This is a genomic window from Synechococcus sp. N19 (assembly GCF_900474045.1).
GTDB lineage: Bacteria > Cyanobacteriota > Cyanobacteriia > PCC-6307 > Cyanobiaceae > Parasynechococcus.
This window is the reverse complement of sequence record NZ_UCNR01000009.1, coordinates 163922-217986: the sequence shown is the minus strand read 5'-3', so window position 1 is coordinate 217986 and position 54065 is coordinate 163922. Positions and strand designations below refer to the sequence as shown.

General features: G+C 53.9%; 64 protein-coding genes and 1 tRNA gene (2 of these 65 running past the window's edge). 31 read left to right on the top strand and 34 right to left on the bottom strand.

Translation table 11 applies throughout. The annotated features are described in order from the left end of the window. The 3 genes in view from DXY02_RS06195 to cbbX are tightly spaced (at most 34 nt apart) and all read left to right on the top strand, a layout consistent with a single transcriptional unit that may run on beyond the window. Nucleotides 1-142, top strand: partial view of a CO2 hydration protein gene (locus DXY02_RS06195; RefSeq protein ID WP_114988508.1) — the final stretch only. 998 nt of this gene lie to the left of the window's left edge; the window shows 142 of its 1140 coding nt (coding positions 999-1140); the start codon falls outside the window, past its left edge; it ends in the stop codon at nt 140-142. Nucleotides 143-176: 34 nt separating this feature from the next. Next, complete coding sequence (locus tag DXY02_RS06190; protein WP_114988507.1) at nt 177-428, top strand: 4a-hydroxytetrahydrobiopterin dehydratase; 252 nt, start codon at nt 177-179, stop codon at nt 426-428. After that, entirely contained in the window at nt 412-1317 is a 906-nt protein-coding gene (gene cbbX / locus DXY02_RS06185) for a CbbX protein (protein ID WP_114988506.1), read from the top strand. The genes DXY02_RS06190 and cbbX overlap by 17 nt, the downstream gene beginning before the upstream one ends. Here the strand turns inward: cbbX and DXY02_RS06180 are convergent. The 4 genes from DXY02_RS06180 to DXY02_RS06165 are packed head-to-tail and all read right to left on the bottom strand — an operon-like array spanning nt 1271 to nt 4666. Continuing rightward, entirely contained in the window at nt 1271-2497 is a 1227-nt protein-coding gene (locus DXY02_RS06180) for a chloride channel protein (protein ID WP_114988505.1), read from the bottom strand. The two genes, cbbX and DXY02_RS06180, sit on opposite strands and share 47 nt — an antisense overlap. Then, nucleotides 2494-2733 (bottom strand): 2Fe-2S iron-sulfur cluster-binding protein, encoded by a 240-nt coding sequence (locus DXY02_RS06175; protein ID WP_114988504.1) that lies wholly within the window; start codon nt 2731-2733, stop codon nt 2494-2496. The genes DXY02_RS06180 and DXY02_RS06175 overlap by 4 nt, the downstream gene beginning before the upstream one ends. After that, a complete protein-coding gene (locus DXY02_RS06170) occupies nt 2730-4199 on the bottom strand; it encodes a cobyric acid synthase (protein WP_170951506.1) in 1470 nt (489 codons plus the stop codon). Before DXY02_RS06170 ends, DXY02_RS06175 begins: the two co-directional genes overlap by 4 nt. A 23-nt stretch (nt 4200-4222) precedes the next feature. Continuing rightward, the gene (locus DXY02_RS06165) at nt 4223-4666 is read right to left on the bottom strand and encodes an Npun_F0494 family protein (RefSeq protein ID WP_114988502.1); all 444 of its coding nucleotides are present in this window, start codon (nt 4664-4666) and stop codon (nt 4223-4225) included. On the opposite strand from DXY02_RS06165, the gene DXY02_RS06160 reads away from it, so the two are divergent. Beyond that, the gene (locus DXY02_RS06160) at nt 4665-5231 is read left to right on the top strand and encodes a nucleoside triphosphate pyrophosphatase (RefSeq protein WP_114988501.1); all 567 of its coding nucleotides are present in this window, start codon (nt 4665-4667) and stop codon (nt 5229-5231) included. The genes DXY02_RS06165 and DXY02_RS06160 overlap by 2 nt on opposite strands. On the opposite strand, the gene DXY02_RS06155 is transcribed toward DXY02_RS06160, so the two are convergent. Together DXY02_RS06155 and rpsD are read right to left on the bottom strand one after the other, a co-directional pair. Beyond that, a complete protein-coding gene (locus DXY02_RS06155; RefSeq protein ID WP_170951498.1) occupies nt 5228-5881 on the bottom strand; it encodes a DUF4079 domain-containing protein in 654 nt (217 codons plus the stop codon). The genes DXY02_RS06160 and DXY02_RS06155 overlap by 4 nt on opposite strands. A 27-nt stretch (nt 5882-5908) precedes the next feature. Then, the gene (rpsD, locus tag DXY02_RS06150) at nt 5909-6517 is read right to left on the bottom strand and encodes a 30S ribosomal protein S4 (RefSeq protein ID WP_011363781.1); all 609 of its coding nucleotides are present in this window, start codon (nt 6515-6517) and stop codon (nt 5909-5911) included. A gap of 76 nt (nt 6518-6593) precedes the next feature. Here rpsD and yidD point away from each other — a divergent pair, with 76 nt between their 5' ends. From yidD to DXY02_RS06135, 3 genes are read left to right on the top strand one after another with little or no spacing between them, the layout of a single operon-like run. Next, a complete protein-coding gene (gene yidD / locus DXY02_RS06145) occupies nt 6594-6872 on the top strand; it encodes a membrane protein insertion efficiency factor YidD (protein ID WP_025362425.1) in 279 nt (92 codons plus the stop codon). Beyond that, on the top strand, nt 6872-7144 hold the full coding sequence (locus DXY02_RS06140; RefSeq protein ID WP_114988500.1) for a glutaredoxin family protein: 273 nt from the start codon (nt 6872-6874) through the stop codon (nt 7142-7144). Before yidD ends, DXY02_RS06140 begins: the two co-directional genes overlap by 1 nt. 36 nt (nt 7145-7180) lie before the next feature. Then, on the top strand, nt 7181-8686 hold the full coding sequence (locus DXY02_RS06135; RefSeq protein ID WP_114988499.1) for a UDP-N-acetylmuramoyl-L-alanyl-D-glutamate--2,6-diaminopimelate ligase: 1506 nt from the start codon (nt 7181-7183) through the stop codon (nt 8684-8686). 34 nt (nt 8687-8720) lie between these two features. Here DXY02_RS06135 and DXY02_RS06130 read toward each other — a convergent pair whose 3' ends face one another. Next, the gene (locus tag DXY02_RS06130) at nt 8721-9902 is read right to left on the bottom strand and encodes an aminotransferase class V-fold PLP-dependent enzyme (RefSeq protein WP_114988498.1); all 1182 of its coding nucleotides are present in this window, start codon (nt 9900-9902) and stop codon (nt 8721-8723) included. Nucleotides 9903-9973: 71 nt separating this feature from the next. Here DXY02_RS06130 and DXY02_RS06125 point away from each other — a divergent pair, with 71 nt between their 5' ends. Further along, nucleotides 9974-11140 carry a phage integrase N-terminal SAM-like domain-containing protein gene (locus tag DXY02_RS06125; RefSeq protein ID WP_114988497.1) on the top strand — a complete coding sequence of 389 codons (1167 nt, stop codon included), beginning with the start codon at nt 9974-9976 and terminating at the stop codon, nt 11138-11140. A 503-nt stretch (nt 11141-11643) separates the two neighbouring features. Here the strand turns inward: DXY02_RS06125 and DXY02_RS12485 are convergent. Then, nucleotides 11644-11817 (bottom strand): hypothetical protein, encoded by a 174-nt coding sequence (locus DXY02_RS12485; protein WP_170951497.1) that lies wholly within the window; start codon nt 11815-11817, stop codon nt 11644-11646. 425 nt (nt 11818-12242) lie between these two features. Then, complete coding sequence (locus tag DXY02_RS06120; protein ID WP_137024451.1) at nt 12243-12902, bottom strand: hypothetical protein; 660 nt, start codon at nt 12900-12902, stop codon at nt 12243-12245. 946 nt (nt 12903-13848) lie between these two features. Here DXY02_RS06120 and DXY02_RS06115 point away from each other — a divergent pair. Continuing rightward, nucleotides 13849-14271 (top strand): glycine zipper 2TM domain-containing protein, encoded by a 423-nt coding sequence (locus DXY02_RS06115; RefSeq protein ID WP_114988495.1) that lies wholly within the window; start codon nt 13849-13851, stop codon nt 14269-14271. Between the two features lie 460 nt (nt 14272-14731). Here DXY02_RS06115 and DXY02_RS12200 read toward each other — a convergent pair whose 3' ends face one another. Next, the gene (locus tag DXY02_RS12200) at nt 14732-15163 is read right to left on the bottom strand and encodes a hypothetical protein (RefSeq protein WP_137024449.1); all 432 of its coding nucleotides are present in this window, start codon (nt 15161-15163) and stop codon (nt 14732-14734) included. A 969-nt stretch (nt 15164-16132) separates the two neighbouring features. Here DXY02_RS12200 and DXY02_RS13070 point away from each other — a divergent pair. Then, entirely contained in the window at nt 16133-16267 is a 135-nt protein-coding gene (locus DXY02_RS13070; RefSeq protein ID WP_256377302.1) for a hypothetical protein, read from the top strand. Between the two features lie 86 nt (nt 16268-16353). Here the strand turns inward: DXY02_RS13070 and DXY02_RS12195 are convergent, their stop codons facing one another. From DXY02_RS12195 to DXY02_RS06080, 8 genes are all read right to left on the bottom strand, one after another. Continuing rightward, nucleotides 16354-16866, bottom strand: coding sequence for a hypothetical protein (locus DXY02_RS12195; protein WP_137024447.1), 513 nt, complete (start codon nt 16864-16866; stop codon nt 16354-16356). Between the two features lie 126 nt (nt 16867-16992). Further along, nucleotides 16993-17502 (bottom strand): hypothetical protein, encoded by a 510-nt coding sequence (locus tag DXY02_RS06110; RefSeq protein ID WP_114988494.1) that lies wholly within the window; start codon nt 17500-17502, stop codon nt 16993-16995. Between the two features lie 65 nt (nt 17503-17567). Next, nucleotides 17568-17750, bottom strand: a complete 183-nt coding sequence (locus tag DXY02_RS12190) for a hypothetical protein (protein ID WP_137024445.1) — start codon at nt 17748-17750, stop codon at nt 17568-17570. A gap of 669 nt (nt 17751-18419) precedes the next feature. Further along, nucleotides 18420-18560, bottom strand: a complete 141-nt coding sequence (locus DXY02_RS12480; protein WP_006850417.1) for a hypothetical protein — start codon at nt 18558-18560, stop codon at nt 18420-18422. Between the two features lie 668 nt (nt 18561-19228). Beyond that, nucleotides 19229-19462: a hypothetical protein gene (locus DXY02_RS06095; protein WP_114988491.1), complete on the bottom strand. Its 234-nt coding sequence runs from the start codon at nt 19460-19462 to the stop codon at nt 19229-19231. Between the two features lie 110 nt (nt 19463-19572). Continuing rightward, the gene (locus tag DXY02_RS06090) at nt 19573-20268 is read right to left on the bottom strand and encodes a GAF domain-containing protein (RefSeq protein ID WP_114988490.1); all 696 of its coding nucleotides are present in this window, start codon (nt 20266-20268) and stop codon (nt 19573-19575) included. 104 nt (nt 20269-20372) lie between these two features. Then, on the bottom strand, nt 20373-20675 hold the full coding sequence (locus DXY02_RS06085) for a gamma-glutamylcyclotransferase (RefSeq protein ID WP_114988489.1): 303 nt from the start codon (nt 20673-20675) through the stop codon (nt 20373-20375). Further along, a complete protein-coding gene (locus tag DXY02_RS06080; protein ID WP_011128549.1) occupies nt 20672-20917 on the bottom strand; it encodes a NifU family protein in 246 nt (81 codons plus the stop codon). Before DXY02_RS06080 ends, DXY02_RS06085 begins: the two co-directional genes overlap by 4 nt. 80 nt (nt 20918-20997) lie before the next feature. Between DXY02_RS06080 and DXY02_RS06075 the strand changes: the two genes are divergently transcribed. Beyond that, nucleotides 20998-22506: a malate:quinone oxidoreductase gene (locus DXY02_RS06075; protein ID WP_114988488.1), complete on the top strand. Its 1509-nt coding sequence runs from the start codon at nt 20998-21000 to the stop codon at nt 22504-22506. A 3-nt stretch (nt 22507-22509) separates the two neighbouring features. Here DXY02_RS06075 and DXY02_RS06070 read toward each other — a convergent pair whose 3' ends face one another. Then, complete coding sequence (locus DXY02_RS06070; RefSeq protein WP_137024443.1) at nt 22510-22830, bottom strand: multidrug efflux SMR transporter; 321 nt, start codon at nt 22828-22830, stop codon at nt 22510-22512. A 71-nt stretch (nt 22831-22901) separates the two neighbouring features. Here DXY02_RS06070 and lepA point away from each other — a divergent pair, with 71 nt between their 5' ends. Then, nucleotides 22902-24722: a translation elongation factor 4 gene (lepA, locus tag DXY02_RS06065; RefSeq protein ID WP_114988486.1), complete on the top strand. Its 1821-nt coding sequence runs from the start codon at nt 22902-22904 to the stop codon at nt 24720-24722. 6 nt (nt 24723-24728) lie between these two features. Here the strand turns inward: lepA and DXY02_RS13145 are convergent, their stop codons facing one another. Then, nucleotides 24729-25124 (bottom strand): calcium-binding protein, encoded by a 396-nt coding sequence (locus DXY02_RS13145; protein WP_114988485.1) that lies wholly within the window; start codon nt 25122-25124, stop codon nt 24729-24731. Nucleotides 25125-25197: 73 nt separating this feature from the next. Continuing rightward, nucleotides 25198-25467 carry a hypothetical protein gene (locus DXY02_RS06055; RefSeq protein ID WP_137024441.1) on the bottom strand — a complete coding sequence of 90 codons (270 nt, stop codon included), beginning with the start codon at nt 25465-25467 and terminating at the stop codon, nt 25198-25200. A gap of 29 nt (nt 25468-25496) precedes the next feature. On the opposite strand from DXY02_RS06055, the gene DXY02_RS06050 reads away from it, so the two are divergent. Together DXY02_RS06050 and DXY02_RS06045 are read left to right on the top strand one after the other, a co-directional pair. Continuing rightward, nucleotides 25497-26369 carry an ABC transporter permease gene (locus DXY02_RS06050; protein ID WP_244276174.1) on the top strand — a complete coding sequence of 291 codons (873 nt, stop codon included), beginning with the start codon at nt 25497-25499 and terminating at the stop codon, nt 26367-26369. A gap of 19 nt (nt 26370-26388) precedes the next feature. After that, nucleotides 26389-26604, top strand: coding sequence for a hypothetical protein (locus tag DXY02_RS06045; RefSeq protein ID WP_114988483.1), 216 nt, complete (start codon nt 26389-26391; stop codon nt 26602-26604). Nucleotides 26605-26606: 2 nt separating this feature from the next. Here the strand turns inward: DXY02_RS06045 and DXY02_RS12475 are convergent, their stop codons facing one another. Continuing rightward, complete coding sequence (locus DXY02_RS12475) at nt 26607-26780, bottom strand: hypothetical protein (protein ID WP_170951496.1); 174 nt, start codon at nt 26778-26780, stop codon at nt 26607-26609. Nucleotides 26781-26843: 63 nt separating this feature from the next. Beyond that, nucleotides 26844-27533, bottom strand: a complete 690-nt coding sequence (gene trmH / locus DXY02_RS06040; RefSeq protein WP_114988482.1) for a tRNA (guanosine(18)-2'-O)-methyltransferase TrmH — start codon at nt 27531-27533, stop codon at nt 26844-26846. Nucleotides 27534-27616: 83 nt separating this feature from the next. Between trmH and DXY02_RS06035 the strand changes: the two genes are divergently transcribed. Beyond that, the gene (locus tag DXY02_RS06035; RefSeq protein ID WP_244276173.1) at nt 27617-27997 is read left to right on the top strand and encodes an MGMT family protein; all 381 of its coding nucleotides are present in this window, start codon (nt 27617-27619) and stop codon (nt 27995-27997) included. 36 nt (nt 27998-28033) lie between these two features. Further along, nucleotides 28034-29338 (top strand): 16S rRNA (cytosine(967)-C(5))-methyltransferase, encoded by a 1305-nt coding sequence (locus DXY02_RS06030; RefSeq protein ID WP_170951505.1) that lies wholly within the window; start codon nt 28034-28036, stop codon nt 29336-29338. Nucleotides 29339-29347: 9 nt separating this feature from the next. Here DXY02_RS06030 and DXY02_RS06025 read toward each other — a convergent pair whose 3' ends face one another. Genes DXY02_RS06025 through DXY02_RS06015 form a run of 3 tightly spaced genes read right to left on the bottom strand, consistent with a single transcriptional unit; the run spans nt 29348 to nt 32567 of the window. After that, on the bottom strand, nt 29348-31390 hold the full coding sequence (locus tag DXY02_RS06025) for a transglycosylase domain-containing protein (RefSeq protein WP_114988480.1): 2043 nt from the start codon (nt 31388-31390) through the stop codon (nt 29348-29350). Beyond that, nucleotides 31387-32340 (bottom strand): chlorophyll synthase ChlG, encoded by a 954-nt coding sequence (gene chlG / locus DXY02_RS06020; protein ID WP_114988479.1) that lies wholly within the window; start codon nt 32338-32340, stop codon nt 31387-31389. Before chlG ends, DXY02_RS06025 begins: the two co-directional genes overlap by 4 nt. 11 nt (nt 32341-32351) lie before the next feature. Further along, entirely contained in the window at nt 32352-32567 is a 216-nt protein-coding gene (locus DXY02_RS06015) for a DUF2862 domain-containing protein (RefSeq protein ID WP_114988478.1), read from the bottom strand. A 56-nt stretch (nt 32568-32623) separates the two neighbouring features. On the opposite strand from DXY02_RS06015, the gene hisF reads away from it, so the two are divergent. From hisF to DXY02_RS05980, 7 genes are all read left to right on the top strand, one after another. After that, nucleotides 32624-33394, top strand: a complete 771-nt coding sequence (gene hisF / locus DXY02_RS06010) for an imidazole glycerol phosphate synthase subunit HisF (protein WP_114988477.1) — start codon at nt 32624-32626, stop codon at nt 33392-33394. Continuing rightward, nucleotides 33391-34092 carry a bifunctional demethylmenaquinone methyltransferase/2-methoxy-6-polyprenyl-1,4-benzoquinol methylase UbiE gene (ubiE, locus tag DXY02_RS06005; protein ID WP_114988476.1) on the top strand — a complete coding sequence of 234 codons (702 nt, stop codon included), beginning with the start codon at nt 33391-33393 and terminating at the stop codon, nt 34090-34092. The genes hisF and ubiE overlap by 4 nt, the downstream gene beginning before the upstream one ends. 79 nt (nt 34093-34171) lie before the next feature. Further along, nucleotides 34172-34522: a hypothetical protein gene (locus DXY02_RS06000; RefSeq protein WP_114988475.1), complete on the top strand. Its 351-nt coding sequence runs from the start codon at nt 34172-34174 to the stop codon at nt 34520-34522. Nucleotides 34523-34564: 42 nt separating this feature from the next. Continuing rightward, on the top strand, nt 34565-35455 hold the full coding sequence (gene glyQ, locus DXY02_RS05995) for a glycine--tRNA ligase subunit alpha (RefSeq protein WP_114988474.1): 891 nt from the start codon (nt 34565-34567) through the stop codon (nt 35453-35455). Nucleotides 35456-35836: 381 nt separating this feature from the next. Further along, complete coding sequence (locus DXY02_RS12935; protein ID WP_244276172.1) at nt 35837-35986, top strand: ComEC/Rec2 family competence protein; 150 nt, start codon at nt 35837-35839, stop codon at nt 35984-35986. Nucleotides 35987-36018: 32 nt separating this feature from the next. Then, nucleotides 36019-36273, top strand: a complete 255-nt coding sequence (locus tag DXY02_RS05985) for a hypothetical protein (RefSeq protein WP_206749630.1) — start codon at nt 36019-36021, stop codon at nt 36271-36273. 109 nt (nt 36274-36382) lie between these two features. After that, nucleotides 36383-36469, top strand: a tRNA-Ser gene (locus DXY02_RS05980). Between the two features lie 1296 nt (nt 36470-37765). On the opposite strand, the gene DXY02_RS05965 is transcribed toward DXY02_RS05980, so the two are convergent. The 5 genes from DXY02_RS05965 to DXY02_RS12175 form a co-directional block, all read right to left on the bottom strand. Then, complete coding sequence (locus DXY02_RS05965) at nt 37766-39106, bottom strand: serine protease (protein ID WP_114988470.1); 1341 nt, start codon at nt 39104-39106, stop codon at nt 37766-37768. A gap of 348 nt (nt 39107-39454) precedes the next feature. Beyond that, a complete protein-coding gene (locus tag DXY02_RS12185) occupies nt 39455-39829 on the bottom strand; it encodes a hypothetical protein (protein ID WP_137024437.1) in 375 nt (124 codons plus the stop codon). Between the two features lie 87 nt (nt 39830-39916). Further along, the gene (locus DXY02_RS12180; protein ID WP_206749629.1) at nt 39917-41161 is read right to left on the bottom strand and encodes a hypothetical protein; all 1245 of its coding nucleotides are present in this window, start codon (nt 41159-41161) and stop codon (nt 39917-39919) included. A gap of 36 nt (nt 41162-41197) precedes the next feature. Next, a complete protein-coding gene (locus DXY02_RS05960) occupies nt 41198-41428 on the bottom strand; it encodes a hypothetical protein (protein WP_114988469.1) in 231 nt (76 codons plus the stop codon). 45 nt (nt 41429-41473) lie between these two features. Continuing rightward, nucleotides 41474-42754, bottom strand: a complete 1281-nt coding sequence (locus tag DXY02_RS12175; RefSeq protein WP_137024433.1) for a hypothetical protein — start codon at nt 42752-42754, stop codon at nt 41474-41476. A 798-nt stretch (nt 42755-43552) separates the two neighbouring features. Between DXY02_RS12175 and DXY02_RS05955 the strand changes: the two genes are divergently transcribed. The 4 genes from DXY02_RS05955 to DXY02_RS05940 all read left to right on the top strand — a co-directional run bounded on the left by DXY02_RS05955 (nt 43553) and on the right by DXY02_RS05940 (nt 47223). Beyond that, nucleotides 43553-44557 carry a PrsW family intramembrane metalloprotease gene (locus DXY02_RS05955; protein WP_170951495.1) on the top strand — a complete coding sequence of 335 codons (1005 nt, stop codon included), beginning with the start codon at nt 43553-43555 and terminating at the stop codon, nt 44555-44557. Nucleotides 44558-44807: 250 nt separating this feature from the next. Beyond that, entirely contained in the window at nt 44808-45950 is a 1143-nt protein-coding gene (locus DXY02_RS12170; RefSeq protein WP_137024430.1) for a hypothetical protein, read from the top strand. Between the two features lie 167 nt (nt 45951-46117). Continuing rightward, a complete protein-coding gene (locus tag DXY02_RS13200; protein ID WP_371639966.1) occupies nt 46118-46450 on the top strand; it encodes a helix-turn-helix transcriptional regulator in 333 nt (110 codons plus the stop codon). 176 nt (nt 46451-46626) lie between these two features. After that, the gene (locus DXY02_RS05940) at nt 46627-47223 is read left to right on the top strand and encodes a DUF2939 domain-containing protein (RefSeq protein ID WP_114988466.1); all 597 of its coding nucleotides are present in this window, start codon (nt 46627-46629) and stop codon (nt 47221-47223) included. Nucleotides 47224-48325: 1102 nt separating this feature from the next. Here the strand turns inward: DXY02_RS05940 and DXY02_RS12470 are convergent. Then, nucleotides 48326-48493: a hypothetical protein gene (locus DXY02_RS12470; RefSeq protein ID WP_170951494.1), complete on the bottom strand. Its 168-nt coding sequence runs from the start codon at nt 48491-48493 to the stop codon at nt 48326-48328. Then, on the bottom strand, nt 48487-49068 hold the full coding sequence (locus DXY02_RS05935; RefSeq protein ID WP_114988465.1) for a recombinase family protein: 582 nt from the start codon (nt 49066-49068) through the stop codon (nt 48487-48489). The genes DXY02_RS12470 and DXY02_RS05935 overlap by 7 nt, the downstream gene beginning before the upstream one ends. 202 nt (nt 49069-49270) lie before the next feature. On the opposite strand from DXY02_RS05935, the gene DXY02_RS05930 reads away from it, so the two are divergent. From DXY02_RS05930 to DXY02_RS05920, 4 genes are all read left to right on the top strand, one after another. After that, entirely contained in the window at nt 49271-49516 is a 246-nt protein-coding gene (locus DXY02_RS05930) for a DUF1651 domain-containing protein (RefSeq protein WP_114988464.1), read from the top strand. Between the two features lie 585 nt (nt 49517-50101). Next, nucleotides 50102-50272: a hypothetical protein gene (locus DXY02_RS12465; protein ID WP_170951493.1), complete on the top strand. Its 171-nt coding sequence runs from the start codon at nt 50102-50104 to the stop codon at nt 50270-50272. Nucleotides 50273-51074: 802 nt separating this feature from the next. After that, nucleotides 51075-51245 carry an AlpA family transcriptional regulator gene (locus tag DXY02_RS13065; RefSeq protein ID WP_114988463.1) on the top strand — a complete coding sequence of 57 codons (171 nt, stop codon included), beginning with the start codon at nt 51075-51077 and terminating at the stop codon, nt 51243-51245. Nucleotides 51246-51624: 379 nt separating this feature from the next. Continuing rightward, nucleotides 51625-52719 carry a glycosyltransferase 61 family protein gene (locus tag DXY02_RS05920; protein WP_114988462.1) on the top strand — a complete coding sequence of 365 codons (1095 nt, stop codon included), beginning with the start codon at nt 51625-51627 and terminating at the stop codon, nt 52717-52719. A 475-nt stretch (nt 52720-53194) separates the two neighbouring features. Here the strand turns inward: DXY02_RS05920 and DXY02_RS12165 are convergent, their stop codons facing one another. Then, on the bottom strand, nt 53195-54065 hold the 3' portion of the coding sequence (locus tag DXY02_RS12165) for a lipopolysaccharide assembly protein LapB (RefSeq protein WP_137024428.1). 1067 nt of this gene lie beyond the right edge of the window; the window shows 871 of its 1938 coding nt (coding positions 1068-1938); the start codon falls outside the window, past its right edge — the gene reads right to left on this strand; it ends in the stop codon at nt 53195-53197.

Below are 54065 nucleotides of genomic sequence, written 5' to 3'. Positions count from 1 at the left end.
CTGCGTCACCAATGCCGCCATCGCCGGCACGATGCCGCATCCGCTGGACACCGAGGATCCCGAGCAGCAGGCCGCCAATCAGGCCTACGCCGAGGCCTGGTCAGGGCGCTTGATGGGCTGCCAGCGGGTGGCGCTCCTCTAGGTTTTCAGCAGGTTCAGGCTGAACGGGGACTCTGATGAATCAGTGGCAGGAGCGGAAACGACCCGTATGCCTCGAGTGTCGTTTTGAGTTTGAGAGCTACGACGCCACCAGGGATTTTCTCGACAAGCTCGGCGACCACAGCGAGGCGACCCAGCGCTTTCCCGACATCAGCTTTGGGCGCACCTACGTGAACATCACGATCCGGCCGGAGGATGACGGCCCTGAGGCCCAGCTGAGCGACGCCGATCTCGCCTTTGCCGCAGAGATCGATGACCTCCTCAGTTGATCTGGCTTCGGCCTACGCCGATTCCGGTGTGGCCGAGGTGTTGGACCAACTGGACCGTGAACTGATCGGCCTGGCGCCGGTGAAGACGCGGATCCGAGAGATTGCTGCTCTGCTGCTGGTTGATCAGGCGCGGCAGCAACTGGAGCTGCCCAGCACGGCGCCCAGTTTGCACATGTCGTTCACCGGCCATCCCGGAACAGGCAAGACCACCGTGGCGCAGCGGATGTCGCAAATCCTGCATCGCCTGGGTTACCTGCGCAAAGGCCACGTGGTGACGGCCACCCGCGACGATCTCGTGGGTCAGTACGTGGGTCACACCGCCCCAAAAACCAAGGAGATGCTCAAGCGTGCCCAGGGTGGCGTGCTGTTCATCGATGAGGCCTATTACCTCTACAAGCCAGACAACGAACGCGATTACGGCGCCGAAGCGATTGAGATTCTCCTGCAGGAGATGGAGAGCCGGCGCAGCGAAGTTGTGGTGATCTTTGCGGGTTACAGAGATCGGATGGAGACCTTCTACAGCTCCAATCCAGGCCTCTCCTCAAGGGTGGCGCACCACCTCGATTTCCCCGACTACAGCGACGACGAGCTGATGGCGATTGCAGGCCTGCTGCTCGAGGCCCAGCACTACCAGTTCAGTGCCGAGGCCGAGACAGCATTTTCCGACTACGTCTCGCGCCGGCGTCAGCTGCCTTTCTTCGCCAATGCGCGCTCGGTTCGCAATGCCTTGGACCGGGCCCGTCTGCGCCAGGCCAACCGGTTGTTTTCGCGGATGGGAGAAGCCCTCACCAAGCAGGATCTCACCACGATTGAGGAGGCCGACATTCGGGCCAGCCGTGTGTTCAAGGGCGAAGTGGAGGGCCACCACCCCGCTCAGCACGGCGCCTGATCAGCTGCGCCATGCCGAGGCCCACCAGCAGGCCGGCTGTGCCGTGACCCTGTAGGAGGGCAACTCCGAGTACCAGAACCGCCAAGGGTGCAGGAAGCACGCAGCGGTACAACGCACCTGTGAGAGCGCCGCACCAGCTGCCCAGGCTGCCCAGATCGGGTAGCAGCAGGTGTAGTCCCATCCCAAGTGCGCAGGCCACCAGGAACAAGGGGAAGAACACCCCTCCGCGCCAGCCTGTTTCCAGGCAAAGGCCGAGCATCAGCAGTTTCACGATCGACGAGAGGAGCAGAACCCAGGCCTCACTTGAGTTCTGGCCTTCCAGCAGGGGCCGCAGCTGCTCTTCCCCGGCGAAGGGAACCAACGGCAACCAGTGCATGCAGGCCCCCAACAGCAGGCCGGTCAGCAGCGGGCACCAGGGCCATCGGGCCAGAAGTTGGCGCTGGTCCAGCCAGCCTCGCCACTGCAGAAACAACAAACCCAGGCCGCAACCGATGAGTCCCCCCAGCAGGCCTGCGCTGAGGCTGCCGAGATCTTCCCCCAGATTGCTGGGCCAGATGTAGGGAAGCCGTTGCAGCGATCCACCACTGGCGGTTCCCATGCCATTGAAGGCAGCAAACCCGGCAACACCGCCGAGGCTGCCGGGCAACCAGTGGTCGAGGAAGGCCTGCTTGCGGTTTTTTGGGTGAGTGACCTCGCCAACCACAGCACCACCAAGCAGTGGAGCTCCGAAAAAGGCGAGGCTGCCTGCCACTGTTGCTTCCTGCAGCTTCTGGTCACGACCACGCCAGATCCGTTGACTGACCAGGGCGGCCATGCGGCTCATCAGGGCCTCAGGCCCGATGCAACCTCCCCCAACCTGGGCCAGCGCCGCGCCGAGAAGGCCGCGAGCTTCATCGCGTTTTGGCGCCTGGTCTGGATCACGCAGATCACTCAGGGTGTCCCGCAGCTCCGGTAGCAATGTTGTGGGGCCGGGACGATGCAGCAGCGAGAGGATCATGCCGCTGCCGCCGCAGATCAGCAGCGACCAGCCCAGGGGAAGGCTGCGATCCAAGCCCTCGAGCACCGGATCTCCCCAGAGCCGCTGGCTTAAGCCGCCGATCCAACCCATCACCAGAGCCACACCGGCGCCGCTTAGGGCGCCGGTGAGCAGGGCCATCAGGCTGAGGCGGAGGCGAGTCACCAGTGCGGGTCGGTGGCGAATTCAACGCTGAGTTGCGTTGATTTCGACGCCGGAACGGTGCTGATGCAGGCGCGCACCGTCTTGCCGTTCACGTCGATCTCGCAGGCCCCGCAGCTGCCCCCCAGGCAACCGGTGGGAATGCTGATGCCCGCCCCACTGGCGGCCACCAACCAGTCCTGGCCGATGGTTTCGTGGGTGATGCGCCCATCGGGCCAGCGCACAGGAATCGACGTCATGGCTGGAGCAATGGAGCAAGGTTCACATGTTGCTCGAAGGCATCGGCAAGGCGATCGAGCAACAGATCACGATGGGTGCTGTGGTTCTTGGGATCGTTGGCCAGCGGTTGCAATCCCCGTTGCTCGCGAAGCCGGTTGAGCCAGGCCCGTCGCCAGGGGCCGTTGTCGAGCAAGCCGTGCAGGTAGGTGCCCACCACGCTCGAACCCTTTGGCCCGGGAGCCCACCACCCCAAACCAGGGTCGCTGCTCAGGGGCTGAAGACCGGGATCTGGGGTGGTGGTGCCGTAGTGCAGTTCAAAACCGTTCAGCGGTGTTTCCATGGGCCAGAGGCCATCGATGCTGCGTTGGCTCAGCCGTTTCGTGCCGCTGAAGGTGGTTTCCAGGGGCAGGAGGCCCAGGCCGCTCTGGGGTCCCCGCTGATCGGTGCCCTCCAGTCCCTCCGGATCGTTCAACGTTTTGCCCAGCATCTGCATGCCGCCGCAGATGCCTAGGACGGATCCCCCAGCCTGGGCGTAGCCCCTGAGTTGATCGGCCAGTCCACAGCTGTTCAACGCTTCGAGATCCCGCAGCGTCTGTTTGCTTCCCGGAAGAATCACGGCATCCGGCTCACCCAGGGGTTCCCCGGGTTGAATCCAGCGAAGCTTCAGGCTGGCTTCAGCTTCGAGCGGATCGAGATCGGAGAAGTTGCTCAAGGAGGGCAGCCGCAGCACAGCGATCTCCAGATCGGTGGCCCCGCGGGTGGGTTTGCGTTCCAGCAGATCGAGGGAATCTTCGGGTGGAAACAGCTCGTTGAGCCAGGGCATCACCCCCAGCACCGGTACCCCGGTGTTGGCTTCCAGCCATTGGCGACCCTCATCAAACAGCTCCCGACGGCCGCGGAAGCGGTTGATCAGGATGCCTTTGATCAGCGGGCGCTCCACCGGGCGCAGCAAAGCGAGCGTCCCAACGATCTGGGCGAAGACACCGCCGCGCTCAATGTCGGCCACCAGCAGGCAGTTGGCCCTCAGGTACTGGGCCAGGCGCAGGTTGGTGAGGTCGCGGCGCTGCAGGTTCACTTCCACCGGGCTTCCCGCCCCCTCCAGCACCAGCCGGCCTTGGGGCCATTGCTGCTGGAGCTGCATCAGCCCGCTGCGGATCGCCTGCCAACCGGGGCGGAACCAGTCGCGGTAGTAGTGCTCGGCGCGGGCGATCCCCACGCTCTGGCCCCCATGGATCACCTCACTGGTGCTGTCTCCCCGGGGTTTCAGCAACACGGGGTTCATGGCGCAGCAGGGCTCAAGGCCCGCCGCCCAGGCCTGCATGGCCTGGGAGTAGGCCATCTCCCCGCCATCGGCATCTACCCAGGCGTTGTTGCTCATGTTCTGGCCCTTGAAAGGCAACGCCTGTTCCCCACGGCGTTGGAGCACCCGGCACAGCGCCGCCGTCATCAGCGATTTGCCGGCACCGCTGGAGGTGCCCAGCACCATCAGGGGTCGCGGCGTGGTGCCGGTCACAGCGGCCAGTGCCGACGCAGGCTGTGACGCAGACGCTCCAACACCGGAACCGAACGCTGCAGGAGTGCAGGGTCGTCATCGAGGAGTTGGCGACCCAGGGGCGTGAGCCTGAAGCGGCTTGTCAGCCCTTGCCCATCCACTTCCCGGCGCAGCACGCCCACGCTGATCAGCCAACGCAGGTCGTCTTCGAGGGCTTCGCTGTTGCGGAACCAGCGTGTTTTGCGGCCGTAGCGGCTGGGTTCGCTCCAGAGGTTGCCGGCATCCAGACCTTGCTGCTGAAGATCCCGATAGAGCGCTTCAGAGAAGGGCAGGCATCCCATGGCCCGGCAGGCCCGGTCACGGCTGCGTCGATCCAGCAGGTCGGTGGGGTGAGCGATGGCGAAGCCTTCCGTCCCTGGCAGCCTACGGAGCGTTGTTCTGCGGTGTGTTCCCGTGCTCATGCTTGCTTCCGCCTCGCCGGCGCGTCGCCGTTTGCTGGAGCAAGCGGGAATCCCGCATCAGGTGCGCGTCAGCGGTGTGGATGAAGACCAGATCCAGCATGCGGAGCCCGCAGAGCTGGTGCAACTGCTGGCTCGGGCCAAGGCCACAGCTGTCGCCCAGACGCTTGACCCGGTGGGCGATGCCGAGATCACGGCTGTGCTGGGCTGTGATTCGGTGCTCAGTTTTGAAGGGCAGGTGTTCGGCAAGCCCTCAGGGCCAGGCGAAGCGATCGAGCGTTGGCAGCGGATGGCTGGCGACTGCGGATCTCTGCTGACGGGCCATTGCCTGATCCGTCGCGGACAACCTGAGCTGTTGGCTTGCGTGGAAACGGTGGTGCGCTTTGCCGCGCTCAGCCAGGCCGAGATCGAGGCCTATGTGGCCAGTGGAGAACCGCTGCAATGCGCTGGTGGTTTTGCCCTCGAGGGCCGCGGCGGCCTCTGCATCGATGGCTTGGATGGCTGTTATTCCAACGTGATCGGCCTGAGCCTTCCCTGGTTGCGTCAGCAGCTTTCAGCTTTGGCTTAGTGCAGCAGCAGATTTCGCGTTCCCGAGATCGCTTGCATGGCCAGCAGCAAAGCCACCAGCAGATTGCTGCTGATGTGAATGCGCCTGGCCTGCACGGAATGACCAATCAAGGGCTGCAGCGCCGTTGAGCTCAGCAACAGGGCGGTGAGCAACATTCCCATCCAGAAATGGGACTGCCAGAACAGGGGGCTCCAGGGAACATCGCTGAACCGCTCCACGGCCGGATGCAGCCCCAGCAGAAGCAGGCCGCAGGCACTGGCGATAGCCCAGAGAAAGCGCTGCCAGACCAGCCGGGTCGTTAGCAGGCGCCCGAAGCTGAACAGCACAGCGCTGCCGGTGACGATTAGACCTAGGGGGTGGCTGCTCCAGAGGCTGTGGCCTAGGCCGATCAGCACCGCCACCAGCACTCCGCCGGTCACCCATGCCCCATGCTGCGCATGCTCCACCGGCACCGTGTCGGCGATTGGGTTGATCTTGAGCCGCTTTTCCCGCGCCAGGATTCCCAGCCGGATCGTGGCGCCCACCACCGGGTAGACGAACAGGATCATCAGCACGGGGTGGATCAATCCCAGCCCATCGTGGCCGGTGAGCGACTGCAGTGCCTGGGGATCAGCCAAAAAAAACGCAACCCTGAACCCAGGGTTGCGCATCGTGGGGTTGTGAACTGCGGATCTGGATCAGACCTTGCGGGAGTAGTACTCCACCACCAGCAGTTCGTTGATTTCCAGGGCAACCCACTCGCGTTCGCAACGGGCGGTGACCTTGGCGCTCAGCTTGGACTTGTCCAGCTCGAGGTGGCTGGGCACGTTGGCCAGACCGGGGAACTCGAGGTTGGCTTCAGCCAGCTTCTTGCTGCACTTGCGCTCGCGGATGGCGATCACATCGCCGGGCTTGCACTGGTAGCTGGCGATGTCGGTCACACGACCGTTCACGGTCACGTGGCCGTGGTTCACCAGTTGACGGGCGCCGGGCACGGTGGGACCGAAGCCGAGGCGGAAACAAACATTGTCGAGACGATTCTCGAGCAGCTTGAGCAGGTTGGTTCCGGTGGAACCTTCCTGGGCGCGCGCTTTCTTCACGTAGCGCACGAGCTGACGCTCGGAGACGCCGTAGTTGAAGCGAAGCTTCTGCTTCTCTTCGAGACGGATCGCGTATTCAGAGCGCTTGCGACGGGCTTGGCCGTGCTGACCGGGGGGATAGGACCGTTTGGCGGCCTTCCGGGTGAGACCGGGGAGGTCTCCCAAGCGCCGCGTGATCCTCAGGCGAGGGCCGCGGTAACGAGACATAAGTGGGAAGGTGTGTGTTGAGTTCGTGCCGTTGTTGGCCATGCTGGAACCGAAACAGCTCCTGGCATCTGCCGCGATGCACGAATCTGCCACTGTATCTGGCGGCCCGATGGCCAAGCTGCGACAGGCGTTGAACCAAGCTCTGGCGGCTGTTCTCCTGGCAGGGATTGGGTTTTATCGGCGTTTCATCTCCCCGATGATCGGGCCTCGCTGCCGCTTCACGCCCACCTGCAGCGCCTATGGCCTTGAGGCCATTCAGAAGCATGGACCGTGGAAAGGGGGCTGGCTCACCGTGAAACGGCTGCTGCGCTGTCATCCCTTCACGCCCTGCGGCTGTGACCCGGTGCCCGATTGATGAAGCAGCTCACCCTCTACAGCCGTATCGGTTGCTGCCTCTGCGAAGGCCTGGAATCCCGCTTGCGCGACCTCGATCTCCTGGGGCTCTCGATCGAGCTGGAGGTGATTGATATCGATGCGTCCGGCACCCCCCAGGAGCTGAAGGCCCGCTACGACCTTGAGGTGCCTGTGCTCGCGCTCGATGGGTCTGAGCTTCCCCGGGTTTCCCCGCGGCTCACGGGTGAGGGACTGTTGAAGTGGTTGCAACGCTGTCTGTCCACGGCGCTCTGAACGGCTTAAAACTCCCCCAAGTACAGGGGAGATGGGATGACGCAGGTGTTGCATGCCCTGTTGAGTGATGCAGGCATCGCAGTGCCGCCGGGGCTGGTGAACCCTGGGTTGGAGGCAATCACCACCGATTCCCGTCGCGTCGGCCCTGGAACTTTGTTTCTCGGTCTCCCAGGCGAACGGGTGGATGGAGGCAGCTTCTGGGCCCAAGCTCTTGAGGCCGGGGCTGCCGCTGCCGTGATTGGAGCTGAAGCCGCTGCTGCGCAACCGCCAGCTGCTGACGACCCCGTTGTGGTGATCCAAGAGCCGGTGGCGCGTCGGATTGGTGAGATCGCCGCGGCGTACTGGGATCACCCCTGCAGGCGCATGGCCCTGATTGGTGTGACCGGCACCAATGGCAAAACCACAACCACCCATTTGATCGAGCATCTGGCCGCTTCGGCCGGCCAATCGGTGGGCTTGTTCGGCACGTTGGTGAACCGCTGGCCGGGCCACAGCATCACGGCCACCCACACAACGGCCTTTGCCGACCGCCTGCAGGGGCAACTCGCCGAGGCTGCCTCCGCTGGTTGCGGCCTAGCGGCGATGGAGGTGAGTTCCCACGCCCTGGCGCAGCAGCGGGTGGCGGGCTGCCGCTTCGCGGGCGCCGTGTTCACCAACCTCACCCAGGATCACCTCGATTACCACGCCTCAATGGAGGACTACTTCGAGGCCAAGGCGTCGCTGTTTTCAGATCCTTTGTTGCTTGCCGACGGCGTGCGATCGGTGGTCAACAGCGATGACCCCTGGGGGACGCGCCTGGCCGAACGGCTTGGGGCCGCCTGTTGGCGCAGCTCTCTTGAGGATCCCTTGGCCGAGTTGCACATGAGCGACCTGCAGATGACGGCTGCTGGGGTGGAGGGTCGCTTGATCAGCCCTGTAGGTGAGGGTCGTTTCCGTTCGCCCTTGTTGGGTCGCTTCAACCTGATGAACCTGCTGCAGGCGGTGGGAGTTTTGCTTCAGCAGCAGCTGCCTTTGCCGGTGCTGCTGGAGGCCATCGGCTGTTTCGGTGGCGTGCCCGGCCGCATGGAGCGGGTGATCCTGAACGGGGTGGATGCAGCGAATTTGCCGCCGGTGCTGGTGGATTACGCCCACACTCCCGATGGCCTGGACAACGCGCTTTCGGCAGCGCGTCCCTTCTGCACCGGGCGGCTGATCTGCTTGTTCGGTTGCGGTGGTGATCGGGATCGGGGCAAGCGTCCGCAGATGGCGGCGATTGCGGCACGCCTGGCGGACCGCGTGGTGGTCACCTCAGACAACCCCCGCACCGAGGATCCTCAGCAGATCCTGGACGACGTGGTGGCGGGGATCCCGGCCGGTAGCGATTTGCTTGTGGAGGCTGATCGAGCCAAGGCGATTGCCTCAGCCATCGCCGAAGCAGAGCCGAACGATCTGGTGTTGGTGGCCGGTAAGGGGCACGAGGACTACCAGATTCTGGGAATTGAAAAGGTGCACTTCGACGATCGCGAGGAGGCAGAACGCGCCCTGCGTTTGCGGTTGTCTTGAAGCAAGTGGCTCTGACGCGGTTGATCTGAGCCGATCAAAGGGTGCTGATTGCGGCCACCAAAGCGTTGATGTCGTCGTCTGTGGTGGTGATATGGGTGCAGGCCCTCAAGCAACTGGGGTCTGCCAGATCGCGAATCCACAGCCCCTGTGCCCCCAGTTGCTTCACATGCTCTGCAGGGGGCACATCGCCAATGACCTGAAAGCTCACCAGTCCGCTTGAGGGAGGCACCTCCAGCAGGGGTGTGACGTGATCCAGCCCCTGGAGTGCCCGCCAGAGCTTGCCGCTGAGGGCTCGGATGTGGTCCCAGCGTTGCTGGGCTGATCCCGCGTTCTCCAGCAGTTGCAGTGAACAGCGCAGGCCGGCCATCAGGGGAACGCAGCTGGTGGCCACTTCGAAGCGGCGGCTGTCGTGATGAAACCGATCAGTGCTGCTCAGATCCACCTTGCTTTCATCACGCAGGCTGCGCCATCCGATCACGGTTGGAGACGCCTCGGCCACCACACGCTCTGAAAGCGCCACGCCCCCCAGGCCTTCCGGTCCACAGGCCCACTTGTGCCCGGTGAAGGCATAGATGTCCGCAGCTGCAGCGGCGTCTTCGACGGGGATCTTTCCGAAGCTTTGGGCTGCATCCACCAACAGAAAAGGTTGTTGGGGGTGCTGATGGAGTTGCTTGGCGACTGCGGCTATCGGCATCACCTGGCCGGTGTTCCAGAGCAAATGGCTCAGCACCACCAGACGGGTGCGGGGGGTGAGGGTTCGGTCAATCGCCTCGACCACGGCGGCATCGCATTGGGTCTGATCACCCCGGAAGTGCTTCACCGGCAGCACGTCGATGGAGAGGTTCTGGCGCCGGGCCAGTTCCACGCAGGCACTCACAACGCCGGGGTGTTCGCAGTCGCCGATCAGCAGCCGGTCCCCTTCGGTAAACGGCAACCCCCAGAGCGGCAGCACGCAGCCGCTGGTGACGTTTTCAGTGAGGGCAAGCCGATGGGGCGGAACACCGCAGCACTGGGCCAGAAGGCGGCGGGTGCTGTTCACCTCCTTGGCGATGTAGGGCCAGACATCTGCTGTGAACGGCCCCAACTCCTGAATGCGCGCCCAGCTTGCGGTGATCGCCTCTAGGGAAGGATTGGGCAAAGGCCCTTGGCCGCCGTAGTTGAAGTAGGTCTTGTTCTGCAGGGCAGGACACAGTGATCGCAACTCGTTTGTGCCCATCTGGTTTTTGGCTAACTAGGGTGTGACTAAAGCTGTGACTAAAGGTGCCCTTTCGGAAGCATCCGACATATGTGCGTAAAGCACGCAATGGGTACCAGTTGCAGCGTGGCGTCCCGAAGGACGTTCAGCCAGTCATAGGCAAAACGATTTGGGTTGAAGCTGCGGGGTTGACCTATCGGGTCGCCCAGCGTCTCTCGCCAGCTTTTGCGGCCAAGACCGACCGGCTCATTGCTGAGGCCCGAAATGAGGTGCTGCTCACGGGTGAGGAGCTGATTGATTCGCTGCCTCAACGGTTTGACCTCAAAGATTTTGAAATTGTCGATCTGTTGCTTGAAGGTTCGGGTGTCGCCGTTGAGGAAGGTCTGATCACTCCCCAGCAAGAGAGCAGGTACGGGGCTGTGCTGAGGGGGGAGGAGCCGCCTAGACAACACCTCTCGAAGGAAGTGTTGATCCAGCAAGCCAAAGCGTTGAAGTCACCTGCAGCGCGGACCGAGATGAGTTGGAAGAGTGCCCTTGATGGGTTCTTGGAGTATGCGGGGATCACTCACCCAACTGCTGCCACAAAGCAACACGCCATTGCTTATCGATCCTGGTTGTTGGAACGCCTCAATCCTTCAACTGTCAAAACGCAACTCGCTTTTTTGAGCGGTCTTTGGTCAGTTCTTTGTGAGTTGCGGCCTGATTCCACGCATGTCTTTCGAGGACTGAATAAACGAATCAAGGTCGTCAAGGCCAGAAAGTCTGACATCACTATCACCGATCCATCGCAGTGGGAGGGGGCGGGAGATCAGATGGAGATTTTTCAGTTCCTGTTTTTCACGGGTGCTCGTCTTGCCGAGATTGCTGGCTTGCAAGCAGAAGACTTACTTGAAGACCGGATTCTTATTCGCCCAAACGTGTTGAGGCCTCTTAAAACCTCGTTCTCTGAGCGATCCATCCCAATTCATCCACGGCTAAAGACTTTGATTGTCGATTTGCGAAAGAAGAACGGGCTTTTATGGCCAGCTCAGTATCAGGAATCAAGCAAGCGTTGGGGTGTCAACCTTTCAAAGCCATGTAGGAAAATGCTTGGACTTACTCCTAAAGGCTTTAGAGACCGTGCTGCAACGGTATTACGGTCTAATAATATGAATGAAGCTGTTGTTGTTGCATTGCTTGGACATACACCCAATTCAATTTCAATGTCATATGGCGCTGTGCCATGGAGTGAGCTGAAACGCGCTGTAAAGCTTCTCTAAGACCTCTATTTATGGTTAATGATCAATCCATCAGAAAGCGCTTATCTCTTGCTGTAGGGCCTTCTAGGCTGCTCTGAGCAATAGGACATTAATACAAGGGAAAAGCCGAAGGCTTCCACCATCATCAAAGAAAAGATGATCAAAAAAACTCGTGGTTTGGAAGCCACGTAAAAGAAAGGGTTGACTCTGAATACCTTCGGGAGTAAGTCGTCATCCGCGTTATCAGACGCCAGGGAGAACAAGCCTTCAGGCAGCTTGTAGTAGTACCCGTTATCTGATTCCCGTCAGCGTGACGCCCTAACACAGCGGCACCACCATGAACTCAAGTGAAATCGTCCTCTTTGAGGTATTCATTGGATTCGTGTTTGCGGAGTAAGTGCTACAGGCGGAGACTGTGGCAACACCTCCCAAACCGAATCTAAGTGAATATGTAATTGCTATTTTTATAATGCAAGAGATTTGGCTCAGTCCCTCAGCAAGCAGGTCAGGGAATCAGCCATGACCTACTTCTTGAATAGGGCTCGCCAGGCGACATAGCTGCCGCCACCAAGCATGACTAGGGGAAAAATAATCTTGCTGAAGGCCAACAGGATGACTCCACCAAGGCTGATCAGTCCGACCTTCTTAATCATGGCCTGACTTTCGTCAGTCATCTGGTCCCACTTGACCCGGGCCATTGCGACTCAGAAGCTGTGGATCACTTTTTAAGGGGAATTGGCTTTGGATGCAACGGCCTCTACCCACTAGCTAATGCCACGTTGCTTTGCTTGAGCGCTAACTCCAGTCCACTGGAAAGAGTTTTGTCTTGGTGGCGGTTAAGTAAGGCATGTCCTCTATGAGGTGCTGGGCTGCCCACACCCCACGGACTACGCGGCATACACCTTCTTTGTCGCAGACCCTGTAGTACTCGAAGCCTTGTGGAGCGGTGGTGAGTTTGGTTGCTCTCATGTCATGGGTTCCAGCTGACCCAATAACTAGGCAGCAGGATTAGTCTTGAATGAGTAGATCGAGACAGAACGTTCGGTTCGTCTTAAAACCTTGGACGGCTTAACGGGCTCAACCGTATCGAGTAAGCCACGACAAAGATCATTTGAGAGCAGCTTTACTCAGACCATGGGTCCGATTTGGATTCCTCTTGGGCCGCCTCACGTGCCGCGATGATTTCCTTGGCCTCCTGCTTCCAGGCCAATCCAATCGGATCGCCTTCCATCTTCAGGAGATATTCAGCCTGGCTAGCGAAGTAATCCTCTTTGGTGATCCGTCCTGCCTTGATCAGGATTAAGGCTCGGACTACATGGCCGTGGCAGTCATAAGGAGCTCCTTCTCCGATGAAGCCCCCTCCATTTTTTCGGCTGAACTCGCGGGAGTCGGAAATCAAGTCGATGGTTTTGCCTGCAATTACCTCTGCAGCACGCGCACGTAACCAACGGTCAGCCCCGTCGGGCATGTTCCCTTTCTGGAGCCACTCATCCCAGACGTAGTCGCGGTATGCATCAATCTGCTGTTCGCGCGTCCACTCTGGTTTCTTTTTCTCGAAGAAGTTGCCTACAGGTGATTGTTCACGGCTGATGAAGTAGCGCCGTGCCAGATCGGGCCGCTGGGGCGATCTTGTTCCACGGTTTCCTTTTGGTGTAGTTGCACCAACCCAGTCAGAGCGAGTATCCGTTCTCCCCATAACTGCGATGGGGTCGATCTCGTCGTCATCAGTTTTATCCCAAGCTGATGAACTACCAACGACAGCCTCGGCAATCCAGGACAGCATTTCTTTGCTGTTCGTTCGCCAGTCCCATTTTTTGGCCCTACTACTCGTCATCGGCGTTTTCGGATCACTTTGTCATTACTCATTCTGGACCTCCTCTTGGCCAGCAGGATCAATTGGTTCTGTAGTAGCGCCCATTTCTCCATCTATTGATTGATCTTCTCTGGCTTGCGGATGCAGAGCTGCGTCTCCGGCCAGTGTTGTAGACGCGATTCACGATTCATTGCTATGAATGCAAGTGAGACGAGATGGCCAGGAAAATGGCGGTCTTGGCTCAGGTGATCTGCTCTATGAGCTGCAGCAGATCACCTTGACATGAATTGGGCGGGACAGAATCAAGCTGTAGACCCTGATGTCTATCCATTGCTCGTACACCGTTGCTGTGTTCGACACAAAGTGACATAGCTTTTTCTTATACTCGGAGTCCAGCCGCTCTTCACCCTTTGGCATTGTATGGCGCTTAGTGAAAGTTGCGATCCTTTTTCGGCCTAGGATATTTCAATCCATATTGAGCTTTGGTTCGAGGGTTTTACGTGAAGCGACTGCCGGTGCTCCTTTCTGTTCTGCTCATTTCGGCTCCCTCAGCTTTTGCTTGGGAGAGGTTTGACAGCGACGAAGGATATAAAAACTGCGTCGATGTGGCTTTAAGAGAATGGTTAGACCAGGGGAGATGGAGATCATTGAGCAGGGTTGAGAAGAGCGCCTACAAGTCTTTGGCGCATCAGCGCTGCAGTTCGCCAGCCCAGCAACATCACTTGAGTGATCTGGTGAAATAATATTTAATCCTGTTTGGGTTTAGTAGTCGAGATCTGAAGGTTGATGAGAAAGGCGCTCGGCAGCTTTCTTCACTTGGCTCATTGGCGTGCCATAACTTCCCATTTCGGTGTCTTCCAATCAGCTGCGCTTGGCGTCTCTATGGGAGTAGCTTTTCTATAGAGGAACAATCACGATGCCCTCGCTTCAACCTTTCCTTGTGTCCCTGCTGATTGGCACAGCGGCTACGCCGCTCGTTGGCGTTGTAGGCGCAGAAGCCCAAACCGTTTCCCAACCTGGTTATTCGCGTAGTACGAAGTGTTTTCGGGACGAGTACAGGGAGGAATACGTACCTGGTACAAAAGACAGGCCTGGATACGTACGGAATTGGACTGAAAAGGTAGAGATTGCCTGCTCTGGCAGCTCGACTCAGGCCTTTACGCAGAAATCCCAAGAAGTCGATATCGACAACAACGACTGCAGCCAAGGGAGTGTGATTGGTGGATTGCTTGGAGCAGGATTAGGCGCGGCTCTGTCCAGGGACAAAGGCCGTTGGGTGGGAGTTCCTGTTGGAGCTGCAGCAGGAGCAATGGTCGGCTGTCAGGTAGATGGTGGTTAATGCTCTCTGAACACGCATGAGTTCTCTTCTCCTGCTGGTTGGATTAGGGCTCGGCGGTTATCTCGCCGTTTGGCGCAACAAGCGAGCCTTAAAAGCCAAAGCGCGACGCAGGCGTTAGCTGTCCTCAGCCAGCTCAATCACGTGCCGCAGCGTCACCCACTGCATGTTGAATCACAGCTTTTGACAAGCAAAACCACCGCCTACACAGAGGTGATATCGCCGCTCTCAGAGGTGCAAATCAACTGGAGCACCGAAGTCATAACTTTGGAGACCCAGCACCCTGCGTATCACTTGCTACTTAAATTGAGTTTTGCTCTTCTCAATGACCGCTTAAATGAATGGGGTAGAGGTAGCACCGCGTAAAAGCCACTAATTCCGACTAAACAAATTTCAAACGGTTGTGCCTAGGCAAGCAACGCGCCTTCGGATGCCCCGAAGGCATTTCTATGCAAAGGACCCCTTAGAAGCCTTCAGCACGTCTTTTGACTGATTTTTGAATAGATTCAGTGACTGCATTGCTGTCCCCATCAGTAGCAAAAAGATAGTTAGGAGCATTCAGAGATTCGCACCCAGCCCTAGCAAGCTCCTTGCGAAAAGAAGCCACAAAAGAGCTGCCCAAGCTTTGACCTTTCCAATCAATTCCTGGATCCCATGAATCCATCTCGATATTGTACGCGACAAGATATTCATTAAATATCAAATCTAGAGCTTGATCTACCTCAATCATTCCTTTCTTGTATGCGTGACAAATCACTCCCGCACTGGCTTGCGAAGCCCCAGACCAAAACGAATTGAAAGTATCGTTTTCACTTGTTTTTTGTTCTGATTGGACTGATGTGGGTGTGAACGCTGCAATCCCAAATACGGCAAATAAAGTCAGAAAAATTTTCATCGCAACGACATGGCTTTCTAGTCTCAGCGGAAGGTAGCGATTCAGGGCACGAAGGTAAAGCCCGAGGGGTCTGCATCCCCCCGGGCACCATCTGCACCAGAGCTGGCACCGGTCGCGGTTATGCGATTTCGTCCTGTATCGCAGCAAAGAGGACAAGGAGGGAGGCCGCCCCTCCCAGGTGTATGAGATGTGGATGGTTTGCGAAAAGCACGAGCAAGTTGGTCATAAGGGGCACCACTAATTCACTCGTGTAGTGGGCTATGCCCGTGAGGCGAGCCCACGAAGGAGAAGTACAAGCTCTGGGCTCCGTCGTAGCAAAAGCAGATGGGCTGGGTTCCTGAGGTGGGATGAGCCCTCGCAATAAAAAGGCAGGGATCTCACCCCCTGCCTCATCCGTCTTTTTCTCCAGATGAGCAGTCCAGAGAATCCGCAGCTCTGCGGGGCAAGACCCTAGTGATGTCTGATTAATTGCGTGATGTCAGCCCTCTCTATCGGTGGGGCTGACTTCCAACAGCCGTTGCCGAATTAAAGATGCGGGACTACGGAACCGCGAGGAGAAAGATGTTCGCCCCGAGCGATGCGGTCCGTTCCCTAACGCTGGCGAGAAGTTGTGCAATCAAGTGCAATGCACTGAATCTTTCCCGTTATTGGAAGTCGGGGTTAAGCGCAGAAAGCAAGCCCCATCCACAGTTGCCGTGGGATGAGGGCTGGATTGTCTGCCAGCCACGGGTCGCTCTCCCGTGCTGCTGCGATGGCTCACTCAGCCGTAAGAGGAGATGTCGCAGGAACCATTGATAGGGAGTCTCCAGTGGTGTTGCACACCATTTTTCGGAGAGCTTTGGGATCAAGGATTTCTTCCGTGAAGGTCAGATAAGCAGGTCGAGATGGCTACAGAAAGTCGTCGTATGTCCTTCTAACGCCTACTGGCCCAACGCCACACGCGAAACTGAGATAAGGAATCAGCTTTGTATGGACGTCCGCCTGAAGGTCGCAATGAGCGCGGTGCTCATTGCGGCAATGTTTGTAACCGCTGCTGGCGGTAACTGGTTGACGTTCCTTTTCTTCGCCGCCATGGCGGTCATCGTGACTTGGGAAACCAGCTAAATAGGCTTCATTAACTGGGTTAACGCTGACTCGTTACCCACATTGTTCCGAGAGCTTGAATTCTGCGTTCCTGAGGCGGGTTGACGTCAAAATTGAGATTGACCTGATGTACGGCGCGAGGTTGGGTCAGAAGCTGAAGACTGTTCTGGAGGGTTCTCCTCAGTACTTGTCTCAGAGGCCATATCCTTAACCTCTGAAACCGGTTTATCCGGCGCTTGACTTACTGAAGACTCAGGTTGAGTTGAAGGGGCTGTGACCCGAGTGGCGCAGTCGCGTCTGATTTTTTGGACATCCAATGCGAATTGATTGGCTGCTCCCCCTGCCAGTAAGGCTTGCTCCATATCTCCTAGTTCATCCATCAGGACTGCAAACGCTCGGTATCGAGGAACAAGCAAGTCCATCCCTGCAGTGATCCTTCCGCTGTTGGCGCACCGCCCATCGAGGTCAAGGTCTGCGACCTCTTCAAGCCTCTCGTCCACCTCTTCGAGAAGTTCGTTGATCTGCGCTTGAAGTTTTTCTGCTACCTGAGCGGCTGTCGGTTCCGCCGGTTTACAAGCAGCCAGCAACAGCAGGGGCAGAAGCAGCGGAAGTCTTTTCATACCTCTGATTGTGCCTTGATCTCGCTTCTGGCGCCCAGCCCATGTGCTTCTGTACTACGCAGCGGGAAAGGAAGTGGGTCGCCAGATCAGTTGGAGTGCGTAATGCCCAACTTGATCGACGTTGGATCACAGTTGGTAGCTGCAGGTTGTTTGCCACTGATCAAGACCGCCATAACCGTCGTTTTCCAAGTAGGTCACACGAACATCGACACCGTTGCTTTCGTTGGCGACGTACAGGTGATCTACGAAGACATAGCTCCCTGGATCCCACAGAGCAGCTTTGATTGCCTGCTCACAGTTTTGAACCAAGCCCTGACGTGAAGCGGCCTTCAGCCTTTCAGCAGGCTCCACATAAGCCTTGAGCTCTTCACATTTGAAATGTTTGTCTCCTTTCCCCGGTTCAGCCTTGTTGAGTTGGGCACGAGTCCAGTCGCACCTCTTGAAGTCAGAGATGATCCCGGCACTCTTGAAATCAAAGTGGGATTTGCCCTGCTTGTCGGTTAACGCAGAAGAAGCAGCATCACCTCTAGCCGACTTTGTTGAGAGGAACGCGTCTGCATGGCTGTAGTAAGCCCGAGCTCCTAGGCCAACCGCGACAACAAGCACAGCCGAGGAAATCCAGCGTCGCACTTTCATTGGTCTATTAAGGCCGGAGTCAAGGATGTCAGCGGTAGCAATTCAGACCCTCGGCAGGATCAGGCTCAGTGGTGGCCCTTTGCAGCGAATGCTTCAGCTGACTGGCTGCGAGTGCAGTCAACAGCGTTGGCGCCTCCAACGAAAACAGCCAAGAACATGATCGCGACGATCACGCTGCCAAAGATGTAGGAGATAGGAGATTTCATTTCGATGAAGCCAACGGCGTTATCAGGCCCGGGTTGCGTCATTTGATACCTGGCGAGCGTTTAAATCAGACCCAAGCAGGCTTGGGGCAACGCCTATCAGCAGAAGCTGCGGAATATTCCAAATACTCCTCCAACGGCTTACCTGCATAGAGGCAGTGCCGGTAATGCCCAACCTTGCGGAATAGGAAATCCATCTCCCGCTTCAGGTCACTGACGATTTGCTCATATGCCTCTTCTGCTGACCTGAGCCTGTAGACGGCCTGCACGTACTCCTCCTCTGCATCTCGCAGCTTTTGCTGTGGTGTGAACGAGTCAAAGTTCTTCCGGAGGGACATAGGTCGCAACCGTTTTGGAAATGATGCCAGCGGTTCAGATCCTCGTGCAGATGTGAGTCACGAGATCAGTGTTTACCCATTTGACGACGCTTCAATCGACCTCGCTACCCCGTCCAAACTCCAGCAGAAATTTCTGAGGCCCGTCTACGTACTGGCATGGACCTGAAAGCCCCCCATGCCCCTCCTGTTTTTGAAATTTCGCAGGACTGGGTAGTGGCTCAATCGCTGTACCAGCATTCCTCCAAGCCAACCCAGCTTTGATTGCAGTGCCAGCTGCCAGCTGCCTGCTGCACAAGGGCCATAGAGGAGGGCCGCCCCTCCCAGGTGGAAGAGACGGCCTAGCTCGCTTGTTCAGGATTGGTCGATCAATTGTTGATCAGCCTCCAGTGGCTACCCCCACAACAACAGTCGCAATAGAAACCACGATGCCTCCCCACTTCACCCATTCCGTGCCGTGATCATGAGTGTTGGCGAAGAGAAGAGCGCCAAGCTGAATGACAACAAGCTTTTCGAACATGACAGAAGAGCCAATAGCAGCCTCTTTGTAACCCAGTGAACGTGTTCGTGCGGTTACGTTCTTTCTCGAATTATGTATTGCTTGTTACTTTTGGGTGTCATGGCTCAGGGTGTTGTCGGCTGACTGTGTCGACCAAATTCCGTGACTAAAGGTGTGACTAAAGCTTTCTTGTCTCCTCTTTGAGAACCATTGCGCTGCATGCGATCTGAGCTTGTGCAAGGAGTAGTGCGTCCTAGTTGAAGTAGGTCTTGTTCTGCAGGGCAGGGCAGGGCAGAGGTCACGCAAGGTCACGGCAATGGCGTGAGCCAAAGGATCGGTGTCGCCACGTTGGCAGTGGCGTCGTCGCTCTTCAGGGTCTTCGCTTCTTGCTCAACGACTCATACCCACCTTTTTCTGAACTGTTTTTCAGCGGTTCGTTCCATCTGCCAGCCCGACCAACGTCGCCATTCGATTTCTGCGGCCGTCAGGCATTGATCGGCGAGAGCTTCCTTTGGATTGTTCCCGGTGCCAAAGCGGATGGGGCAAGCAGGACCAGCGTTCACCTTGAGCTCCCGATCTGATTCAACTCTGTCGTGCAGGCTGAATGGACGGTGGTTGTGTTTGCTACCGAACCAAATTGATCAGTATTTCAACTCAGCTTGTCGTCCAATCTGTCGGTTTGGACGACATCAACTGGCTTTGAGGTAGACCTTGCGGCCTTTGGCATCCACCTTGTAACGACCACCCCGTGGCCCGATGTGAATCATATCGGTGCTTGATGTATTGATCGGGGTTGGTGGCTCCAGAAGTTCTGGCTCATCCTCGGCGGGGGCTGGAACCTCAGGTGTTTGTGTCCTCAGGTGTGGTGCTGCCTTGAAGATATTCAGTCCGAGCTTGCGATACAGAAAATCTGCAATACGCATGACGTATGACTGGAACTACCTCTTATTTTCCGGCGATGTCAAGGGTGTGATGGCGCTGATCCAAGCGCCCGGTTCCAATTGCCTCCCCGCTGATTGTTCGACGACTCCGCTCAACTGCTTTGCACGTCGGGAAAATGCTCGTTCATGCATTCGGGACAGATGCCATGGCTGAAATTCAGCGTGCTGTGCTGCATCAGGAATCGTTCGATCGGCTGCCAGAACCCCTCGCTGTCGCGGATCGATTTGCAGTAGCTGCAGGTGGTGATTAAGCCTTGGGCGTGATGCATCTGACAGAACTCATCCATCAGGGCCAGGGATCGGCGTCTGAGTTCCAAAAGTGTGGTGGCCTGTTCCGCCAGGCCTTCCATCACCTTGTATTGCGAATTTGTGAGTGATTTGGGAATGCGATCAATCACGCAAAGCGTTCCAATGCGGTGGTTGATGTCTGTTTTCAGGGGGAAGCCCGCATAAAGCCGGATGTGGGGTTCTTCCTGAACGAGTGGGTTGTCGCGGAATTTCTCATCAAACAGCGCGTCCTCCACCACCAGAGGTTTGGAATCGAGGATCGTATGGGCACAGAAGGAGATATCCCGCTCGGTTTCGCTGGCCTCAAGGCCCACCTTCGATTTGAACCACTGACGTTTCTCGTCCACCAAGGAGATCAGGGCAATCGGAGATTGGCAGATCTCTGAGGCCATCCGGGTGATGTTGTCAAAGGCTTGTTCAGGCTTCGTTCCCAGAATTCGATATTCACTGAGTGATCTCAGCCTGGCTGCTTCGTTGATCGGTTTGGGTGCTGCCTGCATCGGCCCACCTCACTTGGTATGCCAATGGTCTAAGGCATCATTTTTTTATTTTCTGTAAATGTGCAGTGCGAAAAATTTAGGTTTGTGGATTTTACTTTCTTCGATTAATTAATATTTGGGGCTGCTTCATAGAGCCATACGCTGCGGCCATCCCTGAGGGTCGCGCTGCTGCATTGATACACCTCAGGCACCTCCTCCCAATCATCCAAGGCGGGCCAGCAAGGCTCGGGCACCCAGTACACCTCTCCTGAAATGGCCCCATTTCCTTGCTGCAGCATCGGGTAGCCCCGGTGCTGGATCTCGATGAAGTCGTCAACGATGCCGTCGCTGTCTCGTTTGGCGCCCTTCAGCAAGTGATGGGCGCTGCCGTTGCTTTTGAGTGATCCGTAGACGAAGAGGCGCCTCAGAGCACTTGCACCACTTCACTCACTTCGGGGATCGACTCGCGCATCTTGCGTTCGATACCCATCTTCAAGGTCATCGTGCTGCTGGGGCAGCTGCCGCAGGCTCCCTGCAGTCTCACCTTCACGATTGGTCCGTCCAGTTCCACCACTTCAACGTTGCCGCCGTCAGCCATCAGGAAGGGGCGCAGCTCATCCAGCACCTTCTCCACGTTCTCAAGCGTGAGGGCCATGGTTTCAGTGCTCATCGGGATGAACCAGACATCAAGGTCCCAAGGTTACGGAGTGGCCCCATAGGGTGACGAGAGCGGTTAACCCTCCAGTTCCGGTGCAGCACGACGGTTCGTTCAATCCAGAGGCCCGTTATGACGCCGTGCTGGTGGGCGCCGGAATCATGAGCGCCACTCTGGCGGCGCTGCTGCATGAACTCGACCCCCAGCTGCGGATTCTTCTGGTGGAGCGCCTGGAAGCGCCTGCCCTGGAGAGCAGCGCAGCGGTGAACAATGCCGGCACCGGCCATGCCGCCAACTGCGAGCTGAACTACACCCCGATGCAGGCGGATGGCACCGTCGAGACAGCTAAAGCTGTGGCGATCAATGCCTCGTTTGAACGCAGCCTAGAGTTCTGGAGCTCACTCCAGGAGCGGGGCGATCTCGACACCAGCAGCTTCCTCCACCAGGCTGCTCACATCAGCGCAGTGTGGACGCCGGAGAACATTGCCTTTCTGCGTCAACGCTTCAGCCAACTGAAAGACCTACCGGCCTTTGCGCGGATGCGCTGGAGCGAAGACCAGAGCGAGCTCACCGAATGGATGCCCCTGGTGATGGCAGGTCGCGATCTCAAGCAGCCGGTGGCGGCCACCCGGATTGACCGGGGTACGGATGTGGATTTCGGCACCCTCACGCGGGCATATCTGATGCCGTTGCAGCAGAGCGGAGCGCTCAGCGTGGAGTACGGCACCCAGGTTCAAGACCTCAAACGCCTGCGTCGCAGCGACATGACTGAGGCCGACTGGCGCGTGGTGCTCAAGGGGCCCTCAGGCAAAAAAGAAGTGCGTTCACCCTTTGTCTTCCTTGGTGCCGGGGGTGGTGCCCTGCCGCTGCTGCAACGCTCCGGGATTCCGGAGGCGGCTGATTTTGCGGGCTTCCCGGTGAGCGGGCTCTGGTTGGTCTGCGGTGATGCCCAGCTGGCGGATCGTCAGCGGGCCAAGGTGTACGGCAAGGCGGCTGTGGGAGCCCCACCGATGTCGGTGCCCCACCTCGACACCCGCTGGATCGATGGCAAACGCTCTCTGCTGTTCGGCCCCTTTGCCGGCTTCAGCAGCAAGTTCCTCAAGCAGGGTTCACTGTTGGACCTCCCTGCTTCTGTGCGGGCCACCAATTTGCTGCCGATGCTGCAGGTGGGGGCCACCAATTTCGAATTGGTGCAGTACCTGATAAATCAGCTGCGCCAGAGCCCAGCAGAGAGGCATGAGGCGCTGCAGCAGTTCATGCCCACCGCCCGCGCCGACGACTGGACCCTCTCGGTGGCGGGCCAGCGGGTGCAGATCATCAAACGCAGCAAGCAGGGCGGACGGCTGCAGCTGGGAACCGAGGTGGTGGCCTCTGGCGATGGCTCCCTGGCGGCGCTGCTGGGGGCCTCTCCGGGAGCGAGCACAGCGGTGACGATCATGTTGGAGGTGCTGCAGCGCTGTTTCAAGAAACGGCTCGACAGCGATTCCTGGCAGCAACGCCTGCAAGCGCTGTTGCCCAGCATCCATGAAGACCCGCAGCAGGATCCGCAGGTGCTGAACCGGATGCGGGAACGCAGCGATGCCCTGCTGGGGCTCGCCGCCTGAGCGTCATTCTCCCAGGTTCACCAACACCACTCCGGCGGTGATCAGGCCGATGCCGATCAACTGGGCTGGCTGCAGCATCTGGCTATAGGCAAACCGGCCCACCAGCACGATTACAACAGTGCCGATGCCGCTCCAGATGGCATACGTAATCCCCAGGGGGATGCTCAGCACCACCTTGGAGAGCAGGGCCATCGCAAGGGCGTAGGCGCTGAAAACCAGCAGCGTGGGCAGCGGTCGGGTCATGCCCTCCGACAATCGCAGGCAGGAGGTGCCGATCACCTCAGCACTGATCGCTAGCAGCAGCAGGGTCCAGGGATTGCTCATGACCACTGGTGCCGCTCCTTAGGATTGTGGCAACGATGCTTACTGGACCCGAGACGGGATTCCGCTGCTGCATGACCGACGCCCCCGTCTCACGGATCCGCAACTTCTGCATCATTGCCCACATCGACCACGGCAAGTCGACCCTGGCCGACCGCTTGCTGCAGGACACGGGCACCGTGGCCAACCGGGACATGCAGGACCAGTTCCTGGACAACATGGATCTGGAGCGGGAGCGGGGAATCACGATCAAGCTCCAGGCCGCCCGGATGAACTACACGGCGGCCGATGGGGAGGAGTACGTCCTCAACCTGATCGATACCCCAGGCCACGTGGACTTCTCATACGAGGTGAGCCGCAGCCTGCAGGCCTGTGAAGGGGCGCTCCTTGTGGTGGACGCCAGCCAGGGCGTGGAAGCCCAGACCCTGGCCAATGTGTATCTGGCGCTGGACAACGATCTCGAGATCATTCCAGTGCTCAACAAGATCGATCTTCCCGGTGCTGATCCGGATCGGATCAAGGAAGAGGTAGAGGCGATCATCGGCCTCGATTGCAGCAACGCCATCCCCTGCTCAGCCAAGACGGGCATGGGTGTGCCCGAGATCCTGCAGGCGGTGGTGGACCGTGTGCCCCCGCCGAAGGATGCGGTGGAGGAGCCCACCAAGGCCCTGATTTTCGACTCCTATTACGACCCCTACCGGGGCGTGATTGTCTACTTCCGGGTGATGAGTGGCCGGATCAACTGCAAAGACAAAGTGCTGTTGATGGCCAGCAAGAAGACCTATGAGCTCGATGAGATCGGGATCATGGCGCCGGATCAGAAGAAGGTAGATGAGCTCCACGCCGGTGAGGTGGGTTATCTCGCGGCGTCGATCAAGGCCGTGGCTGATGCCCGTGTGGGCGACACGATCACCCTGGTGAACGCACCGGCCGATGAGCCTTTGCCCGGTTACACCGAGGCCAAGCCGATGGTGTTCTGCGGCCTCTTCCCCACCGAGGCTGATCAGTACCCGGATCTGCGCGATGCCCTCGACAAGCTGCAGCTTTCGGATGCGGCGTTGAAGTACGAGCCGGAAACCAGCAGCGCCATGGGCTTCGGCTTCCGCTGCGGCTTCCTTGGCCTCCTGCACATGGAGATCGTGCAGGAGCGGCTGGAGCGCGAGTACGACCTCGATCTGATCGTCACCGCTCCGTCGGTGATCTACAAGGTGAACATGATCGATGGCTCCGAGGTGATGGTGGACAACCCCGCCACGCTTCCGGATCCACAGAAGCGAGAGTCGATTGAAGAGCCCTATGTGCGCATGGAGATCTACGCGCCGAACGATTACAACGGCGCCTTGATGGGCCTCTGCCAGGAACGGCGTGGTGACTACATCGACATGAAATACATCACCACCGACCGGGTGACGTTGATCTACGAATTACCGCTGGCGGAGGTGGTGACCGACTTCTTCGATCAGATGAAGACGCGAACCCAGGGCTATGCCTCCATGGAATACAGCCTGATCGGCTACCGCAAGAACCAGTTGGTGCGTCTCGATGTGCTGATCAACGGTGAGCGAGCCGATGCTCTCACCACGATCGTCCACCAAGACAAGGCCTACAACGTGGGCAAGGCGTTGGTGGAGAAACTCAAGGAACTGATTCCCCGCCAGCAGTTCAAGATTCCGATTCAGGCCTCAATCGGCAGCCGGATCATTGCCTCCACCAGCATCAGTGCCATCCGCAAAGATGTGCTCGCCAAGTGCTACGGCGGCGACATTTCACGGAAGAAGAAACTGCTGAAGAAGCAGGCCAAGGGCAAGAAACGAATGAAGGCCATGGGCAAGGTGGATGTGCCTCAGGAGGCCTTCATGGCTGTGCTCAAACTCAACGATGGTGGGGGGAGCTGATTTTTATCAGTTGGTGATGTCGTAACGACCATCCTTGAAAATTAAGACCTCAATTGATTCGGCATTAATGCTGCTTTCTGTCACGTTTTCTGTGAATTTCAGTAAAAAGCCTGTACGAGAGCAACTGTTTTTACCGCTAATATCTGCTTCGTTTTGGTTGATGTAAATAACATCAACTCCGTTACCTCCTTTGATGGTTGAGTTGCCTGATCCCGGCAAATATTGATTGTCGCCTTCGCCTCCCATCATTGAATCGTTGACCTCTTGCCCAATCAACACATCATCGCCATTGCCACCCATGAGGGTGTCGTTTCCAGGGCCTCCTCGTAGGTGATCACTGCCGTCATTGCCGATGTCGATCGTGCGCTGCAACCCCGGCTCACGGCCGGGGTTGGTGGCCATGGCGGTTTGGATGGCGGCGTCCGAAAGGGATCGGTGGAAGCGGCCGCAGCAGCGTTCCGCTGTTGTCTTCGATTCAGAGGCTGGTGTTGGCGTTGGAGTGGAACAGCAACTCCTGTTCGAGCCGGGCTGGGTCGTCTTGCAGGCCACGGATGGCTTTGTCGCAGAGTGCGATGCTTTGGAGAGCTAACTGCTGGTCGTTTGCCAGCAGATTGCGCTGACCGATCAATAGCCCCACCGATGAGGCCCCGGTGAAGCCGAGGAAGACCACCAGATAGGTGGCCAGCTGCAGCTGCCCTTGCAGGCTGCCCAGCAGCTGTTGTCGCCAGCGGTAACGGGACGCCATGGCTTCATTTTTCCGCGGTTCGGGAGACAATGCATCTGCCTGAGGCCAACCTGCCCGTGACCCGCAGCCTCTCCACCCGTATGGCCCGTTGGGGCCTGGTGATTGTGGGGATTTACCTGCTGGTGGCCTTGATCACGCCCTTGTTGGTGAGTGCTGGCATCCTTCCGGACGCCAATGCCGGCCTGGAGAACCCGATCTATTCCGCCCCCAGCTGGACCCATTGGTGCGGCACTGACCGGCTCGGCCGGGATGTGTGTGTGCGCACCATGGCCGGCAGTGGAGTGGCGCTTCAGGTGGTGTTGCTGGCGGTGGGTGTGGCTCTGCTGGTGGGTGTGGCTCTGGGCATGGTGAGTGGTTATTTCGGCGGTGGTGTCGATCGCCTGATGGTGCTGTTGATGGACACGCTCTACACACTGCCGGTGTTGTTGCTTTCAGTGGTGTTGGCCTTTCTGCTGGGCAAGGGCATTCCCAATGCCGCCGCTGCCCTTTGTGTGGTGTACGTGCCGCAGTATTTCCGCGTGGTGCGCAATCAAACCGCCCAGGTGAAGAGCGAGCTGTTTGTGGAGGCCGCCCAGAGCCTCGGGGCGGGCCCGCTCTGGATCCTGCGGCGCTACCTGTTCCGCAACGTGATCACCTCTGTGCCGGTGCTGCTCACCCTCAATGCCGCCGATGCGGTGCTGGTGCTGGGGGGACTGGGATTTCTTGGCCTGGGTCTGCCGGAGACCGTGCCTGAATGGGGTGGTGATCTCAACCTGGCTCTTGCCGCAGTGCCCACAGGGGTGTGGTGGACCGCGCTGTTCCCTGGCTTGGCGATGTTTGTGCTGGTGCTGGGGCTGTCCTTCCTTGGGGAAGGCATTGAGGCCTGGGTGAGCGGCGCAGAAGCCCGACCCGCGTCAGACTGATCCCATCGGTACGGGTTTGATGGCCTGGTGGATCAGCTTGCTGTTGCTGAGTATGGCCGCGCTGCTCTGGAAAAAAAGCTGCGACAGCACCGATGACGTGATCGCCTTGCTCGAGCGGATCCTGGCCACCACCTTGATGTTGGTGGTGGTGCTGGTCAGCCGAAATCTGCTGCTGGAAACGGCGGTGTTGATCGCCGCGGTTCAGTTGCCTGGAGTGCCGCGGCGACCGCGGTGATCTCAGGCTGGTTTCGGTGCCTTCACCTCACGGATCGAAATCCGGCAGGAGCTGGGGAAGATGGCGTGGGCCGCTTCCACGGCATGGCTGAGATCGTCGGACTGGAGCATTTCTTCGCCCCATTCGTTGCCGCAGTGGTAGGTGACCGCGTACTGGTTCAGCTGTTTGTTGTCCATTGCTGACAATCCGCTGCTTTGGTTATGGCCCAGGGTTCATTGAGATACAAGTCTTCCCTTGGATCAGCAGCGCAGCTTCACAGTTCGCGGCAACTCCTCCATCAGCTCTCCCTCCTCACTCAAGGCGGGGTAGGGCCGTTCCTGCTCCCGGCACCAGCGGGCCACCTCGGGGTAGGACCACTCAAACAGCAACTGCTGGTACTGCTTTGGCTTCAGACCTTCGCCCTGGGTTGGAGCCAGTCCGGCCACCTGGCGTTGGCGTAGCGCCTCAAACAGCAGGGTTGCAGTGGCGACCGAAACGTTCAGGGACTGAACCATGCCGCGCATCGGGATGAACAGCGCTTCATCCATCAGGTCCCGGGCTTGATCGGTCAGCCCCCATTTCTCGGCCCCGAGCACGAAGGCTGTGGGGCCGGTGAAGTCGCACTCCCGGTAGTCCTTGGCATCCACCCCGAGATGGGTTCCGTAGAGCCGGAACCCTTTCGCTTTGAGATGGCGGATGGCTGTTTCGGTGTCGGGATGGTCGTGCAGAGGCACCCATTTCTGGCTGCCCTGGGCCGTGCTGTTGAACGTGCGTGGTCGCCCGTCAAAACTCACCGCGTGGGCCTCCAGCGCGCCAACGGCATCACAGCTGCGCAGGATGGCAGAGAGGTTGTGCGGTTTCTCCACGTGTTCGAGCAGCACCGTGAGATCCGCCATGCGGTGGTTGAGCACGGATTTCAGCCGCTCAAACCGTCGCGGCAGCAGGGGCATGGGCGGTCAGTCGGGAGAGAGCAACAGGTGGGGTCCTTCCATGCTTTGGGGTCTGGAACGACAATCAAGAAGTCATCGCTTCCGTGGCCATCCAGATCCCGCCCAAGGATCCCTCCGTTGAACCGTACGTCTCCGGCGGCACGTTTGATCAGCGTGTCTGGAGCCAGGTGGCCCGTATTTCCTACGGTCGGTTGGCGACCTACGGCCAGATCGCTGATTTGATCGGTGCCTTTGGTTGTGCGCGTCAGGTGGGTTGGGCCTTGCGGCGGCTCAAGCTCCCCTCCAGCGTTCCCTGGCACCGCGTGGTGAATGCTCAGGGCCGGATTTCGATGAGCCTCAGCCGTGAGGGCAGTGACTGGATCCAGCGGGATCTTCTGCTGGCTGAGGGCATTCCGGTGGATGAGGAAGGACGCTTGCCGCTGCGTCAGTTCCTCTGGCACCCGGACGCCCATGCTGGGGACTGATGCGTGTCGCTTTTGTCTGATTCGGCTCCGATTGGAATGCTGCCGCGCCGTCTCGCCTGGGATGTGTTGCAGGCGGTTGCGGCTGGGGCCTATGCCGATGTGGCGCTGGAGCGGGTGCTGCGGGAGCGGGACCTCAAGCCACCGGATCGGGGATTGGTGACCGAGCTGGCCTATGGCGCGATCCGCCAACGGCGCACCCTCGATGCCTGGTTGGATCGGTTGGGCAAGGTGCCGGCCGAGAAGCAACCGCCCAAGCTGCGCTGGCTGTTACATGTGGGGCTCTATCAACTGCTGTTGATGGAGCGGATTCCAGATTCAGCAGCGGTGAACACCGCTGTGGAATTGGCCAAAACCAGCAAGGGATTGGCCCGGCTGGCCCCTGTGGTGAACGGGGTTCTTCGGGCGGCGCTGCGGACGCGTGAGGCCGGCGAAACTCTCCCATTGCCCAACGATTTGCCGGCTCAGCTCGCCCAGGCCCATTCCCTGCCGGATTGGTTCACCCAGTTGTTGATCGAATGGCGCGAGGCGGAGGGGGCCGCGGCGGTGGCCAGCGCCTGCAACCGTGTGCCGGACCTGGATTTGCGGGTGAACCGGTTGCGATCGAGCCCTTCGCAGGTGCAGAAGGATCTGGCTGCCGCTGGCATCAACAGCGAGCCCATCGTTGGTTGTCCCGACGGCCTGCGCATCTCAGGCCACAGCGGCGATCTGCGCCACTGGCCTGGTTATGCCGAGGGCCATTGGTGTGTGCAGGATTGTTCGGCGCAATCGATTGCACCTCTGCTCGATCCCCAGCCGGGAGATCGCATCTTGGATGCCTGTGCGGCTCCGGGGGGCAAAGCTACCCATGTTGCGGAGTTGGTGGGAGATCAGGCGGAGATCTGGGCTGTGGACCGTTCAGCCGGACGGCTGAAGCGCGTTGCAGCCAATGCCGCCCGGCTTGGCCTCGCCTCCATCAATGCCCTGGCTGCGGATGCTGCCAATCTTTTGGAGCAGCGCCCCCAATGGCGTGAATCCTTTCAGCGGATCCTGATCGATGCCCCCTGCTCAGGGCTGGGAACCCTGGCCCGTCACCCCGATGCCCGTTGGCGGGTGACGCCCCAATCCATTCGTGGTCTTTTGCCCCAACAACAAGCTCTCCTGGACGGGCTTGTGCCGTTATTGGCTCCCCAAGGTGTGTTGGTGTACGCCACCTGCACCATTCATCCCGATGAAAATCAGAAACAGATCCAGGCGTTGTTGAAGCGACATCCATCGGTCTGCCTGGAGCAGGAGAGCCAGCTCTGGCCGGATCAAGCCAGCGGAGGAGATGGCTTCTATTCGGCTGTGCTGAAGCGGGCTTAAGGCCTTGGATCAATCCCGGGTCCAGCGACGTCCCTGGCGATCAACGCTCCTGCCGGGCGAGCTGTCTCTCCAGAGATAGGGGGTCCGGCGAGGCGGAGGCGTCAAAGGCGTGAGCGCGGGCAGCTCCGTCGGTTGAGCTCCATCAGGATCGCCGCTGCCATTCCCCCTCTCCTGCTCTGGTTTGGTCTTCGGTGGTTTGGCGATCGTTTTCGGGTCAACAGCCAAGCGCACTTCGCGTTTCAGCTTGGGTTTGTCGGGGAAGTTTCGGACGGGGATCTCGTCCTTGATCTGAAGCATGAACTGTTTCCAAGCCCATGCCGCCTCCCCGCTGGTGCTCTTTGTGGCGCGGTCGTCGTCGTATCCGAACCAGACGCCTGTTGTGAGCTGAGGAATCGAGCCGATGAACCAGAGATCACGGGTGTTCTCTGACGTTCCCGTTTTGCCCGCCACCTGTCGATCATCGAGTTTGGCGGCGATGCCGGTGCCGCCGGTCACCACCCGCTGCAGCATCCAGTTCATGGTGTCCGCCACATCACTATCAATCGCCCGCTTGCCTCGGTTGTCGCTCAGGCGCCGGCTCCAAAGCAGTTCATTCTTCGGTCCACGGATTTCCTCAAAGGGGCTGGGTGAGAAGAACGCGCCGCGGTTGGCCATGCCGGCATAAGCGGCGGTCATGTCGAGGATGGTTTGCTCGTAGGCCCCGATGGCCATGGGGTAGTACTTGCCGAGAGGTCGTTCGGTGCCGATGTTGAATTTGTTGGCAACCTCAATGACGGCATCAAATCCAACGATGTCCTGCAGTTGAACCGCCACCGTGTTGAGTGAGTTCTTCAGGGCATCAGCCAGGGAGATGTTGCCGTAGTACTTGTCGCCAAAGTTTTTGGGGCAGTAGCCGTTCCAGCACCGCTTGGCATCAAACACTTTGGTTTCGGGCTTCATGCCCCGATCAATGGCTGCGGCGTATGGAAACAGCTTGAAGGTTGAGCCCGGAGAGCGCAGCGCCAGGATGGTGCGGTTGAACTGGCTCTTGGAGAAATCCTTGCCGCCCACCATCACCCGCACCAGTCCGTTGCCGGGATCGATCGAAACCATCGCACCTTCCGTGTCGAAGGGGGCATTGGCTCGAATCACCTGCTGAGCTTTCTTCTGCCAGTCGAGATTCAGGCTGGTGCGCACCTTGACCCCGCCCACTTCCAGTTGTTCTGGCGTTAAGAATTTGGGCAGCTCCTGGGCTATCCAGGTGGTGAAGTAAGGCGCTGAACTGTTGAAGTACTTCGGTGTTGCGGGCTTCAGTCCGAGGGGGCTGTTGCGACCGCGCTCTGCCTCGCTAGCGGAGATGAATCCGGCCTGGGCCATGCGATCCAGAACGATCGAGCGCTGCTCCTTGGCCAGATCCGGGTTCACCAGGGGTGAATAAATCGATGGAGCTGGCGGCAACCCAGCGATCATGGCTGCCTCAGGAACCGTGAGCTGCGCCGGGGTTTTGGAGAAGTAGATCCAGGCCGCATCGGCAACGCCATAGGCGCCGGACCCCAGGTAGACGTAGTTGAGGTACTGCTCGAGGATCTGCTGCTTGCTCAGCTGACGCTCCAGCTTCATGGCCAAAGCCGCTTCCTTGAGTTTGCGGGTGATCGTGCGGTCCTGGCTCAAAAAGACGGTTCGGGCCAGTTGCTGGGTGATGGTGCTTGCCCCTTCTCGAACGGCGCCTTGGCGGACATTGGTGACGATGGCCCTGGCGATGCCCCAGCCATCCACACCATCGTGCTGATAGAAGCGACGGTCTTCGGCGGCGATGAAGGCCTCAGCCACCGTTGGCGGCATCGCACCGGACTTGACCTTCTCCCGCGTTGCTGGCCCCAGCTTCTGGATCACCTTCCCGTTGGTGGAGAGCAGTGTGATCGTTCCCGGCCGATTGAAACTGGCAATCCTGCGGGCATCCGGCAGCGTGGCATCCACCAGTTCCGTCAGGGCGCGCATGCTTAGAGCAGCGCCCACGCCCACTGCAGCTGCTGTGCCAGCGATCAGTGCCCAGTGCAGGCGGGAACGGTTCACATCACTTGGGTCAAGGGGCTGTGGCCAACGGCCAGAGCGGTCACCAACATGCCGAGCACAAGAAAGGGTTGGGCACTGGCCTGATATTTGACGTCAAAAGCCACGGGATCTCTCAGCAGCCAGAAGTCTTGGAAGGTGATCTGGGGGACGATCAAGAGAACCAGCAGAACAGCTGCGAAATGCTGGCCGATCCCGATCAAGACGGCAACCATCGCCAGCTGAAAAACATCGATCATCGCGGCGCTGATCCAACTGGCGCGTTTGATGCCGAATACCACCGGCAACGACTGAAGCCCGAGTTCGCGGTCGCCCTCAACGCTCTTGAAGTCGTTGACGACAGCGATGCCAAGACCCGCAAGGCTGTAGGCCAAGGTGAGCAGTGCAGTGCCCCAGGTCAGCTGCCCAAACAGGGCCTGGCCGGCCCACCAGGGCAGGGCGATGTAGCTGGCGCCGAGGGCGTAGTTCCCCAGCCAACCGTTCTGCTTCAGCTTCAGCGGCGGTGCTGAATAGATGTAGCTCACAAACGAGCCACCCAACGCCAACAGAAACACCACTGGCATGGTGTGGCCGGCCCAGCGGTCGAGTCCGTAGGACACGCCCAAACCAGCGAGCAAAAGCACCCAGATCTGCAGCTTCACCTGGCCCAGGGGAATCGCTCCCGACGGGATCGGCCGATACGGCTCGTTGATCGCGTCAATCTCGCGGTCGTAGTAGTCGTTGATGGTCTGGGTGAAGCCCGCCAGCAAGGGGCCGCTCATCAACATGCAAGCGAAGGCGGCGAGCACGTGGTCCACACGCCATTCGTAGTTGCCGCTGGCTGCGGCACCACAGATAACACCCCAGATCAAGGGGATCCAGGTGACCGGTTTCATCAGCTGCAGCCGCAGCTTCCAGATGTTGTTGGTGCCCGAGGCACCTTTCATCCCAAGCAGCTGTCGCGCGTCGCTCACAGAGACAGTCCTCAGGCGGCGGCGATTTCGTCTTCGAAGAACCAGCTGGTGGAGCCATCGCTGAGCTCAACAACCACACCGATTCCTTTGCCGTCGACGGTGCGGAAATCCTTCACCGTGCCGTTGGCGTCCTTCTTCAGAAGGTCAACCATGGCCTGGGGAATGCGATCACGCACGCGGGTCACGCGAACCTTGGAACCGATCGAGATGGCGTCAGCCTGGGACATAGCCTGCGAGGCTTGGAGAGTGGCGCAACACTAACAGTCGCTTTTGCGCCGAATCGATGGTTGCTCTGCGTCTGATTCCCTGCCTGGATGTCGCCCGCGGACGGGTGGTGAAAGGTGTCAATTTCGTTGGCCTGCGCGATGCCGGTGATCCAGTGGAGCTGGCTTGCCGTTACAGCCGTGCAGGGGCGGATGAACTCGTTTTCCTCGACATCGCAGCCAGCCATGAGGGGCGCGGCACCCTGATCGACATGGTGCGTCGCACAGCGGAATCGGTCACGATCCCTTTCACCGTGGGCGGAGGCATCAGCACCGTTGAGGGGATCACCGAGTTGTTGCGGGCCGGTGCCGACAAGGTGAGTCTCAACTCCTCGGCGGTGCGTCGGCCTGAGCTGGTGCGAGACGGGGCCGATCAGTTCGGCTGCCAGTGCATCGTCGTGGCCATTGACGCCCGTCGGCGCGATGCCGGCGGCTGGGATGTGTACGTGAAAGGAGGCCGCGAGAACACGGGCCTCGATGTTGTGGAGTGGGCCCAACGGGTGGCTGGTCTTGGGGCTGGAGAGATCCTTCTCACCTCCATGGATGGTGATGGCACCCAGGCTGGATACGACCTCGCCCTGACCCGGGCCGTGGCCGATGCGGTCCCCATCCCGGTGATCGCCTCCGGTGGCGCAGGCTGCCTGGATCACATCGCTGAGGCGTTGGACTTGGGCCCCGAGGGAGGCCATGCTTCCGCAGCCTTGCTGGCCTCGTTGCTGCACGACGGTGTTCTCACCGTGGAACAGATCAAGCAAGATCTGCTTTCCCGTGGCCTGACGATCCGTCCATGAAGCCTGGTGATCCCGCGGCGGTGGAACAGCTGTTTGATGCTGTCGCTCCCCGCTACGACCGCCTCAACGATCTGCTCAGTTTCGGGTTGCATCGCCAGTGGAAACGTCAGTTGGTACGCGCCCTGAAGCCGGTGGTAGGCGAGCATTGGCTGGATCTGTGCTGCGGAACGGGGGATCTGGCCCTAGAGCTGGGGCGCTGTGTTCGCCCCGCTGGTGCGGTGACCGGTCTGGATGCCGCCGCTGCTCCGCTTGAGCGTGCCCGCCAGCGCCAGCAGCAGCAGCCTTGGTTGCCGGTGACCTTCCAGCAAGGGGATGCCCTCGACACCGGACTGCCCAGTGCCTGCGCTGATGGTGCGGTGATGGCCTATGGATTGCGCAACCTGGCGGACCCCTTGCAGGGGCTGAAGGAACTGCGCCGGCTGTTGAAGCCCGGCGGGCGTGCCGGGGTTTTGGATTTCAACCGTCTGCCCCAGAGTGGCGCGGCGGCTGCCTTTCAGCGCTTTTATCTGCGTCGCCTGGTGGTGCCCGCCGCAGCCTCTGTGGGCTTACGCGAGGAATACGCCTACCTGGAGAAAAGCCTGGAGCGCTTTCCTGCGGGGCCTGAACAGGAGCGGCTGGCACGGCAGGCGGGATTTGCCGAAGCGAACCACCGCTCGCTCGCGGCAGGACAGATGGGCCTGTTGATCCTTAGGGCATAAAACTTGACCTGCGTCGCTTGCGACACACCCCGGTGCTGACGTAGGAAAACTGAAGAGAACGTTAAGGGGAGGTTCCGGTTTGGCGTTTCCGCTGCCGAAGCTGCTGCCCCGCATTGAAGAGTTGCTTCAGGAAGTGCAGTGGCTGGATGGCCTGATCCTGATCACCGACTCCGACCGCGCCTGTTTCGTCTCCTTCTCGCAGGTGGATCCACTGTTGCGTCGCCTGCGCCAGCGCCCCAAGGGACCGGAGGTGGCTGAAAAGCTCTGCATGTCCTTGCTGGATTGCCATGGCAAGGGGGGTGCAAAGCCCGTCCTGGTGTTTCAGGGGGATGGCAGTTTCTGGCTCGGAATGATTGGTCCCAGCGGCAACAATCCGCATCGCCATCACGCCATCGCGCACCTGCACCGTTGCCTGGCTTTGGAGGGCTGACCGGCCACTGGGCAGAATCGGAACCCAGAACGCCCCGGCCCAGTGCATTTCCAAGACATCATCAGCACGCTCAACCGGTTCTGGGCAGATCAGGGATGTCTGTTGCTGCAGCCCTACGACACCGAGAAGGGTGCCGGCACCATGAGCCCCCACACGGTGCTCCGAGCCATTGGCCCTGAGCCCTGGGCCGTGGCCTATCCCGAACCCTGCCGTCGCCCCACCGATGGCCGTTATGGCGACAACCCCAACCGGGCACAGCACTATTTCCAGTACCAGGTGCTGATCAAGCCATCCCCAGATGGTATCCAGGAGACCTATTTGGCGTCATTGGAGGCGTTGGGCATTAAGGCCGCTGACCACGACATCCGTTTCGTCGAAGACAACTGGGAGTCCCCAACCCTCGGCGCCTGGGGTGTGGGCTGGGAAGTGTGGCTCGACGGCATGGAGGTGACCCAGTTCACCTATTTCCAGCAATGCGGCGGCATCGATTGCAAGCCCGTTTCGATTGAGATCACCTACGGGCTTGAGCGGCTGGCGATGTATCTCCAAGACGTGGAAAGCATCTGGGACCTCAGCTGGAACAGCGAGCGCAGTTATGGCGAGATCTGGCTGCCGTTTGAAAAGGGGCAGTGCCAGTTCAACTTTGAGGCCTCCAACCCCGAGCGGCTCAAGCAGTTGTTCGCCATCTATGAAGCGGAAGCGGCAGATCTGATCGAGAAGCAGCTGCCGGCACCGGCCTTGGATTTCGTTCTGAAGTGCAGCCACACCTTCAACCTGCTGGAGGCCCGTGGCGTGATTTCCGTGACGGAGCGCACCGCCACCATCGGTCGGATCCGAAACCTGGCCCGCAAGGTTGCCGAGGCCTGGCTGGCGGAACGGGAGGCCCTTGGTTTCCCGCTCTTGAAAGGGGGAACTCTCGAGACACCGGCCTGATGGTTTCTGCGTCGACGTCGTTCTGCTGATGCCATTGCCCTCTGTTATCAGGCGCTCCTTGTGTTTCGAGGAGCGAACTGAGCTGCAGCTGCCTGACTGCTCTACATGACTGCTGCAGGGTTGGCGTGTAGAGGCCAAGGGGGGTGCTGAGGTGTCTGCTGCAAGCAGCGCACCTGCTGTGGGGGGTGCTGAGGTGTCTGCTGCAAGCAGCGCACCTGCTGTTGCCGGGATCGGCAGAATGTGTTTCCCGTAAGGCAGTTGGAGTCAGCTGCGGGTCGAGGGCATCGAGGTTCTGCAGCGTTCGTGGACGCCGTTGGCTGATCTGCGGCGCGATATTGCCCAGCGGCTGAAAAAGCCGTGGGGCCGCGGAGGGCTGGCTTTTTGGCCGCTCTCGTGCTGGGCAGCACCCAGGTTCAGCTCCTGGAAAACATCCGAGAGGCGTTCTGCATGGCTGGCTTGTCCCATGCCCTGGCGGCATCGGGTTTTCACCTCTCCGTTCTGCTCGCCATCGTCGGCGCGCTGCACTGGTGAGTACCCATGGCAACGCCTGCCTGGATTGGGTGATGCTCCTTGACCCTGTGGCATTAGACGTTCTGCGCTGGTTCACCGCGTGGAGGCTCCCCAGCAGGGCCGATCCCCCTATTGCCATCGGGCAGGTGCTGCTGAGCACTGACTTGTCGGTGCAACACCTGCAGCAGCGATCTGGAGCACTTGTGATGGGCGTGGGGCGCCAGCGCTGGCAGCTGTTTCCCAGCCCTCAAGCCCTTTGGACACTGCAGGATCAGCAGCGATCAGGTTCCCAGCAGGTTTTCAACTGAATATGTCGGGGCTTCAAGTCTTCCAAGCCGCAGCGCCGATGACTTTTGGCGCATGGAGCGGGTGCGCGGTTCGTCGGCCTTTAAACTGAATGTTCGCCTTAGGGCGTTTGGAGAGGTGGCAGAGTCCGGTTGATCGCGCACGACTCGAAATCGTGTAGGGGTAACACCCTCGTGGGTTCGAATCCCACCCTCTCCGTTCTCATAACCTCCTCGGAGGTCTTAGAAGTTCCCACTGAATGTCGTAGTTGAGGCACGTCATTCCGCAACTTCTACTTAATGCTCCACCCAGGTCTGTTCAAGGACTATCTACGGAGCCTGAACCACGGGTGATAGCGGCTTCACTTCACCCCGTCCCTTAGCACCGCTTCTCTCCCTTCAACCTCCTCCAGTAACCCTTCCATCAGGTTCTGAAGACAGCCCCTCACCATCAGCGGATAAATCAGGACTTGCCTAGCGGGCTTCCAAGCTCCTTGGCACACCCTCACGGCTGACATATCAAAGTCACCAACCTCTGTTGGCGACAGGTGTTCCTCCAGCTTCTGCCTCAGTTCAGCCAGTCTTTGGTCCCAGCACACTGATTGCTCATACAGACCAGAGCCGCCCGTAGAGCAATCCACCTCAGGCTCTACCGCCATTACAGGGGTCGCAAGCAGCAGCAGCAGCAGCAGCCTCACGGATACAGGAGCTCCATCAGGTTTCCGTCTTCATCAATGATTCGGTGCTGCTTACCCGTTTGCACTGCCCTCCTTTGGGCACTTATGGATGCAGTCGGCAGGTGGTGCACCGTTTGGTACTGCTGCCATCCACCGAACTGGTTCCTGACCTGTATGCGGTATCTATCTGCTGCCATGGCGGCTAGCTGGAGCAGAAGCAGAGAAAGGAGTAGTGCTTTCATTTGCCTTCCAACAGATCAATCTGGATCAATACTGCTCCATCTTTGACCACAAGGTGAATTGCTTGCGACGACGACCACTGAGAATTGCCTACACGTAGAGAAGTAATTTCGTCAAAAGGTTCAGCAGTTTTATTATGAAGTTCAACCATTATGCTTTGATTCAGTCAACAGAGGATTAATCGCAATCAATTGAGTAAGTTAGTTGTGAAGCAACAGCTTTTAACTGATACAAACGCCAATCGCAGATCGAACTAAATGCCCTGTCTCCACGCTCATATTGAAATTGACCATCACGGTCGACATCGTCAAAGCATCCCTTATTTTCATTTGGATATGTCTCTATCATATGACACGGCAATGCCATAGAAGAGGTGGGGAACGAAAGAGCATGTAGAAACGGAGTGAGAAAAACAAATGAAATTCTTACATATCTCATAAGAATAGAATTCGTTGCTTCAGCCTATACTTTAGGGAATAAAGAGAATATACTCAAGATTTTTGGAATTAGTTAATATCCCTTCTTGTATCGATGAAAGCAGGATTTCAATTCTTGCTTCAAGTAATGAGGTCGTCTGCGTGACCAATTTAATTTTACCTCTAGTAAGCTCCTGGATTAGGTATTGAGTCCCAGTAAAGTATTTCGTTTAAGTCTCGATCTATATATTTTCTAAGACCTACAATTTTTTCGCACTTGTCCTTATTAAGATTAAGTCTGATTAATGAGCCTTGCGCTTTAATAGAGAGATTATACTCGTCCACTTGCTTTGCTAAATTATAAATAGGATCATCTGCAAGTATCTCCAAACGCTCTTGATTATCCCATATGTGAGAGTCTGAAGTAAAGGGAATACCGTAATATGGATTCTTATTGTATTTGGAATAGAATACTTCTCTTTCTTTTTGCCTTTTCAAGGTGAAATGAGTGTATTTATGGTATGGAAAAGTATCATTTTCCAGACTCGGTGCCCCTTGCGGGAATTTCATTTCTAATTCGAGACATGCAGCATTCCACTCAGCAACCAGAGAACTTGGAAATTGGTTTCTTAGCTTATCAAAAACCTTGAATGCCTGGCGAGGGTTATTTGATCTCACAAGGAATAATCCTTTCTGGAACTCACTTAGTGCAGAGTTATTTTTATATTTATTTAGAGCTTCACGATTTAATTCTTCTAAGACCATCAAGACGGATATACCAAAATTAGTTCCACTCTTTCTGATTTTGTCAGTCGATGCCTCAATCTGATCCCAAATTTCCTGTTCACCTTTTAGATGTATAAATAGAAGTTTCCCATCCATTGAAAATATTCCACCACCGCTCATGCCGGGAAACGTTTTAGCGCTATAACCAATCAGATTTCTTTTGTTATCCCTGTATGTATATGTCTGGACAATACCCTTATTAATTCTGACGTCATTTGACACATTGCTATCTTTAATTATTGGATACCCTGCTACGACTATTTGGTCACCCCTCTTCAATAAGTTGCTATTACCTATCTTGGCTGCTCTTATCCCTTTAAGCTCTTCCTTAAATTTAATTGAAGAGATAACTGCTAGATCGTGATTTTTAATAACATTTATATTGCTAGATTCAATCTCTAAGAATTTGCCGCCTGGGATCTGGACTTCAATTAATTCGTTTTTGCCGAGATTATCAACTACATGATGTGCAGTTATGATGATTATTTTTGAACCGGTCCCGTCACTTTCAGGTACTAAAACCATTACACCGCTCCCTTGCGATCCAGGTCCCCAAATTTTGACAACACTATCTGTTGCTCTTTTGGCTACTGAGGGAATAGATAGATTATTTGATAAGGCATATTCACTACTGCTATGAAAAGTAAAAAGTGCTGATATATAAAAGGTTAGCCTAAAAATATATTTTGTTACTATTCTGGTAAAAAACCAGCTGTTTTTTTGAAAACTATTGAGCATGAGAATCGAACTTTTAGGATGCCATATTAGTTTGAATTACTCCATCAATGCTAAGTAGTAGAGGTTCCCTTGTAGTTTGCGGATGGTATCTCTTTATTGAAAGCAACGTAACATATTGATCTTTACCATGAACAAGGTTAATTATAGCCTTTGCTTCTCTAATTAACTCGTTCTTGCATTTTTCATGCAGTGATACAATTCTCTCACGCCGAGAGGCAGAAAATGTAGACCGATGAAGATTATAGGTTAAAACAAATTCCATCAGAGTCAAAATCCTTACCCTTTATCTTAGCTGTTATATTTACAAATTCAAGTCGTATAGAATAAGTCATCCCCCATCTTTCGAAATCATGCAGAATTCCTGCTGAATAAGTTGAATATCACTCTGGCATTGTCTTGCATTTCTCTTTGCATTTCAGCGCCAAAGCTATAGCCTCCAATCCCGCCAAGAATTAATCCAATTGCCCCCATTGCCATAGCTCGCTTTTGCTGAGCTGACATTTGATCTTCAGGGATCTCTGTTATTTCATCTAATGATGAGCCACCAAGTTTTATGCCGCTCCAGGATCCTACGCATGCTCCAAGAATCATGCCAACAATCGGACCATGTTCTTCCATTAAATAACCTGCAATACCTAATGCCAGAATTATTCCGATAAGAGTCCCACATCCACAACCATTGTTGTTTCTTTGAATGATGGTAATGTTTTGTTTTTCAGGCATGATTCAGAATAATCAAAATAATCATAGTATAAAATTGATGGTTAAGTGCGAATATAATGCATCTCTTGCTTGAGATTTATTCGTATTTCATACGAACCAGGCGATTAGAGGGCATAAGAAAAATAATGAGTAAGTAGTGAACCTTATTCGTTGCCTGATTATCATATATTTATACCGTATTCTCCTTTCAACATTGTTGCTAAATGTCCTTGATTCGAGTATCGCACTAGATAAGCATAAAAATGACATAAGAAAGCCCATGATGTAAATTTTATCTAAATAGGTAAGATAAGTAAGCTGTGTGATTTGAGCCTGATAAGATGATTGCATAAATATGAGAGTAAGAAATATCGTTGGAGGGGCACCAATCTTGATGTCTATCAGATTCTTATTGCTTATTTGATCAATTAGTATAAGGAGAGCGCATACAGTTAATACAGGAAATAGATGCCTAAAGTATCCTGATCCTGGAGATCTTCTTAAGAAACCTTCCATTCCAATTAAGGGTTGGAATTCTCGAATTCTTTCATAACCTTTGGTTTTTTCTAATTTCGAGGGCTGAACTCTAGCAACCTTATTAAATACGCACATGAACTCAATACTGTTGTTTGAGCAATTTTTTTGATCAAAAATATAAGCGCCGACTTCTGAGCCAGGAAAATTGATATTTAAATCTCTAACATCAAAATAAACTGAAGCAGCTGACAATGGAAATGACATTTTGATTTTCCAGGATGCACGCTCAAAGGGAAATTTAGATAAATCTCTCTCTAATGGAAAGGAACCTTGAAATCTATAACGTGACATCGTTGTATCATTTCCCCAGTCGTTAATAGATACTCGTTCCCATTTGCTTTGCTCGGCATCCACAAATTTCATTTCAGCAATAGACAAAATATCTTCTTTGGCTTTCTTTGTTAAATCACCTTCACTTAAGTAAGGCGTAGAGATGCTGGTTTTTGCGTATAGAGCATTAACAAAACCGCGTATGTGAACAGTCTTTTCAACTTCGTTGATTCTATCTATTCCTTCAATGGAAATAGTTATCACAGAAGTAGTAGCTGGCTTCCAGTCACTTTCTTCTTCTCCCTTGAGTGAAGATCGAAAGCGATTTATTAGGTCAATCAGATGTTGTGTATAATAATTATCTGGCGAAATAATTTGTTGCTCTTTAACGTGGTCAAGATTCATTTGTGATCTTGAGTACTCTATTTTATTGGCGCCGAACAGAAATACTGAAGTGATAGTCAAAATTATAATTAAAGATAATAATGCAATTCTATTTGCTCTATTTCGCTGCTTTCCGCTTAGATTAAATAGCCCCTTGCGCATTATTCTTATGGCGGCAGTTTGATTAGATTTAGTTAATTATTGGTAATTTAACTCATTTAATTGTTGGTCTTCGTTAAGCTCAAATTCTTCAATCAATTCATTCTGCAGAGGCGGATAATAGGTATCGCCAGTTTTTGATACATGTTGCTTCCAGAGCTCTATCAAGATTTTGCGGTACATCATCTTTGCATAGTCTCTTTCATCTGACTTGCCGTTGAACATCAGCCAGTGCAGTGATCTTACTTGTCGGGAATCGGAATCAATCATGGAATTAATTGAGGATCTGAGTGTGTTGAATGGTGTGAATTAATTTTAAAATTTTGAAAGAAGTTCATTAGATTTTTTGGCGACTTGGGGAGAATATGAAGCCTTTACGCCTTTGTCTTTAGATGTTTGATAGAGCAAAATTGTAGCCGTAGAACTCAAGACAACTGAAATAGTAAAGGTAAAGAGTGAAAAGCCAAGAGAGCCAATCTTGTTTACGTCAAAGAGTTTATCAAAAAATTGTGTTGTAGCTTGTTCAACAGCAACAGAACCATCTGCCCACTTAAATCGACCCTTAGCATATTCAGGTTCTGGGATTACTTTCCCATCCCGTTTCCACGTCACGTCCCCTTCTAAACTCTCAGGTGTACCTCTAAAATACATCGCATAAATCTGTTCATAATTAAAGATTAAATTTGCCATGTTCGAATTAGAAAGTGATTTCTGCTTAGATGCCTTGTTTTCGTTAAAAGCAGAGGAATTGATTAAGTCTACTGCTTTTACATACTTACAAGGTGGAATATTTGCACCGTACTTATTAATAATTTCTTGTGGTGTCAAACCTCTATCAGCCGCTTGATCTGCATATGTTCCGTTGCCTCTTACATAAAGTGAATTCCAAGTTGTTGGCTGTGATCCTCTATCAACTCTCGATAGTTGTTCGATAATCTGACTACATTCCTGTCTCCGAAGTTTCAATTCATTGGAATTTTCAGACAGAAGCCTATCATTATTAGCCTGTTGTTCTCTTACCAACTTTCCCGCAAAATTTTCACTTATTGTATTTTGGCTGAGAAGTAAGTCTGTGCCTACCCCTGAAACAATTGTCTTGGCTAAAGAGAGAATCACAAAAGCGATCAAGCTTGCTCTGGCTCTCCCTTTTGAATCTTTACTTGCATTCGTTGCATTTTCACCACTTGAATTGGAAGCCCATAATATTAAGTAGCCAATCACTAACGTTGTTGGAACGCTCAGAGCTCCTCCAAGAAAAGTAAATGCGAAGTATAGAATTGGTAGTGTCGTAAAGAAATCCCATAGTGTCGAAATGCTTGTTACTTTTGCTGTGGACGAAAGAGAAGAATCTAGTTCTGGCGAAGAGTAAAATTTACCTCTAAGTGATCTACCTTGAATCCAAAAATTAGATAATATTGACCCGAAGGGATTAGGATTTACCGCCAATCTATTGCGAGGCATGACCTTGATTTTGTCTTCTAAAGTCTCTTCATATGGCTTGTATTCGCACAGGCTGGATTCAGCTTGTCTTCTTAAAGACTTAAGCTCATCTTGAGATTCAATCCAATGAATGAGTTCGTCCGAAGAATTGTTCATGCTTCACATGATTCATCATTTCTACTTTAGCCAAAATTATTGTGTTGGCAACAATGTTTAATCAGTGAGCACCCATTTTTAAATTTTTTTATGCATAGAATTTTCGTGTCTAATTCAAGCAGAATAGTTGATCCAAGTTTTTATTGCATCTTTTCCCCTTGTTCTATCTTTATCTTGGTCCATGCAGAAGTTTTGGGCTAAAGAAAAAGCGTTCATTGGTTTCATTTAGATATTTTGGCTTTGGTCGTTTTAATCCAAATACTTTTGTGATTGATCTGACAGGATCATTGTCGCCTTTAAGGATTCCAATAATGTGTTTGCATGGTATTTTCTTTTCGTTAGACAGGCATATAACAAATTTACGATTTCTTCTTCCAGTTGTAATCATGACACTTTCCGGATTGTAGTTGTTTATCTGTTTTATCTCTCTGCAATCTATATCCGATTTGATTGAGTAATTCGATTCTCTAATCTTGGAATCTACTATTTTGTATATTCCCTGCCAGTCATTTGTACAATCTCTTCTCGCTAAGGCAGATTTATCAACTGGTTCAATTGCAAATAAGGTTAATGTCGAGAGTAGAAGAATCATTCTCAGCATCCTTTTGTCTATTGTATCACCTCTTGTAAGTGCGTGCTTCTATTAGGTAGTTTTTGTCTCCCTGCATGTCTTTTCAATCTCGCTGCAATTATTCTTGTTGTTCAAGCATCATGTTCCTTAGTTGTTGTGATTTTTTCTAACTACATTAATATGGTTTTATTGATTGTTCTATTCGTTCCATTTGCATGTTTGCTTTTTTGAGTTCTCTTGCCGCAGCCGCGCCTTCTTTGATTTTGCTTTACTGTCTTCGATGTCTTGACCCAGTTGAAAGAGAACCTTTTAGGTTTATTTTACTTGCCTTTATCTTTGGAATTATTAGTGCTTTCGCTGTCATCTATGCTCCGAATATTTTGTCTTGGTTTATGGCATCTAATTCCAGTTCTGACTACGTGATATTTTTTAATCGAGTTATTGAGGCTCCTTTACTTGAAGAGCTCTCCAAGTTTTGCTTTCTAGTCGTTCTCCTTTTTCTTATCAGAAAAGAGGTTGACTCATTAGTCGACTTTTTGGTCTATAGCTCAGTTGTTGCTCTCGGTTTTGAATTTCTTGAGAATTATTATTATCAAGCTTCTGCATTAACTGATTCTACTCCATTAATGACATGGTTGTCAGTGTTTGGCGGAAGGACAATTGGGACCATGGGCATGCACTTGCTTTTCTCCGTTTGGAGTGGCTTTTCGGTATGGATATTAAGTTTTTATCGGAGCTCTATACGTATTTACCTATCTATTCTTTCATTATTAGTTTCTGTTTGTTTGCATGGTTTGAATAATTACGCCGCATATTTATCGCGCTTGGGTCCTCCTGACCAGCCGATTATGGTTAACCACTTGGGAAATTTATTGTATTACGCAAATGTAAATTTTGCTATTATTGTCTTTGTCGCATTGTTTGCTTCCGCTGTCATATTAGACCTCACTGCTTTGAATCAATTTTCTTTTTTTGTTTTTTCAAGCGGCAACCTTTCCTCTGACTCTTCAAAGTTTAAGTCATTAGTTTTTGTTTCTAGCCCGATTAATCAGTATTTGGCACGTTCAACGTTTTTGTGGCGTTTCCATCCCAAAGGCACATCCATTAAATTGCGCGAAAATCTTTTCCGAAAGTTCTCTAAATTCTCTTTGCGATATGCCAAGAATCTTTTCTACAAGTCTGATGTCTCATTAAATACACGACTCCTTGATCTTATTGTTTCTGAATTGTGATTGAGATATGCGAATGCGATTCTTCCATAATTATATCTCAGTAAGTAGTTATTATGTTTTGTTTTAAGTTGAATATGGCGATTTTGCAGCATCCAGTACCAACGAACTTCTCACATCTAGTACTACAGTTTCATAAATGGGGTTCAGAAGTAGTATTAAGCGCACACCTGATCGAACTCCACTCAGTTCGTCGCTCTCGGAAATCCCACTTTTGGTAATATGCTTTATGAACTGATTTTACTTTTCTGCCGTGAGAAAAGCCTTTAAAATATTTAGTAATAGAAGATATGGACTAGTTTTCGTTTTTGTTTATTTATTGATATGGTTTTTCATCTTTATACATGAGTCTCAGTTCAGTTCTGAGCCTAATGCCTCGGCTGATTATTATGAGCCGGCTTCTTATCATGCATTAACAGAAGGCAATGGAAATATTGATATTGGCATTAATTTAACAAATTTATGGGGACTGGACCTGTCATCTAAAACATTTAATGCTGAAGGATATCTTTGGCTCAAATGGGACGAATTACCTGATTGGCTTGCGGAGTGGGATTCGGAAATTGCAGAAAGTCCCCTGGATACTATTGGATTTGTAAATGCTGTTGAGCGATATGATTTTGTAAGACACGTTGAACCATCCACTCCTTGGTTCGATGTAGATGAGAAAAAAATACAATGGCTATTTTTCTCAGGCAAGTTTATTGCGCGCGACCTGTATTTAAAAAAGTTTCCCTTTGAAACTATTTCACTTCCTGTTGAAGTTGAAGTAAATGATTTTTGGACAACAGAAGCAAATTTCCTGTACAGAGAATCCGGCTCCACCATTGCTCAAAATAGAACTCTTCATGGATATAATTTTGTCGATAGTTCTGTTGTTCCTAGAACTCATGTCTATCCTACTGATTGGGGTCAGAAAGCTGCGGCAGAGCATTTCCCGCCAGACATTACTAAGTACTCTAATTTAAGTGTGATGGCTATTTACCGTAGGAATTTATTTAGCTCTTTCTTGAATATATTCCTACCCCTTATAATTGTTATGATTGTCGTTGTCGTAACGCCCTTGATTGAGATTGATAATGTTGACGCCAAAATTGCTCTTCCAGCATCCGTTCTGCTTGTTTTAGTGTTTTTGCAGGATGGCTATAAAAAAATGATTCCTCTTGGTTTGGAATATCCAACATATGCCGATTATTTGTTTTCAATTTGCCTATCTGTTACTGCTTTGGTCTTTCTTTGGTCAGTACTTACTTCTAACCTTCTTTTAAGAGCATCTTCACCTGACGACCGCCACCGAGTAAGAAGATACAGGAACCGTTCAGATTTCTATTTTTTCATTATTACTTTCGCGTATCTCTTTGTGTCTCCATTTTTCTTGTATAGGCTCTTGGTATGAGTTTTTTAGATCTAATTCACCTCATGCTTTTTTATGCCATTCTGTCCTTAAGAATCTTGTATGTTGATTTTCTCATTCTGGAGTGACTACTTACATCATCGGAAAACAGATTTCCCTTTGCTAGGTCTCTGGGTTGGCTGACCAACCGCAACAGTCATCAACCAAATGTGGAGCTACCGGAGCGGCAATACCGTCCCCTCCTTGCTGACACAAGCGAGAACAGGACTACGAAAAGCTACTCAACCCTAGCTTCCCTGATAGAGAAGATCTGTCATCAGGACTCTGTTCTCCTCTCTGTCGTGCCATCAAGCAATAAAGCTCAACCCCGCTTCCTACGCCTCCCAGAGGTCTTGAACCTCGTCGGGGTGACCCGTTCCACCCTCTATCGCTGGATGGATGCAGGCACCTTCCCCAAGCAGATCTCAGTGGGTGGCAACACCGTCGTCTGGGTGGAGTCTGCTGTCACTGCCTGGATGGAAGACCAGATGGCATCCAGATGACCCCGCCAGGTGGGGGGGGACCTAAATATCAACAGAACTCTCCTAAGGCAGGGCACTCGCTGGCGCTCGACAACTCCTCCTACGCCACTGTGATGTAGAAAAGGGATATGGAGGAGCACGCTCAGCTGCTGAGGCGATAAAAACCGACTAATATTCCCTGCATAAGTAGAAGAACAATGCCAAGAAAAAAGCAAGTTCTAGGATTAGCAGCGGCTGGAACTGGAGTGCTTGTAGGCGCCTATTACGCAGCATCACCTTGGCTTACTGTAAACAAGCTTAAACAGGCGTTTGAAAAGAAAGACACAAGACAGATTGAAAAGATTGTCGACTTTCCTGAACTTAGAGAAGACTTTAAAGATGTCGCCAAGGCAGCGATCATGAAAAAGGCAGCTACAGAGCTTGAGGGAAATCCCTTTGCAGCATTTGGCATCATGATGGCAAATGCACTTATCGATCCCTTGATCGACCAAGTGATTTCTCCAGCTGGTCTGCAGGCATTGCTCTCAAGCGGAGAGATGTCTGTACAGCCAAGCGATTTTCTTGATGAGAAGAATTCATGGTCAAGCAAGCAATCAACTACGGAAGAGTTCCAGCCAAGTCCAGATCTTAGTGTAAAGATGAATTACACAGATCTCAACGAATTCAAGATCGAACTGAGCAACAAAAACGTCATATCCGAACCTATATCCCTGTTTATGAAGCGCGAAGGATTTGCTGACTGGAAGGTCACTGGGATAGAAATACCCCAATCGGTTTTCAACAGCACATACTGATTCCGAGTACCAACTGGCGATTAGGTGAACACCAGATAAGTTCTCCGGGCGTCCTTCTTTGGGCGAATGACTGTGTGCTCTATAAGAATTGGATTTTATATATATAGGGGCGTAACTGGTGCGTCGTGCACATCCGTACTTCCCTCCTTAGTGGGTATTTTTATTTGTTGAGTGGAACGGGTTGGACTACTCCTTTCCTTGTGCCTGCCTGAAGCCGTCCGTGATCTGAAATCGTCCAGGGCATTTCCCTTCGTGGGTTGGACGAGACCACATCAACGACATTCTCTGTGTTGTGGTATTTGTTGTGGTATTTCCGGCACGATTTGGCAAATCCTTCCCATGTTGTGTCATGGCGTCCCGTTTAGGGCGAAGTCGACTTCCACCCTCTCCGTATCCACTGCTTCATGGTTCTGGTCTTATCCACGGACTATCCGACCCCCTAAACAACGCTCAGAGATGGTCCAGAACCCTGCTGCTGCTTTCAGTAGGTCTCTATTGCCTCTGAAGACACCAGGTGCTTTGGGGTTCTTCCAATACCAAAGGTCAGAAGCAAACCCCACGAACAGAACCCTGTTCGTCTCAGAGGGTTTGGGAATTCGTCGGTGAGGGTTCCAGTGCTGATCGTCCTTAAAGAGCACTGAGGTGCCATCACCTTTGTCGTGCTGGTCATGGAAGGACCACCAGACACTCCCGTATCCGTTGGATTTACCTGTCTGGAAGGTTCCAAGGGTCTTGCTTCCCTGGAGCAACTCACCCTTAAGGGACACAGCAGTTCTTTCAGTCAGCAGGACTTTGACTGAAGGAACATCTTCGCTGGTGAGTTCGCAGACCAAGGGGAGTGGGACTGCACTTGCAGGCATTGCTGCCAGAAGCAGAAGGAGTAATGCCCTCATTAATCCCTCATCAAGTACTTCATTTTCATGGGTCCACCTCAGTGAGGACTTCTCCGACTTCGCTTAGGACTCGTGTTCTTCGTCCAATCATCCTGGCGATTCTCCTTGCCTCTTCAGAGGCGACCTCCAAAGACGTTGCTGTGGTGTGGAGGTGCCATTCCATAAAGGGGTTCAGTTCTTCCACTCGGAACTGATCTCTTGCCATTAACTCAGTCACCTACCAATACTTCGTTGATTCGGTCTTCCAGTGTCCTGTCCTCATCGGCAGGAGCAATGGCATCACCAGTCGCTCTGAGCAGGTCAGCAGTGATCTGCCTTGCCTCTTGGTTGGTGAAGAGAAGGAACCCCAGACCGACTCCTAAAAGGATTTTCAGCACGGCACTTCCTCTTGTTGCTGAATGATCCGACGAACCATTGATGCCGTCATCCCCATTGCTGAAGCGATGGTTCCGTATCCATCACCTCTCTGGCGCATCTCCATCACTGCTGCTGCCTGTTGTGGCGTGTAGTTCCTCTTCCTGCCGAACTTCACTCCTCTGCTTTTGGCGACCTCACGCCCTTCAGCAGTGCGCTTCTTAATCGACTTCAGTTCCATCTCGGCGGCGTATCCCATAACCCCCACCACCAACTTGACCAACTCCTCAGGCATCGAGGCAGTGTCCAGTCGTCCATCCAGGGTTTTGATTGCCACCCCTTGTTCGATCAGACCATTGACCTGAACAAGCATTTCGACCATTGAGCGTCCCAGGCGGTCCAGTTCATGGATAACCAAGGTGTCGCCATCGCGGAGTCCATCCAGGCACTTGGAGAGTTCAGGTCGCTCTCCATAAGCAGAGGTGCCAGTGATTTGGTCCCCATAGATCCGTTCGCACCCTGCTTCCTTCAGCGACTGCTCTTGGCGTTCGCTGTATTGCTCTGCGGTGCTGGTTCTCCAGTAACCCCAGATCGCCATGACTGCCCTGTCGAATCTCTGCTGAAACTATAGCGTATTTCGGCAGGGTATTTCGACAAATCCAGAATTCAGTTGGGACCGTTTGGCGATCGCCCTGTCGGAAAGCGAAAGATTCGGCAGACCTCCTGGAATCTTCTCTTTTCGTTCTTGACGCAAGCCCCTGGGTAGTGACTAAAACGGATGTACTACTCATGGAGGGTTCATGGCAGAGGGTTGGTTGATCGACGCCAACGACCATTGGGTCTGGCGCTTCCACAGGGACAACTCCGCTTGGGTTCGGGATCCGAAGGTCTTCATCGACCGAGGGCGATCAATGCCTGAAGGACCACCACTGCTCAAGGAGCGTCGGTATCTGAGGAAGGACGCCGCAGAACAGTTATGGATATCGCTTCAGACGCAGGGGTGGAAGAAGACAAGACCGTTGTGGGGTGTGACTGCTGAACCCTGAACGGGTCTATCTGCTGATGCCTCCTTGTTCCTCTCTTGGTTAGGCAGGAGGCAGGACAGGTCATGCGTATGTGCTGTAACGACCCCAATGCCCCGCACCACAAAAACGAAGAGCAACCCAAGGAGACATCCCAGAAGTCTTCCCCAGAACAACCCACCCTGTTTCGTGGGGCGCTTTGGATGCCCGTCAGCAAGAGCAAGGTGTGAGGACCTGGGCGTTTGTGCCCTTGGGATACAAAGTTCGGTATCCCGTAAGCACAAATGCTCATTAGGCGGTGTTAGACCAGTTGCATCGCATGAGAGCGACGAACCCAGGAGGTCAAACACTCCTGGGTCTTTTCTTGGAAAACGCTCACGGCACCCACGGCAGTCCATCCTCATCGGTGAAGGTGGTGGTCGCTTGGCGAAGTCCCGCCCAGCGGCACTTTCAGTTTCCGAAGGAGCGATAGGGATACCGCTCCTTTTTTTGTGCCTACAAGCGGACCGACGGGAAGGTGTCCCCGCCACCTAAATCCCAATCCGGTAAAAACCGCTGCCACTTCCCATATGGCGGGTGCCTACAACCTCAAAAAGGTGTTGCCCTGCCATGTCTTACAAAGACGCCAACCACCTCAAATCAACCCTCCAGCGGGAACTTTGGAGTGAAGCGGGGACTTGGTTGCTGGAGAGGACGCAAACGCTTTGGGATGGCGGGATGCCCGATGAGGCATCGGCGCTCTATTCAGAGTTCTCCATGGGTCCTGCTCTGGGTGAATGACTTTGTGCCCTGGCGATACGGAAAGGGGTAGTTCCGCTCATGCCCTGGTGCTTTGACTCGCCTTAGAACAGGGATGAGGTCAGAGACCGATAGGAACTACACAACCAGGTCTCAAGGATCTTCAGGGGGGCGCAACGCCCCCCTTCTTAATGAGCGGTTCTACTGATGGCGGCAGGGTTTGTAACGGAGTGAACATGAAAATGCGCCCCTTCCGGTGAGGGGGCGAATGCGTCGAACGGGAGGGATAGGGAACCCTCCCTTCTCTTGGGTTGCTGACCCCAGTAGTCGTTTGGTCGTAATGGCGACGACCAGTAGGTGAACCCCGCGTAATCCTTCGGTTGCTTCTTCGGTGAAGGGGCAATGCGTCGTATGGGGAGGGATTAGGGACCCTCCTTTTTTTTGGCAGTTCGTAAACGGCACCCACGGCACCCCTGACTGCCTGAAGAGGGTGGTGTTGCTGGAACGACAGCACCTTCGACGCATACGTCCCCTTAATGGCGGCATTCCCTGTCGCCTTTTTTATTGCCTGCGGGCGACCGAACCAGGAACGGTCCTCACCACCACTTCTGACGGTTCTCCCGCTCCTCACGGCAGAGCACCTGGAGCACTCTGAAGAGGTCACTGGGTTGGGCTGACCAAACGCAACCGCAGCAGCCGTCGACAACCAAATGTGAAGCGACTGGGACGGCAACATCGTTCCCCCTCCCTGCAGGCGCAAGACAAAACAGGGCTACGAACGGCTACTCAGCCCTGGCTGCTTTGAAAGAAGAGCTCTGTCATCAGGGCTCTTCTTTCTTTCGCCATGCCATCAGGCAATAGAGCTCAGCCCCGTTTTCTACATCTTGCAGAGGTACTGGAGATGACAGGGATGGGTAAGACCTTCATCTATGCCCGTATGAGGGACGGAACCTTCCCCAAGCAGATCCAGTTGGGTTCTCGCACGGTCGTCTGGAATGAGCAGGAGGTCAGATAATGGATGGATGACCAGATGGCATCCAGATGACCCAGTTCGGGTTCGTTCGCAAGTGTTCGTGGACTGCCGCAAACGTTCGTAGGGTAATTAGTAGGGTACTTTTCAACGATTTTGGGAAATAAGTTCTGGATCGTTCGCTGAGGTACGTCAGGGACTGGAGTCGACTTTCATCAAATCATCAAGTTTGCTTCCTGATCTCTCCAGTGAGTTCTATTGCTGGTTGTACTCTTCTTCACTTGCATAATAAGCTTTGACGTGCTCGGATTACCCATTTTCAAGTGCTTTCTAATGTGTTATCGTGTTTTTTAGTATTGAATCTTGTTCTTGTTGGGGAGCGAGAAGCAATTCTACTTTCAAGGCTTTTACTTTTTGATTGTGCATGAAGTCTGATTCGTTTGAGATTAATTATCCGATAACTAATAGGAATCAGGTCAATGATTTGTATTCGACTCTTGATTCAAAGCATGCTGCTAAATATTTTGGATCTCCCAGGCAATTAAGAGTTGATCAATTAAAAAGTATTTGCTCTTCAAGTGCTTTTTCTGTAAATATAAAAGTACAATACATAAAAGAGGGGTTTGGTTTTTTCTCTAACAATGGAATGACTTTTTTCGAAAAAAAAGATGCCTGCAAAGTTTCGGAATTTGTGCCAGAAATCTCAACTGGTAATTTATTGTGTAATCAACTCATTCCCATAAGTATTGCACCCGATCCTCGCGTTTGTAAGAATATTCAAAGGTCGATAATTGTCTCTTCGCGTAATGCGACTAACCTTTATCACTATATCTCTGAAATCATACCGTCTCTTGAAATATGCTCGCCCCACATAAGTCGATCTTACTCAATTTCTATACCAACTTTAGGAATTGATTGTAATCCAGCAATCGCTAAGCAAGTATCTCTTGATAGAGAAGTATTGCCTTATAATGGTCGCCAGACTTTGGCTAGGATTAGAGATTGTTATGTAATTCAATCGATACCGCCAAGGATTTATTCTCGCGATATCATCTCCGGGTTCGTTGAAAAATACAACAAATCTAATTTTGGGAAAGAATATGCGCGACCTCCATTTTTTGATTTCTTGTATGTCCAGAGAGGTGGCGGTAGGGGCCGTCAATTGGTTAACGAATCTTCCTTATTAGAATTGCTTGGTCAATATTCCAGAAATATCGCAGTTCTAGATACCGGTAGCACAACTTTTCGACAGCAAGTCGATCTGTTCAATAAATCTAGATTAATAATTTCAACTCATGGAGCACAGCTCACAACCAGTATCTTTTCAAGCAGTATCAGAGGAGTTATTGGGCTATGGAATAGTAAGCATGAAACGCCTTCTTCATTGATAAAAACGATGGGGATTAAATATTGGCATGTCGTATCTCAGCAAGAAGATGGGAGTGATTCTGTTGGTCATTGGGCTAACCATGTGGTAGATCTTCAGAAAGTAAAGGATGCTATCCACAGTGCTTTGTAAATACTTTCTAACAGAAATATTATGGTGTTCATAGACATGCCGTTTGCAGGAATATCGTTGTATTGACAAATGTTTTGTGAGATATGAATAACCCAATCAGCGCTTTTACAAAAATTGCGGGCTTGTTTTCGCTAAATAGGCAAAGCCATCACCTTACTGCTCTCACTAACTTTAGATTCTTGTCTCCGGCGAAGAAAGACACCGAACCAATGCGTTCACGATCAATGTCTTGAACGTCATGTGCCATCTCCACCCTGATGTAACGGACTCTCAGCAGTTGGTACACGACACCTTCAAGTTCAGCACTCAGAACCCCTCCTACCTCTCCCGTACCCAACGCAAGGGAGTGAACTATTCCAAGACAAACCACCGCACAATGCCTCTTTCGTCTCCCAGAGGTCCTTCAGATTAGGCAAATTGCTACATATAAATGATAAATAACGATTTTAGCGCTGAAAAATTCTCCAGATAGTATTTATTTCTTCGTGATTTCATAATAATCCTTCGTTTCTTTGATCGTGTAATCAGCAACTCGAGGCAATGAAGATATTTGGTGATGCCATGATTTTAGGATTTGTTTGTAGACACTTTCCGTACTGGAATCAAAATGAAAACTAGTCCCATTTCTTTTCATGTATCTCTCTGCATTGACGCATAATTCTTGATGAAACGTAGCTATTGAAATAGTATTGAATTTTTTAAAAAATGGCATTGTGAAAAAGCTTTTAAAAAAATCCTCTACCATATTTACTGATTTTAAATCTTCAATCTCAAGGCGAGTCAATTCGGGCATCAACAAATGGCCTCTCAGAAGGAGTCCTGTAAGGTCAAGATGTACTAATGTTTGCTGAGGTAGGATTTGTTGATTCATAGCATCATTAAGGCCAAATGCATTACAAAAGAATATCGCCTGCAATTTTGCGTCTGTAAGAGTCCGCCTCTTATTCAAATAATTGATAAATTCGACGGGCAGAGTTTTAATACGGTGATTGCAAGGACTGTATATCTTCTCAACTGAATAAAACGCTGTATTCAGAAATGTAGTTTTTCCGCATCCCGAAAATCCCGCAATTATATATAAGTCTGGGTGTGATGTTCCGTCGCTTTTCGGCTTGTCTATTGGAGAAGAATACTCTGCCTTTAGCTTAGATTTTGTGTCTGCTGCAGTAACATTCAATTTTTCGCGTGCATCTACTGATAAAAGCTTCTTTTGCAGAGCATTTTCATATCTTTCGTACATTTTTGTATTGCCTTTGGCAAATGCAAAATCGCTTAAGATCGCATAAAAATATTCGTTATCTTTAAATTTCGAAATTCCTTTCTCTGCCATGAAAATCGCTTTTTCA

Excerpts from the sequence above, each read along its gene's own strand:
- DXY02_RS06190 (WP_114988507.1), top strand. The coding sequence starts at position 177 with ATGAATCAGTGGCAGGAGCGGAAACGACCCGTATGCCTCGAGTGTCGT.
- cbbX (WP_114988506.1), top strand. The coding sequence starts at position 412 with ATGACCTCCTCAGTTGATCTGGCTTCGGCCTACGCCGATTCCGGTGTG.
- DXY02_RS06175 (WP_114988504.1), bottom strand. The coding sequence starts at position 2,733 with ATGACGTCGATTCCTGTGCGCTGGCCCGATGGGCGCATCACCCACGAA.
- DXY02_RS06170 (WP_170951506.1), bottom strand. The coding sequence starts at position 4,199 with ATGGTGCTGGGCACCTCCAGCGGTGCCGGCAAATCGCTGATGACGGCG.
- DXY02_RS06160 (WP_114988501.1), top strand. The coding sequence starts at position 4,665 with ATGCTTGCTTCCGCCTCGCCGGCGCGTCGCCGTTTGCTGGAGCAAGCG.
- DXY02_RS06165 (WP_114988502.1), bottom strand. The coding sequence starts at position 4,666 with ATGAGCACGGGAACACACCGCAGAACAACGCTCCGTAGGCTGCCAGGG.
- DXY02_RS06155 (WP_170951498.1), bottom strand. The coding sequence starts at position 5,881 with ATGCGCAACCCTGGGTTCAGGGTTGCGTTTTTTTTGGCTGATCCCCAG.
- rpsD (WP_011363781.1), bottom strand. The coding sequence starts at position 6,517 with ATGTCTCGTTACCGCGGCCCTCGCCTGAGGATCACGCGGCGCTTGGGA.
- yidD (WP_025362425.1), top strand. The coding sequence starts at position 6,594 with ATGCACGAATCTGCCACTGTATCTGGCGGCCCGATGGCCAAGCTGCGA.
- DXY02_RS06140 (WP_114988500.1), top strand. The coding sequence starts at position 6,872 with ATGAAGCAGCTCACCCTCTACAGCCGTATCGGTTGCTGCCTCTGCGAA.
- DXY02_RS06135 (WP_114988499.1), top strand. The coding sequence starts at position 7,181 with ATGACGCAGGTGTTGCATGCCCTGTTGAGTGATGCAGGCATCGCAGTG.
- DXY02_RS06130 (WP_114988498.1), bottom strand. The coding sequence starts at position 9,902 with ATGGGCACAAACGAGTTGCGATCACTGTGTCCTGCCCTGCAGAACAAG.
- DXY02_RS12485 (WP_170951497.1), bottom strand. The coding sequence starts at position 11,817 with ATGGCCCGGGTCAAGTGGGACCAGATGACTGACGAAAGTCAGGCCATG.
- DXY02_RS06120 (WP_137024451.1), bottom strand. The coding sequence starts at position 12,902 with ATGCTGTCCTGGATTGCCGAGGCTGTCGTTGGTAGTTCATCAGCTTGG.
- DXY02_RS06115 (WP_114988495.1), top strand. The coding sequence starts at position 13,849 with ATGCCCTCGCTTCAACCTTTCCTTGTGTCCCTGCTGATTGGCACAGCG.
- DXY02_RS12200 (WP_137024449.1), bottom strand. The coding sequence starts at position 15,163 with ATGAAAATTTTTCTGACTTTATTTGCCGTATTTGGGATTGCAGCGTTC.
- DXY02_RS13070 (WP_256377302.1), top strand. The coding sequence starts at position 16,133 with ATGGACGTCCGCCTGAAGGTCGCAATGAGCGCGGTGCTCATTGCGGCA.
- DXY02_RS12195 (WP_137024447.1), bottom strand. The coding sequence starts at position 16,866 with ATGAAAAGACTTCCGCTGCTTCTGCCCCTGCTGTTGCTGGCTGCTTGT.
- DXY02_RS06110 (WP_114988494.1), bottom strand. The coding sequence starts at position 17,502 with ATGAAAGTGCGACGCTGGATTTCCTCGGCTGTGCTTGTTGTCGCGGTT.
- DXY02_RS12190 (WP_137024445.1), bottom strand. The coding sequence starts at position 17,750 with ATGACGCAACCCGGGCCTGATAACGCCGTTGGCTTCATCGAAATGAAA.
- DXY02_RS12480 (WP_006850417.1), bottom strand. The coding sequence starts at position 18,560 with ATGTTCGAAAAGCTTGTTGTCATTCAGCTTGGCGCTCTTCTCTTCGCC.
- DXY02_RS06095 (WP_114988491.1), bottom strand. The coding sequence starts at position 19,462 with ATGCGTATTGCAGATTTTCTGTATCGCAAGCTCGGACTGAATATCTTC.
- DXY02_RS06090 (WP_114988490.1), bottom strand. The coding sequence starts at position 20,268 with ATGCAGGCAGCACCCAAACCGATCAACGAAGCAGCCAGGCTGAGATCA.
- DXY02_RS06080 (WP_011128549.1), bottom strand. The coding sequence starts at position 20,917 with ATGAGCACTGAAACCATGGCCCTCACGCTTGAGAACGTGGAGAAGGTG.
- DXY02_RS06070 (WP_137024443.1), bottom strand. The coding sequence starts at position 22,830 with ATGAGCAATCCCTGGACCCTGCTGCTGCTAGCGATCAGTGCTGAGGTG.
- lepA (WP_114988486.1), top strand. The coding sequence starts at position 22,902 with ATGACCGACGCCCCCGTCTCACGGATCCGCAACTTCTGCATCATTGCC.
- DXY02_RS13145 (WP_114988485.1), bottom strand. The coding sequence starts at position 25,124 with ATGGCCACCAACCCCGGCCGTGAGCCGGGGTTGCAGCGCACGATCGAC.
- DXY02_RS06055 (WP_137024441.1), bottom strand. The coding sequence starts at position 25,467 with ATGGCGTCCCGTTACCGCTGGCGACAACAGCTGCTGGGCAGCCTGCAA.
- DXY02_RS06050 (WP_244276174.1), top strand. The coding sequence starts at position 25,497 with ATGCATCTGCCTGAGGCCAACCTGCCCGTGACCCGCAGCCTCTCCACC.
- DXY02_RS06045 (WP_114988483.1), top strand. The coding sequence starts at position 26,389 with ATGGCCTGGTGGATCAGCTTGCTGTTGCTGAGTATGGCCGCGCTGCTC.
- DXY02_RS12475 (WP_170951496.1), bottom strand. The coding sequence starts at position 26,780 with ATGGACAACAAACAGCTGAACCAGTACGCGGTCACCTACCACTGCGGC.
- trmH (WP_114988482.1), bottom strand. The coding sequence starts at position 27,533 with ATGCCCCTGCTGCCGCGACGGTTTGAGCGGCTGAAATCCGTGCTCAAC.
- DXY02_RS06030 (WP_170951505.1), top strand. The coding sequence starts at position 28,034 with ATGCTGCCGCGCCGTCTCGCCTGGGATGTGTTGCAGGCGGTTGCGGCT.
- DXY02_RS06015 (WP_114988478.1), bottom strand. The coding sequence starts at position 32,567 with ATGTCCCAGGCTGACGCCATCTCGATCGGTTCCAAGGTTCGCGTGACC.
- hisF (WP_114988477.1), top strand. The coding sequence starts at position 32,624 with ATGGTTGCTCTGCGTCTGATTCCCTGCCTGGATGTCGCCCGCGGACGG.
- ubiE (WP_114988476.1), top strand. The coding sequence starts at position 33,391 with ATGAAGCCTGGTGATCCCGCGGCGGTGGAACAGCTGTTTGATGCTGTC.
- DXY02_RS05985 (WP_206749630.1), top strand. The coding sequence starts at position 36,019 with ATGCTCCTTGACCCTGTGGCATTAGACGTTCTGCGCTGGTTCACCGCG.
- DXY02_RS05965 (WP_114988470.1), bottom strand. The coding sequence starts at position 39,106 with ATGCTCAATAGTTTTCAAAAAAACAGCTGGTTTTTTACCAGAATAGTA.
- DXY02_RS12185 (WP_137024437.1), bottom strand. The coding sequence starts at position 39,829 with ATGCCTGAAAAACAAAACATTACCATCATTCAAAGAAACAACAATGGT.
- DXY02_RS12180 (WP_206749629.1), bottom strand. The coding sequence starts at position 41,161 with ATGCGCAAGGGGCTATTTAATCTAAGCGGAAAGCAGCGAAATAGAGCA.
- DXY02_RS05960 (WP_114988469.1), bottom strand. The coding sequence starts at position 41,428 with ATGATTGATTCCGATTCCCGACAAGTAAGATCACTGCACTGGCTGATG.
- DXY02_RS12175 (WP_137024433.1), bottom strand. The coding sequence starts at position 42,754 with ATGAACAATTCTTCGGACGAACTCATTCATTGGATTGAATCTCAAGAT.
- DXY02_RS05940 (WP_114988466.1), top strand. The coding sequence starts at position 46,627 with ATGCCAAGAAAAAAGCAAGTTCTAGGATTAGCAGCGGCTGGAACTGGA.
- DXY02_RS05935 (WP_114988465.1), bottom strand. The coding sequence starts at position 49,068 with ATGGCGATCTGGGGTTACTGGAGAACCAGCACCGCAGAGCAATACAGC.
- DXY02_RS05930 (WP_114988464.1), top strand. The coding sequence starts at position 49,271 with ATGGCAGAGGGTTGGTTGATCGACGCCAACGACCATTGGGTCTGGCGC.
- DXY02_RS12465 (WP_170951493.1), top strand. The coding sequence starts at position 50,102 with ATGTCTTACAAAGACGCCAACCACCTCAAATCAACCCTCCAGCGGGAA.
- DXY02_RS13065 (WP_114988463.1), top strand. The coding sequence starts at position 51,075 with ATGCCATCAGGCAATAGAGCTCAGCCCCGTTTTCTACATCTTGCAGAG.
- DXY02_RS05920 (WP_114988462.1), top strand. The coding sequence starts at position 51,625 with ATGAAGTCTGATTCGTTTGAGATTAATTATCCGATAACTAATAGGAAT.